We start from the raw sequence: 57,054 nt of genomic DNA, 5'->3' as shown, positions 1-57,054 counted from the left end.
GGCCACCGCGCCAACCGCACCAGGCTCTGCGCCGTGCGCACCAGCAACGTCGCCGACATCTCGGTCGCCATCACCGGCGCCAGCTCCAACCTCCCCGACCGCACGTTCGCCAGCAGCTCCCGGTGCACCCGCACCGCCTCCTCGTGCCGCGCCAACCCGTCGAGCACCAACGCCAGGCACGACAACGAGATCTGCTCACCCAGCCCGAACTCCGCCCGCCGGAACAGCTCCTGCGCCCGCCGCGCGCTGACCTGCGCCTCCTCCAACCGCCCGGTCCGCAACTCCGACACCGAGCGGTAGTGCACCGCCCAACCCTGCTCGACCACGTCACCCGCCGCCACCGCCGCGCGCCACGCCTGGTCGTGCAACGCCAACGCCTCCGGGAACCGGCGCATCAGCACCGACAACGTCCACGTCAGGAAGTTCAGCTGCACGGCCTCGTCCCGCACGCTGCCCAACGCCCGCGCCGCCGCGACCCCCGCGGTGAACACCTCGACCCACGCCTCGGCCCGCCCGCGCTGATCCGAGTACCAGTGCATCGCCGTGGCCAGCCGCAACACCTCCGCGTGCAGCCCGTTCGCGCCCGCCCACCGCATCGCGCCCAACCAGTTGCCCGCCTCCGCGGTCAACCACGCGTCCGCGTCCTCCTGACCGCCCAACAGCCCCGCGGGCGTCGTCCGCGCGTCCGGCCCGAAGAACCCGGCCGCCCGCACCGCCGTCCCCAGCAGCCAGTCCACCATCCGCCGCCGCGCCTGCCCCACCACCGGCGCCGGCTCCTCGTCCGCCAACCGTTCACCGGCGAACACCCGGATCAAGTCGTGGAACACGTACCGGCCAGGCACCTCCGCGGTGTCCAACAGGCTCATGTCCACCAACTCCTCCAACGTGTCCTCGGCGGCGAACCGGTCCACATCCGCCAGCGCCGCGGCCACGTCCGGCCCGAAATCCGCGCCCGGCACCAACGACAACCGCCGGAACAACACCGCCGCCTTCGCCCCGAGCTGCCGGTACGACATCTCGAACGCCGTCCGCACCCGCAGGTCACCCGCCGTCAACGCGGACAACCTCCGCCGTTCATCCACCAGTTGCCCGGCCAGGTGCCCGATCGTCCACTTCGGACGACTCGCCAGCCGGTTGCCCGCGATCCGCAGCGCCAGCGGCAGGTGACCGCACAACTTCGCCACCCGCGCCGCCGCCACCGGCTCCGCGCCCACCCGCGCCCGCCCCGCGATCGCACCCAACAGGTCGAACGACTCACCCGGGTCCAGCACGTCCAGCCCCAACCGCCGGCTCGCCTCCAACCCGCCCAGCACCAACCTCGACGTCACCACCACCAACGACCCCGACCCCGTCGCCAGCAACGGCCGCACCTGCGCCTCGTCCGACGCGTTGTCCAGCACCAGCAACGTCGACCGCTCCCGCAACCGCGCCCGGTACAGGTCCGAGCGCTCCGCCTCACCCGCCGGGATCTCCTTCTCCGGCACACCCAACGCCGACAACATCCGGTGCACCACCTCCGACGGGTGCACCGGCCGCACGTCCATCCCGCGCAGGTTGAAGAAGAAGCACCCGTCCGCGAAACGAGACGCCAACCGATACGCGGCCCGCACCGCCAACGCCGTCTTCCCCGCACCCGGCGGACCGTGCACCACGACCACCGACGTCGTCCGCGTCCCCTCCGCCACCGCCACCAACTCGGCCAGCTCACCCTCGCGGCCGGTCAGGTCGGCCACGTCCGGGGGTAACGCCGACGGCGTGGCAGGCGACACCGCACGACGCGCCCGGCCCTGCTTGGCCGCGTCCAACAACTCACCGATCTCCCGCTCCGCCAACGAGAGCACACCCGCCAGCGCCTCCACCGTGCGCCGCTGGGGCCCCTTCGCCCGACCGCGTTCCATGTCGCTGATCGCCCGCACGCTGACCCCGGAACCCTCCGCCAGCTCCTCCTGCGTCAACCGGACCCGCAACCGGTGCGCGCGGAGCAGCTCACCGAACGTCATCCCCACACTTCGACATTAGTGCCACCGACGCCGTGGACGGCCCGCGACGACCATCACTCGGGTTTCCGGTAACACCGAGGTGGTAAGACCACACCTCATGAAGTGGTACGCCGATCGACCGCCCCGGCTGCTGTGGCAAGTCCTCGCCGACCTGCTCGCCGTCGCCTGGACCTGGTTCTGGGTGAAGGCCGCCACGGCGGTGGGCGACTCGGTCCGCGCCCTGCGCGCACCCGGCGACGGCCTGTCCAACGCCGGGCAGAGCCTGACCGACACGTTCGGCGACGCCGCCGACAAGGCCCGCGACGTGCCGCTGGTCGGCGGCAGGCTGGCCGAGGCGCTGGAACGCGGCCGGTCCGCGGGCGGCACGCTGTCGGACGCGGGCCAGGCGCAGGTGCAGGCGGTGGAGTCCACCGCGCTGTGGCTCACCATCGCCCTGATCGCCATCCCGCTGGCGTTCGTGCTGATCACGTGGCTGCCGCTGCGGCTGAGGTTCGCCCGGCGGGCCGCGGTGGCCCGGCGGCTGCGCGACCAGGGCCGCCTCGACCTGCTCGCGCTGCACGCGTTGAACACCCTGTCGCTGCGCGACCTGGCGGCGTTCCCCGGCGACCCGGTCGAGGGCTGGCGACGCCAGGACCCCGAGGTCATCCAGGCCCTGGCCGCCCGCCACCTCCGCTCCAGCGGCCTCCGTCCGTAGCCTTGCCCTCACACTGCGTCACCACACCCGCGTGTCCAACGCTCAGAACGCGAGTGTCCTACGTTCAGAACGCGTGAGTTGAACGCTCAGTACACGGGGCCGGTGTACTTCTCACCCGGACCCTGCCCCGGCTCGTCCGGGTACGCCGACGCCTCCCGGAACGCCCGCTGCACCGACTGCAGCCCCTCGCGCAGCGGCCCGGCGTGCGGGCCCAGGTACTCGGCCGACGCGGTGACCAGGCCGGCCAGCGCGGTGATCAGGCGGCGGGCCTCGTCGAGGTCGCGGCGCGGGCTGTGCTCGGGGTCGTCGTCGGCCAGGCCGAGGCGTTCGGCGGCGGAGGAGAGCAGCATGATCGCCGCCTTGCTGATCACCTCGACGCTGGGAACATCGGACAGGTCGCGGACGTTGTTCGAAGGCAGGTCGGTCACGGGAGCCATTCTCGCAACCACCCCGGACGGGTCGCCGATTCGGGGGTTGACAAGGCCGTCTGCTAGTATTCTCCGCGCGACCAGTCCCCGCACCTGTGGGGACGGCAAGTGGAGCCCCGCTCCCACCCGAGTCTGCCGCTTCGAGCAGGTGGCCGGGTCCGGTCCCACGAGGGGTGGACTGCGCCCTTCGTTGTGCGATCGGTCGGAAGCGGGCCTCACACCGGGCAGGTGTGGGGCCTCTTGTCTTTGGCGCACAACGAGTCACAAAGGACGTGAATGACAAGTCCCTCGAACCGAGGTGCTCCCGCGAGCACCGAGCCGCGCATCAACGACCGCATCCGCGTGCCCGAGGTTCGTCTGGTCGGGCCGAACGGCGAGCAGGTCGGGATCGTTCGCATCGAGGACGCGCTCCGACTCGCCCAGGAATCGGACCTCGACCTCGTCGAGGTCGCCGCGCAGGCTCGGCCGCCGGTCTGCAAGCTCATGGACTACGGCAAGTTCAAGTACGAGAGCGCGCAGAAGGCCCGCGAGTCTCGCCGCAACCAGCAGTTGACGGTCATCAAGGAGCAGAAGCTCCGGCCGAAGATCGACCCGCACGACTACCTGACGAAGAAGGGCCACGTGGCCCGCTTCCTGTCGCACGGGAACAAGGTCAAGGTGACCATCATGTTCCGGGGCCGTGAGCAGTCCCGGCCGGAGCTGGGTTACCGCCTGCTGCAGAGGCTCGCCGAGGACGTCGCGGAGCTGGGGTTCGTCGAGTCAAACCCGAAGCAGGACGGCCGCAACATGATCATGGTGCTGGCCCCGCACAAGACCACGAAGACCCGACCGGTCAAGCACGACAGCGCCGACGAGGCGCCGGCCGAGTCCGAGTCGGAGTCTGTCGAAGAGTGATCTCCCGGCCTCCGGGCCGGGAGCAAGCATGGCCGCCCCCATCCCCGGTGGCTGCTCGAGACTGAGGACGGAAATGCCCAAGAACAAGAGCCACAGCGGGACCTCCAAGCGCGTGAAGGTCACCGGCAGCGGCAAGCTCGTCCGCGAGAAGGCCGGCAAGCGCCACCTGCTGGAGAAGAAGTCCAGCAAGCTGACGCGTCGCCTCTCCGGCACGACCGAGGTCGCGAAGAACGACGTGCCGCGGCTGAAGAAGCTGCTCGGCCTCTGAGCCGTTCAGACGCCTTCGAGCCTGAGACCTTCACCCCCTTGAACACCGGGGTCGGCCCCCACCGGCCCCACGAGATCGACAGGATGGACCCGTGGCACGCGTCAAAAGGGCAGTGAACGCCCAGAAGAAGCGCCGTACCACCCTTGAGCTCGCCAGCGGCTACCGCGGCCAGCGTTCGAGGCTGTACCGCAAGGCCAAGGAGCAGGTGCTCCACTCGCTCAACTACGCCTACCGGGACCGCCGCGCCCGCAAGGGTGACTTCCGGAAGCTGTGGATCCAGCGCATCAACGCCGGTGTCCGCGCCAACGGCATGACGTACAACCGCTTCATCCAGGGCCTGCGCCTGGCCGGCATCGAGGTGGACCGCAAGATCCTCGCCGAGCTGGCCGTCAGCGACCCCGGCGCGTTCACCGCGCTGGTCGAGGCCGCTCGCGCCGCCCTGCCGAGCGACGTCAACGCGCCCGTCGAGGACAAGGCCTGAGCGCGAACGACCGCGCACCACGACCCGGGGATGCTCCGTTCACCGAACGGACTCCCCGGGTCGTTGCCGCTAAGCACCTGACCAGGCGTTCCGGCCGCGACCGCGCCTCGCGCTTCCTCGCCGAGGGCGCGCAGGCCGTCCGCGAGGCCCTGGCCTGGGCCGCCACCGACCGCGGCCGCGTGCACGAACTCTTCGTCACCGCCGACGCCGCCACCCGCAACCGCTCGCTGGTGCACGCCGCGGTCGACGCCGGCGTGCCGGTCAGCACCGTGACCGACAAGGCCGCCGCCGGCCTGTCGGAGACCGTGACGCCGCAGGGGCTCGTCGCCGTGTGCTCGCTCGTCGACGTGCCGCTTTCCGCGGCGCTCGCACCGGGCGCGCGGCTGGTGGCCGTGCTGCACGGCGTGGCGGACCCCGGTAACGCGGGCACGGTGGTGCGCGTGGCGGACGCGGCGGGCGCCGACGCGGTGATCTTCGCCGGCGACACGGTCGACCCGCACAACGGCAAGTGCGTGCGCGCGTCCACCGGCAGCGTGTTCCACCTGCCGATCGCGCGGGTGCGGGACGCGGGCGAGGCGTTCGCGGCGTGCCGCGAGGCGGGGCTGCGGCTGGTGGCGGCGGACGGGTACGCGCCCGAGGACCTGGTGACGGCCGACCTGCGTGGTGATCTCGCCGTGCCGACCGGGTGGGTGTTCGGCAGCGAGGCGCACGGGTTGCCGGACGAGGTCGTGGCCGGGCTGGACGCTTCGCTGAAGGTGCCGATCTACGGCGGGGCCGAGAGCCTCAACCTGGCGACCGCCGCCGCGGTGTGCCTTTACGCTTCGGCTCGTGCCCAGCGGGCCTGACGGCCGCGCCGGGGCCTGACGGCCGCACCCGCACCTCGCCGCCCGCCTTACCTCGGTAGGCCCGCCTTACCTCGGCACGCCGCCGATGTCGGCACGCCGCCGATGTCGGCACGCCGCCGATGTCGGCACGCCGCTGTGTGGCAGCCGGGTGGTCACGCCCCGTCAGGCCGCCGTGGGCTGGCAGGCCGCAGTGGGCCGGCCGACAGGCCGCAGTGCGGCGATCGGGTGGCCACAGCCCCGTGGGCCGCCGCGGGTGGCCGGAGGTCCGGTAGGCCGCCGCCGGTGGCCGGGTGCTGGTGGGTGGCTGGGTGGCCGTGCCTTAGGCAGGCCCGCCGCACACCCAGGACGGGCCGCTGTACTCCCTGGGCGGGATGTCGTGCCTCGGTGGCTGAGGGCTGCTCCGGCACCTCGTCCGGCTGGTGGTCGTGGGGCGGGTCGGGGAGGCCGGGTGGGGGTGTGGTGGTCGTGGGTGGTGGTCGGGTGGTGGTCGGGTGGGGGTGGGTTGGGCTGGGCTGGGGTCTCCTGGTGCCTGGGCCGGCCTCCTTGTTTGTTTTAGGCGACGCGCGAAGTCGGTTTTGGTTCTCGGTTGCGTGGTGATTAGCTCGATGTGGTGATCATGGTTGACATTTGGGGGACCTGGCCTGCGGCGTGCTGACCTGCGGGTTTGAGGTCGGCACGCCGCATTTGGTCAGGCCTCGAGGCGGGTGTTCAGGGTGCGGAGCAGGGGGTCGCTCGCGGTTGGCTTGGATTGGGTTCGGAGGGCTTCCTCGAGGACGTTCGCGATGTCGCCGAGGAGTTGGGGCGGGGTCTCGTCGTTGATCAACGTGCCGGCACGGCGGGCTTCGGCTTCGGCGTTGGCCTGATCTCCCGAGTCCAGCAGGAACCGCGCGCCCCGGGTCACCAGGAACGTCTGCCAGTCCAGGTCGCCCAGCTGAGCGGCCAGTTCCTCGGCGATGCCGTTCTGCTCGATCGCCGCCGCGTGCTCGCCCGCCTGGATGTGCAGGAACGCCCGGATCGCGGCGATCCGAGCTGTCAGGTGCGTGCGGTGGTCGGGGTCGTCCACCGACGGCAGGAGGTGTTCGGCCTCGGTCAACGTGGTGGCGCACTCGGCGGCCTCCTCGTTCGGCAGCGCGGCGGCGGCTTCGACCAGGGAGCCGGCGGCTTCGGCCGGTTCGTCGACTTCCTGCCACGCGGCCGCGGCGCCCTGGTAGGCGGAGGCGGCTTCCAGCGGTAGGTCGAGGCGGCGCAGGACGCCGGCCAGGACGTCCAGCACCATGGCACGACGCCACGGCTCGTCCGGCGGGACCAGGCCCAGGGCCACTTCCAGGTGACGGCGGGCGGCTTCGGTCTCGTCCAGGCGGGCGCACACCTGACCCAGGCGGTAGCGGACGGGGACGATGACGTCCGGGTCCACGTCGCCGCCCTCGATCACCCGCACGGCCTCCTCCAGCGCCTCGGCGGCCTCGACGAAACGGCCCGCCTTGAGGTAGCCGCCGGCCAGGGCGTAGCACGCCTTCGCCACGTCGTCCGGCACGCCGAGCTCATGCCCGACCGTCACCGCCTCACGCAGTTCCGGCAGGTGCTCGGCCTCCAAGCCCAAGCGTTCCACCGACGCCACCCGCTGCCGGTGCGTCTCCGCCGTCCACGGCCCGCGCGGTGTGCCGAACGCGCTGACGAACTCGGCGGCCGTCCGCACGGCCTCCTCCTCGCCCCGCACGGTCTGGATCTTCAGCAGCAGGCGCAACGCGTCGAACCGCACCGACGCCGACGGCGCGTCCGACAGCACGGCCACGACCTCGGCGTGCGCCTCGTCCAGCTGCCCGGTGCTCGCCAGGTGCTGCGCCCGGTCGCACCGCGCCCGCGACACCAGCTCCGGCACCTCGGCCCGCGCCAGCTCCAGCGCCTCGGTGGCCAACGCACCCTGCTCGTCGGTCTCGTCCGCGTCCGCCAGCAGGTCCGCCAGCAGCAACCTGGTCAGCACCCGCGTGTACGGGGTGCCCGTGGCCTCGGCCTCGGCCAGGCAGGTGCGCGCCACCTCCGTGGACTCCGCGAGCCCGCCCTCCTCGGCACGCAGCCCCGCGCCCCGCGCCCGGTACCGGTTGGCCAGGTCGTGCTCGCCCAACGCGACCAGCCGCTCGATCGCCGCGTCCAGCTCCGCCAGCACCTCTTCCTTCGGCCGCACGTGCCCGCCGACGATCGCCCGCCGCGCCGCGACCAGCGCGCCCAGCGTCTCGGGCAACAACGGGTCCATGTCCTCCGGCAACGACCGCAGCAGCCGCATGCCGACGATGAACTCGCCGCTGTCGAACGCCTCGCACAGCTGCTGCGCCAGCTCGACCGGGTCGGCGACGGTCACCGGCTCCTCTTCGACGGAGGCGACGGGCGCGGGCGCGGACGGGATCGGCACGGCCAGCGGCACCGGGATCGTGTCCGACGCGGTCAGCGTGCGTCGGATGCGGGTGCTCACCGCGTCACTGCCGTTGCGCCGGTCGAACCGGGCCGCGATCTCCAGCGCCTGCGCCTCCAGCAGCTCACGCAGCTCCGGCGCGGACATCACCGTCGTCCGCCCGTCGTGCGGCACGTGGAACTCCTCGTCCGACGACACCCGGCTGAGCAGCAGCGCGGCGCCCGCCGCGAAGTGCATGGCCCGGGACGGGCTGGTCGAGTGGTGCACCCGGTGCAGGTGGCCGCGCAGCAGCTCGACGCCGCGCCGCACGTTGCCCGACGTCGCGCAGAACTCCAGGTGGTCGTCCAGGTAGCCGCCGACCAGGTCGTCGCGCACCAGCCGGTACGCCACCACGTGCGCCTGCCGCGCCCGGTCCACGTCGCCCAGCGCCACGAACGCGGGCGTCAACGTGGTCAGGATGCCCTGCGGCTGGGTCGCGCAGCCGGTCTCCTGCCCCAGCTGGTGCTCGGCGTGCGCGACCGCCTCGGCGTGCCTGCCCTGCCGGATCAGGTGACCGGCCTGCTCCTCGATGACGCACGCCTCGCAGTCGCTCATCGGGCCGCGGTCCATCGCCAGGTACTTCGCGAAGTGCTCCCGGTACGCCTCGTCGTCGCCGACGTGCGCGGCCAGGTCGGCGCGGGCGCCGTGGACCGGCTGCATCGAGTACCCGAGCCGCTGGTAGCGCTCGGCGAGCTGGTCGACGAACGACCCGATCTGCTCCAGCGTGAACCTGGGGTCCGCGATCAGGCCGCTGACGATCCACTTGTGCGCCCAGTCGAAGCTGTGCGTCTCCCACTCGTCGAACGCCGTGGGGTCGCGCTGCTCGGCCGTGCCGCACCAGGCGAACGGCGCCAGCATCAGGTCGTAGCGGCCCAGGTCGTAGGCCGAGCGGATGAGCGCGATCCGGCAGCTCACCGCCAGCGGCAGGTGGTCGACGGCGTCGGCGGCACGGGCCGCGCGTTCCAGCGCCTCGTGCCGCGGCATGCCCTCCGGCAGGTGGTAGGCCTCGACGAACTGCCGCTCGGCGGCTTCCTTCTCCTCGTTCACAGGTGATCCCCCACAGCGCGGTCCAGCAGTTCCAGGAACGAACGGTTCAGCGCCGCGGTGTCCTTCGGCCGCAACGGGCGCCGCGCCTGCAGCAGGGCGTGCACGTACAGCGACTCCACGGTCAGCTCCACCAGCGCCGGGTCGGTCAGCTGCGCCAGCCTCCGCACCAGCGGGTTGCGGCAGTTGAGCACGAGCCGCTGGGCGGCGTCCGACGACGACTCGACCAGGCTGCCCAGCAGTTCCGCCCACAGCGGGTCGGCCTGCTCGCCGACCTGCTGCGCGTCCCGCCTGCGCTCGGCCTCCACGTTGGTGACCAGCAGCGCGGGCAGCGAGCCGGGGTCGAAGTCACGCGGCACGGCGTCGCAGTCGTGCCGTTCCAGCACGTCCTTGGCCATGGTGAACCGTTCGCGCAGCGCGCGCTCCAGCTCGGGGTCCGGGTCGTCGAGCGCGGCCAGCACCTCGGTCGGCGCGACCCGGCGTGCGGCGGTGGGACCGTCCAGGGCGACCAGCCGGGCCATGATCTCCGCGTCGTAGGCGTAGCCCGCGTTGACCAAACCCATGCCCTGGGCGTGCGCGACCGGCGCGAGCTGGCGGAACTCGTCCACGTCCGGCACGTGCGCGATGGTGCCGTGCTTGCGGCGGAACTGGCGCAGCGACTGCGGGCCGTCGGTGGTCTCGAACGGCAGCCACCGCTCGACCAGCCGCAGCATCTCGTCGTCCACCCTGGCCAGCGACTTGATGCCCAGGTGGTGCGCGTCGAGCAGGGCACGGGTGCGCTCGGGACTGGTCGCGTCCAGCCGGACGAGCCAGTCGCGGACCTGGCGGCCCAGCTCCTCGCGCACGGCGAGCAGCGTCTCGTCCTGGTAGAGCGACTCGCGGCTCGCGGTCGGCCGCAGCGACGTCGAGTCGACCACGCAGCGCACGAAGTACGCCCACTCCGGCAGCAGGCCCTCGATCGCGTCGCCGACGAGCATCCGCTTCAGGTAGACGCGGTGGGACTGGCGGGCACCGGGGTGCACCCCGCTGGGCAGCACGTAGGCGACGCCGCGCAGGCCGACCGTCGGCACCTCGACCGGGATCGCGTCGAACGGCTGGACGCCCAGCACCTTCTCGCCGTAGGACAGCGCGTCCTCCACCCACGGCAGCTCGCCGTGCGTGACGACTTCGTCACCGATGCGGACCGTCACCGGCAGCAGCTCGCCGTACTCGGTGACCAGCGCCTTGACCACGTCGCGCTCCAGCCAGTGCTCCGAGTCGCGGTGCGGCACCAGCTCGATCGTGGTGCCGATGTCGGCGCGCGCGTCCTGGTCGACCTCCACCTCGTAGTTGCCCGCCGAGTCGGCCGTCCACCGCACCGCCGGCCCGCCCTTGACCGAGCGGCTGACGAGCCGGATGCGTTCGGCGACCAGGAACGCCGACAGCAGGCCGACGCCGAACTGGCCGAGGAAGCCCTGGCGGGCGAAGCCGAGGTCGTCGCGCTTGGACGTGCGGCCGAGCGTGGACAGCAGGTCGTGCACCTCGCGCTCGGTGAGGCCGATACCGGTGTCGGAGATGCGGAAGGTGCCGCCGGCGGACCCGACCGGCTCGATCACGACCTCGCCCGGCGCGTCCGGTTGCAGCGCGCGACGGGCGGTGATCGCGTCCACCGCGTTCTGCAGCAGCTCGCGCGCGTACACCCGCGGGCTGCTGTAGAGGTGGTGGCTGAGCAGGTCGATGATCCCGCGCAGGTCGACACCGAAGGTGTGTGCCATGGGAGTGGAGTTCACCTCGGGTCAGGTCACGGGGGAGGGACGATTCTAAGGGCGTGCCGGCGGCTGGTGACCCGGTTTTCCGCTGATCGCCCGCCGGGGTGGGAGCTCGCGCGCGGTCAAGACTGCCACGGCCCACCGACAATTCCGGCTCGCTCCCGCCGCCGCGGCCGGCACGACAGGTGACCGGGCGACGTCTCCCCGGTGGGTGACCGGTCACCTCCCGTGGGCGGCGGTGGGTGCGGCGGATGGCCGATCACCTAGGATCGACCCGCCGCTCCGCGTGCCGTGCGGAGGGCTGACCACCAGTTGTCCGTGACGGGAGCTGTCCACCAACCATGTCCGGAGCCAACGACCCGTACGACCCCAAGCAGGTCGCGGCGCTCGCACCCGAAGCGCTCGACGCGGCGGTCGAGCAGGCTCATGAGGCGTTCGCGAAGGCGGCCGACCTCGACGAGCTCGCCGCCGTGAAGCCGAGCCACCTGGGTGACCGCTCGCCGGTCCTGCTGGCCCGCCGCGAGATCGGCGCGCTGCCGCCGGCCGCGAAGGCGGAGGCGGGCAAGCGGGTGAACGAGGCGCAGAACGCGGTCAAGGCCGCGTTCGAGGAGCGCCGCGCCCGGCTGCAGGCCGAGCGCGACGAACGGGTGCTGCGCGAGGAGACGGTCGACGTCACGCTGCCGTGGGACCGGGTGCCGCGAGGCGCCCGCCACCCGATCTCCACGCTGGCCGAGCGCATCGCCGACGTGTTCGTGGCCATGGGCTACGAGGTCGCGGAGGGCCCGGAGCTGGAGACCGAGTGGTTCAACTTCGACGCGTTGAACTTCGGCAAGGACCACCCGGCGCGCACCATGCAGGACACGTTCTACGTGGGCCCCGCCGACTCGGGCCTGGTGCTGCGCACGCACACCAGCCCGGTGCAGGCGCGCACGCTGCTGGACCGCGAGCCGCCCGTCTACGTGGTGTGCCCCGGCCGCACGTTCCGCACCGACGAGCTGGACGCCACCCACACCCCCGTCTTCCACCAGGTCGAGGGCCTGGCCGTGGACAAGGGCCTGACCATGGCGCACCTGAAGGGCACGCTCGACGCGTTCGCCCGGGCCATGTTCGGCGAGGACTCCAAGACCCGGCTGCGGCCGAGCTTCTTCCCGTTCACCGAGCCGTCCGCCGAGGTGGACGTGTGGTTCCCGGAGAAGAAGGGCGGCGCGGGCTGGGTCGAGTGGGGCGGCTGCGGCATGGTCAACCCCAACGTGCTGCGCAACTGCGGCGTCGACCCGGACGTGTACTCCGGGTTCGCGTTCGGCATGGGCCTGGAGCGCACGCTGCAGTTCCGCAACGGCCTGCCCGACATGCGCGACATGGTCGAAGGCGATGTCCGCTTCACCCAGCCATTCGGAACGGAGGCCTGACCGGTGCGCATTCCGGTTACCTGGCTGGTCGAGAACCTCGAGTTCGCCGAGACGCCCACGCCCGAGCAGCTCGCCGAGGCGTTCGTCCGGATCGGCATCGAGGTCGAGGACGTCCACGAGCTCGACTCGGTCACCGGTCCGCTCGTCGCGGGCCGCGTGGTGGAGATCGAGGAGCTGACCGAGTTCAAGAAGCCGATCCGCTACTGCCAGGTCGAGGTCGGCCCGGACCAGGTCAACGGCATCGTCTGCGGCGCGTCGAACTTCCAGGAGGGCGACACGGTCGTGGTCGCCCTGCCCGGCGCGGTGCTGCCCGGCGACTTCACCATCTCGGCGCGCAAGACCTACGGCCGGACCAGCAACGGCATGATCTGCTCGGCTGCCGAGCTGGGCCTGGGCGACGACCACTCCGGGATCATGGTGCTGCCCAGCGGCACGGCGCAGCCCGGTGACGACGCGATCGAGCTGCTCGGCCTGGGCGACACGGTGATCGAGGTCGCGCCGACCCCCGATCGGGGCTACGCGTTCTCCGTGCGCGGCCTGGCCCGCGAGATCGCGTGCGCGTTCGACGTGCCCTACCGCGACCCCGGCACGGCCGAGGTGCCCGAGGGCGAGGGTGAGGTCCTGCCGGTCACCATCGAGGACGAGGGCGCGTGCTCCCGGTTCGTGGCCCGGCGCGTCAGCGGCGTCGACCCGACCGCGCCGACGCCGTGGTGGATGCGCCGGCGGCTGATGCTGGCGGGCATCCGGTCGATCTCGCTGCCGGTGGACGTCACCAACTACGTGATGCTGGAGCTGGGCCAGCCGCTGCACGCGTTCGACGCGCAGGCGGTCAAGGGCAGCCTGGTGGTGCGGCGCGCGGTGGCCGGCGAGAAGCTGACCACGCTGGACGAGCAGGTCCGTGCGTTGGACCCGGACGACATCGTGATCGCCGACGACAGCGGCGTGGTCTCGCTGGCCGGTGTGATGGGCGGCGCGAGCACCGAGGTGTCCGCGACCAGCTCGGACATCCTGCTGGAGGCGGCGAACTGGGACCCGGCGTCCATCGCCCGCACGGTGCGCAGGCACAAGCTGCCCAGCGAGGCGGCCAAGCGGTTCGAGCGCACGGTGGACACGGCGCTGGCGCCGGTCGCCCTGGAACGCGCGGCCCGGCTGCTGGACATGTTCGGTGACGGCAGCATCAAGCCCGGCCGCACGGACGTGGGCGGGCCGACGCAGCCCAAGCCGGTGTCGATGCCGATCAACCTGCCCGACCGGGTCGCCGGCGTGAACTACGCCCGCGGCGTGACCGCGCGCCGGCTCGGCCAGATCGGCTGCCAGGTCGAGGTCACCACGGGTGACGACGGCGCGACCATGGTCACCGCGATCCCGCCGACGTGGCGCGCGGACCTGACCCAGCCCGCCGACCTGGTGGAGGAGGTGCTGCGGCTGGAGGGCTACGACACGATCCCGTCCACGCTGCCGCCCGCGCCCGCCGGTCGCGGGTTGACCGAGCAGCAACGCCGCCGCCGCACGGTGTCGCGCGCGCTGGCGGAGAACGGGTTCGTCGAGGTCAAGCCGTTCCCGTTCGTGGCGCCCGCGGTGTTCGACGCGCTCGGCCTGCCCGAGGGCGACGTGCGGCGCAACACGGTGAGCGTGCTCAACCCGCTGGAGTCGGACAAGCACGCGCTGGCCACCACGCTGGTGCCCGGCCTGCTGGAGACGGTGCAGCGCAACCTCGCGCGCGGCCAGAAGGACCTCGCGGTCTACACGATCGCCCAGGTGACGTTGCCGCGCACCCAGCAGGTGCCGGTGCCGCAGGTCGGCGTGGGCGAGCGGCCCTCGGACGCGCAGGTGGCGTCGCTGCTGGCGTCGCTGCCGCAGCAGCCGGTGCACGTGGCGGCCGTGCTGACCGGCAACCGCGAGCAGGCGGGTTGGTGGGGCAAGGGCAGGCAGGCGGACTGGGCGGACGCGGTGCAGGCCGCGCGGCTGGTCGGCCAGGCCTACGGGGTGGAGCTGACCGTGGTCGCCTCCGACCTCGCGCCGTGGCACCCCGGCCGGTGCGCCGAGCTGCGGGTCGGCGACTGGCCAGTGGGCCACGCCGGTGAGCTTCACCCGAAGGTGGTGGAGGCGCTGGGGCTGCCGAAGCGGACCGTGGCGATGGAGCTGGACCTCGACGCGCTGCCGCTGAGCGACCACCGGCCCGCGCCGGTCGTGTCGGCGTACCCGCCGGTGCTGCTGGACGTGGCCGTGGTCGTGCCGGTGGAGGTGCCCGCCGGGCAGGTCGCACGGGTGCTGCGCACCGGCGGTGGGGCGTTGCTGGAGGACATCCGGCTGTTCGACGTCTACACCGGTGACCAGGTCGGCGAGGGCAAGCGGTCGCTGGCGTACTCGCTGCGGTTCCGCGCGCCGGACCGCACGTTGACCGTGGAGGAGGCGACGGCGGCACGTGACGCGGCCGTGGCCGCCGCCGCGGAGCGCTTCGGCGCGGTGCTGAGAGGCTGACGCGTGCGTCCTGGACCCGCACGAGTGCGGGTCCAGGACTACGCCGCACGGGTGAATCACCCGGCGGTCGTGACAGGGCGAACGTGCTGATCACGCGGTGTCGCGTGCCGTGTCAAGAGGCCCAAAGACCTTTCTTTCCGGGTCGGCCAGGTCCTTGCGCACAGGTTGAACGTTCTCCAAGATTGGCTTCGCGGCCCGCTGGGCCGAGGGGCGAAGCGATGAACCGCCGGGCGAGTCTGGTCGCCGGTCCGACGGGGAGCTAGCGGCGAACCCACCGCCTGGAGCAGCAATCGAGTGAGGTTGCCTCATGCGCAGCTTGGGTCCGCGGGCGGAAGTCGCCGTCGCCATGACCATCCTCGGCGTGGGCGCCGCCGTGGTCGCTGCGATGCACCTGACCTGGCCGGAGCCTGAACTGCCCGCGATGGCGTACTCGGTGAGCGGCGGCGAGGTGTCCGACCTCAAGCCGTTCGAGATCAACGACATCTCCGGCGCGGCGGTCGAGCTGACGCCGGGCAGCGAGGGTGCCCGCCTGGTGCGGCTGTCCAACCCGAACAGCGTGGACATCGTGGTGCTGACGTTGCAGGCCGAGCCGGGCCAGCCGTTGGACGAGGCGCAGAACAAGGTGCCGGGCTGCCCGCCCGCGGTGCTGACCGTGGTGCCGATGGCGGAGCCGGTGACCATCCCGCCGTCGGGGTCGGTCGAGGTGGAGATGGTCGTGCAGATCGCCCACGACGTGCCGAGCGCGTGCACGGACCTGGTGTTCCCGCTGACCTACTCGGGTCGCGCCGCCCGCGCCTAGTAGACCGTCGCGGCTAATTCTTGGGGTATAGGTGGCGGAGTTTGACGCGTGCGTCGTCGGTGGTGAACTGCCAGCGGACCTGGCGTTGCTCGGTGTTGATGGCGTGTTGCCAGGCGGCGAGTTCGGCGTTGAGGGTGTCGAGGTCGCTGATGCGGCGGTCGAGGCATTGCCGCGACAGTGCGGACAGTTCGATCTCGGCGATGTTGAGCCAGGACCCGTGCTTGGGGGTGTGGTGGATCTCCAGGCGCTGAGCGAGGGCGAAGGCCTCGTCGGGCGTGAAGGCCTCGTAGAGCGAGGCGATGCCGTGGGTGTTGAGGTTGTCCATGACCAGCACCACGGTCTCGGCGTCGGGATAGTCCACGGTCAGGAGTTCCTTGACCTGGCCGGCCCAGTCGATCTTGGTTCGCCGTTCCAGGGCGTGCACACGGCGCCACCCTTGCAGCGGCTCTGTCCACACGAAGATCGAGCAGGTGCCGCACCGGACGTATTCGCTGTCCTCGCGGGCGTCTCGGCCCGGCCGGGCGGGGAGCGGTTCGCGGACGTGGTCGAGGAGCTGGAAGGGTTTCTCGTCCATGCACACGACCGGACGGGCCGGGTCGTGCGGGCGGGCGTAGACGGCGAGGACATCTTCCATGCGGGCGGCGAACTCCGCGTTGGCCCGCGGCGGGATGTTCCAGCACTTCCTCAGGTGAGGACGCAGTTCCGTTTTTTTAAGACCCGGCCGATGGTCGAGTGGTCCAGGTTCGGGATGTCCTCGGTGAGCTGGACGTGTTTCTCCAGCAGCCGCAACGACCACCGGGCATGCCCTGCCGGCGGCTGCGAGCACGCCAGCGCGATCAGCCGGGCCTCGACCTCACCGGTCACCGGGGACGGCACCGGCGGAAGAGCACGCTTCTTGCGCGAGATCGTGGCCAGCACATCACCGCCGGTCTCGTCGAACCGCTTGGCGACCAGCCGCAGCGTCTCGCCCGAGACCCCGAGCCGGGCCGCGATCACTTCCTTCGGATCAGGCTCGCCCACCGAGGTGTCCAACGCGAGCAACACCCGCGCCCGCATGATCGACGACGCCGGATGCACACCTGTCGTGGTCCACCGGATCAACTCTTCACGATCCCGCGCCGACAACCTGACCGGCCGCTTCAGTTGCGACACCACCACACCAGTCCTTGTCCGGCAGGGAACGGCCCTGCCGGACAACAGCCTCCCAGCCACTGGCATCACAACTAAGCAGCGACACGCTACTAGGTCCGCCGCGGCGACGTTTGGCGTCGGCCGGGGCGAACACCGGTCCCGCGCGTCCGGCCTGGAAACCCGGGAAGATCGCGCCCGCTTGTGACACGCTGCACCGGTGAGCGAATACGACTACGACCTGCTGGTGATCGGCTCGGGCCCCGGTGGGCAGAAGGCCGCCATCGCGGGCGCCAAGCTCGGCAAGCGGGTCGCGATCGTGGACCGCGCCGACATGGTGGGCGGCGTGTGCGTCAACACCGGCACCATCCCGTCGAAGACGCTGCGCGAGGCGGTGATGTACCTGACCGGGATGAGCCAGCGCGAGCTGTACGGCGCCAGCTACCGGGTCAAGCAGGACATCACCATCGCCGACCTGCTCGCCCGCACGCAGCACGTGATCGGCCGCGAGGTCCAGGTCGTGCGCGCCCAGCTGCACCGCAACCACATCGACCTGCTCCAGGGCACCGCCCGGTTCCTCGACCCGCACACCGTCGCGGTGGACGGCGCGCACCGCGGCGAGCACCACGCCGTCACCGCCGAGAAGGTCGTGATCGCCACCGGCACCCGTCCCGCCCGGCCGGACCAGGTGGACTTCGACGAGATCCGGGTGCTGGACTCCGACGAGGTGCTGGCCCTGGAGGAGATCCCGTCGTCGCTGGTCGTGGTGGGCGCGGGCGTGATCGGCATCGAGTACGCGTCGATGTTCGCGGCGCTGGGCAGCCGGGTGACGGTGGTCGAGCAGCGCGACCGGATGCTCGACTTCTGCGACCCGGAGATCGTGGAGTCGCTGAAGTTCCACCTGCGCGACCTCGCGGTGACGTTCCGGTTCGGCGAGAAGGTCGTCAACGTCGACGTGTCCGACAGCGGCACGGTCACCACGCTGGCCAGCGGCAAGCGCATCCCGGCCGCCGCGGTGATGTACTCGGCCGGTCGGCAGGGCAACACCGAGGCGCTGGACCTGGACAAGGCGGGCCTGGAGGCCGACCACCGCGGCCGGCTGACCGTGGACGAGCACTACCGCACGCCGGTCGAGCACATCTACGCGGTCGGTGACGTGATCGGCTTCCCGGCGCTCGCCGCCACGTCGATGGACCAGGGCCGCCTCGCGGCGTACCACGCGTTCGGGGAGAAGGCGCGTGAGCTGTCGGCGTTGCAGCCCATCGGGATCTACACGATCCCGGAGATCTCCTACTGCGGTGCCACGGAGGCCGAGCTGACGTCGTCCGCCGTGCCGTACGAGGTCGGCCTGGCGCGGTACCGCGAGCTGGCGCGCGGCTCGATCGTCGGCGACGCCTACGGCATGCTCAAGCTGCTGGTGTCCACTGTGGACCGCAAGCTGCTCGGCGTGCACCTGTTCGGCACCGGCGCGACCGACCTCGTCCACATCGGCCAGGCGGTCATGGCGTGCGGCGGCACGGTCGACTACCTGGTGGACACCGTCTTCAACTACCCGACGCTGTCCGAGGCGTACAAGGTGGCCGCGCTGGACGCCACGAACAAGATGCGCGCCCTGGAGCGGTTCGGGTCCTGATCAGCCGACCAGGTTCGTGACCAGGTGCAAGCGGGCGTTGTCGACGTCACGCAGCGGCGGGACGAGCAGCGTCGGCAGGCCCGCCTCCACGCCCGCGCCGTCGTGCGTGGAGCGGTCGCCGACCATCAGCGTCTCGCCCGGCGCGGTGCCGAGCTCGTCCAGCGCGATGCGGAAGATCGCCGGGTCGGGCTTCACCACGCCGTGCTCGAACGACAGCACGAACGAGTCCACCGGCAGGTCGCCGAACGCGGGCCGGATGTCGAAGTGGATGTCGCTGAGCACCCCGATCCGCACGCCCGCGGCGCGCAGCCCGCGCAACGTCGGCCCGGCGTCCACCGCGAACGGGTTGAACGCCGGGTCGGACTCCACCGCGTACAGCGAGTCGGCCAGGTCCCCGTCCAGCCCGGCGGCCCGGAACGCGCCGTAGTAGGTCTTCCGGTGCAGCGCGGCGTCCGCGTCCACGCCCGGCGCGTCCAGCAGCGCGAGGTCCAGCGACGCGATGACCTCGGCGGCCTGCCCGGGGTCACGCCCGATTCGGCGCAACGCCTCCGCCACCCACCTGCGGAACGTCGGCGTGAGCACCAGGGTCCCCCGCCAGTCGAAGATCACGGCCCGCAGGCGCATCGAAGCTCCTTCTTTGTCACGGACGGTAGTTGCCATCTCACTCGTGTGAAGGCTGCCGCACCACTCCGCCGCGTGGCTACGTTTTTTCGCAGGACCCTGGACGGTGGGAGGCGGCATGGCCGCGATGCCGACGACACCCCTGCACTTCCGCCGGGTGGGGTTCGACCCCGCCCCCGACCTGACCGAGGTCCGCGACACCGGCGGGGTGCGCCGGGTCGACTCGCCGCAGCTGGGCGCGTCGATCTGGCTGGTCACCCGGGTCGAGGACGTCCGCCGGGTCTACGGCGACCCGAGCCGGTTCCGCATCTCCGCGCACCACCTCGTGCCGGGCGCGCCACCGTTGACCGACGAGGAGCTGGCCTCCGTGCGGCCGGGCAACCTGCTCGCGTTCGACCCACCCGAGCACACCCGGCTGCGGCGGCTGCTGGCACCGGAGTTCACCGTCCGCCGGATGCGCCGGCTCGAACCGCGGATCCACGAGATCGTGGACGCCCACCTGGACGCCATCGAGCGCAAGGGGCCGCCCGCCGACCTGGTGGCCGAGTTCGCGCTGCCGGTGCCCGCGCTGGTGATCTGCGAGCTGCTCGGCGTGCCGTTCGAGGACCGGGACGAGTTCCAGCGGCGGTACGCGGAGTTCTTCGACGTGACGCTGTCCTTCGAACGGCGGCTCGCCGTGCAGCACGAGTCCAAGGCCTACCTGACCGAGCTGGTGGCGCGGGCGCGGGCGAAGCCTGGTGACGACCTGCTGGGCATGCTGGCGCGCGACGAGTCCGCCGACCTCGACGACCGCGAGCTGGTCGGCATCGCGGACCTGTTGCTGCTCGCCGGCCACGAGACCACGGCCAACATGCTCGGGCTCGGCGTGCTCGCCCTGCTGCGCCACCCCGAGCAGTTCCGGCTGCTGCGCGACGAGCCCGGACGCGCCGACGCCGCCGTGGAGGAGCTGCTGCGCTGGCTGACCGTCGTGCACACCGGCGTGCCACGGGTGACGACCACCGAGGTCGAGCTGGGCGGCCAGGCGATCGGCCCCGGCGAGCTGATCATCTGCTCACTGCCCGCGGCCAACCGCGACCCGGCGCTCGTGCCCGACCCGGACCGGTTCGACATCGGCCGTGACGCGGGCAGCCACGTCGCCTTCGGCCACGGCGTGCACCACTGCCTGGGCGCGCCGCTGGCCAGGATGGAGATGCGGATCGCGTTCCCCGCCCTGGTGCGCCGGTTCCCCGGCCTGCGCCCGGTCGGGTCCGACCCCGACTACCGCACCCAGCAGGTCGTCTACGGCCTCGGGTCGTTGCCCGTGACCTGGTGACGGCGGTCCTGCGCGTGACCGAGGCCCGCGATGGCCGCGAGCGCGAAGCCGCCGCAGAACAACCCGATGCCGAAGCCCGAGTCGGTCGTGCGCGCCGCCCGGCCCGCGGTTGCCGCGGAGGCGTCGAACCGGTCGTCGGCGGGGATCGGGGCGCCCGGGAACGGGTCGCGGCCCGGGAACCCGTCGGCGCTGACCGAGCCGAGTGCGGGGCCCGGTGTGGAGCCGCACACCACGTCCAGGCCGATGACGGTCATCCCCACGAGCGTGCTGAGCACTCCGACCCAGGCCAGCACCTTCACCCACGGCCGTGCGGTGGTCGGGCCGGGAGAGCCGGTGCGGCGCGGTCTCCGGCCTGGTGAGATGTGCCCCCGTGCGTGGTCGCGCGAATCGTGCATCACGATGAACCCCCCAGTTCCCGTACAGGAAAGCACGACATCGCCGACCGCGCCGCTCGATTCCCGGACCTCGAAACGGATTTGAGTACCTTTGCATCACCGTGCATACTTATCCGCATGACGGTACGGATCGCGGTCGCCGGGGCCAGTGGGTACGCCGGGGGAGAGGTGCTGCGCCTCCTGCTCGGTCACCCGGACGTGGAGATCGGTGCGCTCACCGCCGGCGGCAACGCGGGCTCGACGCTGCTCACCCACCAGCCGCACCTGCTGCCGCTGGCCGACCGGGTGCTCCAGGAGACCACCGCCGAAACACTCGCGGGTCACGACGTCGTCTTCCTCGCCCTCCCGCACGGCCGCTCGGCCGAGATCGCCGCCCAGCTCGGTGACGACACGCTGGTCATCGACTGCGGCGCGGACCACCGGCTCACCGATCCCGCAGCCTGGGACCGCTGGTACGGCGGCACGCACGCGGGCAGCTGGCCGTACGGCCTGCCCGAGCTGCCCGGTCAGCGCGACGAGCTGCGCGGCGCCCGTCGCGTCGCCGTCCCCGGTTGCTACCCGACCGTGTCGTCGCTGGCCCTGGCGCCGGCGATGGGCTTGGTCGAGCCGGATGTGACGGTGGTCGCGGTGTCCGGCACGTCCGGCGCGGGCAAGGCGCTCAAGCCGAACCTCCTGGGCTCCGAGGTGATGGGCTCGCTGAGCGCCTACGGCGTCGGCGGCGCGCACCGGCACACCCCGGAGATCGCGCAGAACCTGTCCAAGGTCGCCGCCGAATCGGTCAAGGTCTCGTTCACGCCGGTGCTGGCGCCGTTGCCCCGGGGCATCCTGGCCACCTGCTCGGCGCCGCTCAAGGACGCCGACGCGGACGTCCGCGCCGCGTACGAGAAGGCGTACGCCGACGAGCCGTTCGTGCACCTGCTGCCGGAAGGCCACTGGCCGACCACGGGCGCGGTGCTCGGCTCGAACGCCGTCCAGTTGCAGGTGGCCGTCGACCGGGACGTGAACCGGCTGGTCGTGGTCGCCGCGATCGACAACCTGGCGAAGGGCACCGCGGGCGCCGCGGTGCAGTGCATGAACCTGGCACTCGGCCTGCCGGAGACCACCGGCCTGTCCACTGTGGGAGTAGCACCTTGAACCGCAACAAAGGCGTTACGGGACCGAAGGGCTTCAAGGCCGCGGGTGTCGCCGCCGGCATCAAGGAGTCCGGCGCACTCGACCTGGCGCTGGTCGTCAACGAAGGACCCGGCCAGGCCGCCGCGGGCGTCTTCACCACCAACCAGGTGAAGGCCGCGCCCGTGCTGTGGTCCCAGCAGGTGCTCAAGGAGCGCAAGCTGCACGCCGTGGTGCTCAACTCCGGCGGCGCGAACGCGTGCACCGGCCCCGAGGGCTTCCAGGACACCCACGCCACCGCCGAGAAGGTCGCCGAGGTGCTGGACGTCGGCGCGATCGAGGTCGCGGTGTGCTCCACCGGCCTCATCGGCGAACGCCTGCCGATGGACAACCTCACGGCGGGCGTGGACAAGGCGGCCCAGGAACTCGCCGCGGGCGACCAGGCGGACCTGAACGCCGCCACCGCCGTGATGACCACCGACACCCACCCCAAGCAGTGCTGGCAGGACCACCCCGACGGCTGGTCGGTGGGCGGGTTCGTCAAGGGCGCGGGCATGCTGTCGCCGAACATGGCCACGATGCTCAGCGTCATCACCACCGACGCGGTGATCGACGGCGACGCCCTGGACGCGGCCCTGCGCGCGGTCACCGCCAAGACCTACGACCGGCTCGACGTGGACGGCGGCACGTCCACCAACGACACCGTGCTCGTCCTCGCCTCCGGCGCCTCGGGCGTCGCACCCAGTCCGGACGAGTTCGCCGACGTGCTCACCGCCGTGGCGAAAGACCTGGTCAAGCAGCTCCAAGGGGACGCGGAAGGCGTGACCAAGGAGGTCTCGATCACGGTCAACGGCGCGCTCACCGAAGCCGAGGCCGTCGTGGTCGCCAAGACCGTCGCCGAGGACAACCTGGTCAAGACCGCGCTGTTCGGCTCCGACCCGAACTGGGGCCGCATCGCGATGGCCGTCGGCCGCTCGCAGGCCACCGTGGACCAGCACAAGCTGGGCATCACGATCAACGGCGTGACGCTGTTCGCCGACGGACACAAGGCCGCCGACCGCGGCGAGGCCGACCTGTCCGGTCGCGACGTCGAGATCGTGGTCGACCTGAACCTGGGCGGGGGCACCGCCACCGTGCTGACCACCGACCTGTCGCACGGGTACGTCGAAGAGAACAGCGCGTACAGCTCGTGATCACGCCCCAGGACAAAGCAGGCATCCTGATCGAGGCGCTGCCCTGGCTGCAGCGGTTCCGGGGCGCGATCGTGGTCGTCAAGTACGGCGGCAACGCCATGGTGGACGACGAGCTGAAGCGCGCGTTCGCGCAGGACATGGTGTTCCTCAAGCTCGCGGGCCTGCACCCGGTCGTGGTGCACGGCGGCGGGCCGCAGATCGCCGCGATGCTCAAGAAGCTCGGCATCGAGAGCGAGTTCCGCGGCGGCCTGCGCGTCACCACGCCGGAGGCCATGGACGTGGTCCGCATGGTGCTGGTCGGCCAGGTGCAGCGCGAGCTGGTCGGTTTGATCAACTCGCACGGCCCGTTCGCGGTCGGCCTGTCCGGTGAGGACGCCCACCTGCTGACCGCCGCACGGCGACCGGCCGTGGTGGACGGCGAGCCGGTCGACATCGGCCTGGTCGGCGACATCGTCGACGTGAACCCGGACGCGGTGCTGGACATCGTGCGCGCGGGCCGCATCCCGGTCGTGTCCACGGTCGCGCCGGACGTGGACGGCGTGGTGCACAACGTCAACGCCGACACGGCGGCGGGCGCGGTGGCGGTGGCGCTGAAGGCCGAGAAGCTGGTCGTGCTCACCGACGTCGAGGGCCTGTACGCGGACTGGCCGGACAAGACCTCGCTGCTGCACCGGGTCGACGCCGAGCGGCTGGAGAAGATGCTGCCGGACCTGGACAGCGGCATGGTGCCGAAGATGGAGGCCTGCCTGCGCGCGGTGCGCGGCGGCGTCGCCGAGGCGCACGTGATCGACGGCAGGCTGGCGCACTCGGTGCTGTTGGAGGTCTTCACCTCCGAGGGCGTCGGGACGATGGTGACCGAGAAGACCGGGACGGACGGGGCATGAGCGACCAGCAGCGGTGGCAGGCCGCGATGATGAACAACTACGGCACGCCCGGCCTGACGCTGACCCGGGGTGAGGGCGCGTACGTCTGGGACGCCGACGGCAACCGGTACCTGGACCTGCTGACCGGCATCGCGGTCAACGCCCTCGGCCACGCGCACCCGGCGATCGTGGCCGCCGTGACCGAGCAGATCGGCAAGATCGGCCACACGTCCAACCTCTACATCAACGAACCCGCGCTGAAGCTCGCCGAACGGCTGCTGGACCTGTCCGGTGTGGACGGTGACGGCCGGGTGCTGTTCTGCAACTCCGGCGCGGAGGCCAACGAGGCCGCGTTCAAGCTGAGCCGCCGCACCGGCCGCTCCAAGGTCGTGGCCACCGAAGGCGGTTTCCACGGCCGCACGATGGGCGCGCTGGCGCTCACCGGCCAGCCCGCGAAGCAAGAGCCGTTCGAGCCGCTGGTGCCCGGTGTCGTGCACGTCCCGTTCGGCGACGTGGCCGCGCTGGAGGCCGCGATCGACGACGAGACCGCCGCGTTCGTCGTGGAGCCGATCCAGGGCGAGAACGGCGTGGTCGTGCCGCCCGAGGGCTACCTTCAGGCGGCCCGCCGGATCACCGCCGAGCACGGCGCGCTGCTCGTCCTGGACGAGGTGCAGACCGGTGTCGGCCGGCTGGGCACCTGGTTCGCGTTCCAGCAGGTCGGGATCGTGCCCGACGTGATCACGCTGGCCAAGGGCCTCGGCGGCGGGCTGCCGCTGGGCGCGTGCATCGCGGTCGGCCCGGCCAAGGACCTGTTCGGCCCCGGCCAGCACGGCACCACGTTCGGCGGCAACCCGGTGTGCTGCGCCGCCGCGCTCGCGGTGCTGGACACGATCGCCGCCGACGGCCTGCTGGAGCACACCGCCGCGGTCGGCAAGGAGATCGCGGCCGGTGTCGAGGCGCTGGACCACCCGCTCATCTCCGGTGTGCGGGGTGCCGGCCTGCTGCTCGGCATCACGCTGCGCGAGGCGGTCTCGGCGAAGGCCGCGGCAGCCGCGCAGCAGGCCGGCTATCTGATCAACCCGATCCAGCCCGACGTCATCCGCCTGGCGCCGCCGCTGGTGCTGGACGAGGCCGACGCGCACCGGCTCGTGGCCGACCTGCCGTCGTTCCTCCCGACCACGACCCCAGGCCAGGAGCCGTGATGGTGCGCCACTTCCTGCGTGACGACGACCTGACCCCCGACGAGCAGGCCGCGGTCCTCGACCTCGCCGACGACTACAAGGCCGACCGGATGACCGCCAAGCCGCTGGCCGGTCCGAAGTCCGTGGCGGTGATCTTCGAGAAGAACTCCACCCGGACCCGGCTGTCGTTCGAGGTCGGCATCGCCCAGCTCGGCGGCAACCCGGTGATCATCGACGGCCGGTCCATGCAGCTCGGCCGCGAGGAGACCATCGAGGACACCTCCCGCATCCTGTCCGGGTACGTCGAGGCGGTGGTGTGGCGGACGTTCGCGCAGAAGCGCATCGACGCGATGGCGTCGGTGTCCCGCATCCCGGTGATCAACGCGCTGACCGACGAGTTCCACCCGTGCCAGGTGCTGGCCGACCTGCAGACCCTCCGGCGCGTGCACGGCAAGCTGGCCGGCCTCACCGTCACCTACCTGGGTGACGGCGCGAACAACATGTCCCACTCGATCCTGCTCGGCGGCGCCACCGCGGGCATGCACGTGCGGATCGCCGCGCCTGCGCTGTTCCAGCCGCTGCCGTGGGTGCTGGACGACGCCCGCAAGCGCGCCGCGGACACCGGCGGCTCGGTGACCGTCATCGAGGACCCGCGCGAGGCGGTCGACGGCGCGGACGTGCTGATGACCGACACGTGGACGTCCATGGGCCAGGAGAACGACGGCCGCGACCGGATGCGCCCGTTCCGGCCCTACCAGCTCAACGCCGACCTGGTCGCCGCGACCGGCGTGAAGACGACCGTGCTGCACTGCCTGCCCGCCCACCGCGGCCAGGAGATCACCGACGACGTGCTCGACGGGCCGCACAGCGCCGTGTGGGACGAGGCCGAGAACCGGCTGCACGCCCAGAAAGCGCTGCTGGTGTGGCTGCTGGAGCAGTCGCGATGACCCGGACCGCGCGGCAGGCCCGCATCGTCGAACTGGTCACCCAACGCGCCATCCGCAGCCAGTCCGAACTGGCGAAGACGCTGGCGGTGGAAGGCATCGAGGTCACCCAGGCCACGCTGTCGCGCGACCTGGACGAGCTGGGCGCGGTCAAGCTGCGCGGACCCGACGGCGGCGCGCCCGTCTACGTCATCCCGGAGGACGGCAGCCCGGTGCGCGGCGTGCAGGGCGGCACATCCCGCCTCACCCGGCTGCTCGGCGAACTGCTGGTGTCCGTGGACCACTCGGGCAACCTCGCCGTCCTGCGCACACCGCCCGGCGCCGCCCAGTTCCTGGCCAGCGCGCTGGACCGGGCCGCGCTGCACGACATCGTCGGCACCATCGCCGGTGACGACACCATCCTCGCCGTGGCGCGGGAACCCCTCACCGGCGCGGACCTGGCCGCCAGGGTGACCGCGCTCGCCGCGGGCGAGGACCAGTCGCCGCCGGAGGAGCACCATGGGTGAGCGGGTCGTCCTCGCCTACTCCGGCGGGCTCGACCCCTCGACGGCCGTCGGCGGGCACGCCGAGGTCGTCGCCGTCGCGGTGGACCTCGGCGAGCACGACGAGGACCCGGCGACCACCCGCGCGCGGGCGCTGGCCGGCGGCGCGGTCGAGGCCGAGGTGATCGACGCCCGCGACGAGTTCGCCGACCGCTACTGCCTGCCCGCCCTGCGCGCCAACGCCCTCCGGCCGGCGTCCGCGCTGCTGCCGCCGCTGGTCGCCCAGCACCTGGTCGAGGCCGCCCGCCGGCACGGCGCGACGACCGTGGCGCACGACCGCACCGGCGCCGACCGGATCCGCTTCGAGACCGGTGTCCGCGCCCTCGCGCCCGACCTGGAGGTCGTCGCCGTCGCAGGGGCCGACGAGCCGGTGCCACCGCGCCCGCCGGTGCGGATCGAGCCGGGCGACCCCGACGAGCTCGTCCTCACGTTCGACCGGGGCAGGCCGGTCGCCGTCGACGGCGAGACCGTGACCATGCCGCAGGCCGTCCGGGAGCTGAACCGGAGGGCGGGCGTGTCCGGGACCGGCCGCCTGACCGGCGTCCGCGCCTACGAGACGCCGGGCGCGAGCGCGTTGACCACCGCGCATCAACAGCTGGAGGACGTCACCCTGGAGCCCGACCTGGTCCGCTTCAAGCGGCGGGTCGAGCGGCGCTGGGGTGCACTGGTGCACGAAGGCCTGTGGTTCTCGCCGCTCAAGCAGGCGTTGGACAGCTTCATCGACACCACCCAGCGGCACGTGTCCGGCGAGGTCCGGCTCGTGCTGCACGGTGGCCGCGCGGTCGTCACGGGCCGGCGCGGCGAGGAGGCGCTGTCCGACCTCGGCCTGGGCTTCGGGCAACCCCGGCGCCTGCCGGACAAGATCGCCGCGACGTAGGGATTCGATCACGTGAGTTCATTGTGGGGTGGCCGGTTCGCCGGAGGACCGGCCGAGGCGATGGCGCGACTGTCGGCGTCGACGCACTTCGACTGGCGACTCGCCCCGTACGACATCAGGGGTTCCCGCGCGCACGCCCGCGTGCTGCACCGGGCGGGCCTGCTGACCACCGACGAGCTGGACCGCATGCTGGCGGCGCTGGACGCCCTGGAAGCCGACGTGGCGTCCGGGTCGTTCACCCCGACGCCGGCCGACGAGGACGTGCACACGGCGCTGGAGCGCGGCCTGATCGAGCGCGCCGGACCGGAGCTGGGCGGCAAGCTGCGCGCCGGCCGGTCCCGCAACGACCAGGTGGCCACGCTGTTCCGGATGTGGCTGCGCGACGCCGCCGGGCGGGTGGCCGCGGGCGTGCTGGACGTGGTCGAGGCGCTGGCCGACCAGGCGTCCGCGCACGCCACCGCCGTCATGCCCGGCCGCACGCACCTGCAGTCCGCGCAGCCCGTGCTGCTCGCGCACCACCTGCTCGCGCACGGCCAGGCGTTGCTGCGCGACGTCGACCGGCTGCGCGACTGGGACAAGCGCACCGCCCTGTCGCCGTACGGGTCGGGCGCGCTGGCGGGCTCGTCGCTGGGCCTGGACCCGGCGGCGGTGGCCGCCGAGCTGGGCTTCGACGGGCCGGTGGAGAACTCCATCGACGGCACCGCGTCCCGCGACTTCGCCGCCGAGATCGCGTTCGTGCTGGCCATGATCGGCGTCGACCTGTCCCGCATCGCCGAAGAGGTGATCATCTGGACGACCGCCGAGTTCCGCTTCGCGGTGCTGGACGACGCGTGGGCCACCGGCAGCTCGATCATGCCGCAGAAGAAGAACCCCGACGTCGCCGAGCTGACCCGGGGCAAGTCCGGCCGGCTCATCGGCAACCTGACCGGCTTGCTGGCCACCTTGAAGGCACAGCCCCTGGCCTACAACCGGGACCTGCAGGAGGACAAAGAGCCCTTGTTCGACTCGGTCGAGCAGCTGGAACTCCTGCTGCCCGCGCTGGCCGGGATGATCGCCACCATGCGGTTCGACACCGGGCGGATGGCCGCGGCGGCGCCGGCCGGGTTCACCCTGGCCACCGACATCGCCGAGTGGCTGGTCCGGCAGGGCGTGCCGTTCCGGGTGGCGCACGAGGCGGCGGGCGAGTGCGTCCGCGTGGCCGAGGGGCGCGGCGTCGGGCTGGAGGAGCTGACCGATGAGGAGTTCGCCACCATCTCGCCCGCGCTGACCCCCGAGGTGCGTAGCGTGTTGACCGTGGAAGGGTCCATCGCGTCACGGGACGCGCACGGCGGCACCGCCCCCGACCGGGTCGCCGAGCAGTTGAAGAGGTTGCGCGACAAGGTCTCCGTTGCCCGCAACACCTAGGCAGTTCACCGAGCAGGAGCTCGCCGTCGACCCCGTCGACGCCGCGCGGCTCCTGCTCGGCGGCATCATCGAGTCGACCACCGACGAGGGTGTGGTCGGCGTGCGGATCGTCGAGGTGGAGGCCTACCGGGGCGGCGACGACCCGGCGTCGCACTGCTACCGGGGCCGCACGCCGCGCAACGACGTGATGTTCGGCCCGGCCGGTCGGCTCTACGTGTACTTCGTCTACGGCATGCACTTCTGCGCGAACGTGGTGTCGCTGACCGACGGCGTGCCCGGCGCGGTGCTGCTGCGCGCCGGCGAGGTCGTGACCGGCTCGGCACTGGCCCACGCCCGCCGGCCGTCCGCCCGCAGCCACGCCGAACTCGCCAAGGGCCCGGCCAGGCTGACCGGCGTCCTCGGCCTCGACCGCGGGCACAACGGGGTCGACCTGACCGAGCCGGACGCGACCGTGCGGCTGCTCGCGGGCGACCCGGTGGACGAAGCCGACATCCGCACCGGCCCCCGTGTCGGTGTGGCCGTGGCGGTGGACGTGCCGTGGCGGTTCTGGATCGACTCACCGGCCGTCAGCACCTACCGCCGGGGCACCCGCCGCACCCGTGTCGTCACCTGAACCCGGGGATCAGATCTCGCCGAAGACGTGCGTGCCGGGCGCGTCCGCGTCGTCACCCGCCCAGAACTCCACCCAGTGCTGCACGAACTCCGACTTCGAGATCTCGCCGTCACCGTCGAGGTCCAGCCGGGCGAACACGGCGTCGGTGGGTGTGTCGTCCCCGGTCCAGGCGTGGATCATCCGGCCGTACTCGGGCGCGGACACCCGACCGTCGGCGTCCTCGTCCACCGCCTCGAACATCGACTCCGCGGTGGCCACGACCAGGTCGAGCATGGTGCCGAGGTTGTCCACCACCTTGAGCACCTCGTCCACCGTGACCTTGTCGTCGCGGTCGTGGTCGGACGCCTCCCGCAGCGCGTCCCACCAGCTCATCATGATCTCGCGCAACCGCCCCTGCTCGGCACTGCCCCGGATGTGCACCCACCGGTCCGTCAACGCCTCGAAATCGGCCCGCTCCAGGAACCCGTCACCGTTCGAGTCCATGGCGGTGAACACGATGGAGGTCTTCTTCCGCTGCAAGTCGCTGGCCACGCAAGCAAACTTGGTCGCCGAACGCCACGAGGACAATTGACCAGCCGGGGCAAACCTCTGCGCGCCAGAGTGACACCGTGGTGACCGTAGGTAGCGCGACTACCGCACCGTCCGCCGGTACCACACGCGCCGTTCGTGCGCGGGCAGCGCCATCCGGCTGATCACGCTGGTCAGCACCGCGCCGATCAGCAGCCACAGCAGGGCGGCCAGGCCGTCGTTGAACAACGTCCGCAGGGCTTCGTTCGCCGGCGTGAACAGGTCGCGCAATCCCAACGACACCGCGGCCGACCACGACTCGATCAGCTGGGCGAACCCGTTCGCCGGGTTGGCGCCGCCGATCACCAGGAAGATGTGGATCGCCAGCACGATCGCGAACAGCCAGCAGATCACGTCGATCACGGCGCACACGACGCGCACGGTGCGCACCCGGCCGTCACCCCGCTCGACCACTTCCTCCTCCCGCGGGTACGGCGCTTCCTGCCGGTACACCTGCTCCTCGGAGGGCATGAACTCGGTCGGACGGTCAGCGGGACGTCGGTCGCGGTCTCTATAGGTCATCGCGGCGGTCCTCTCACTAGTGCCCCCTCGGCGACTACCCGCCGGCGACACCGCCTCAAACTGCTTTGACCAGGTAGAGGAGAATGGCTGCCCGTGAGCGAGCACATCCTCGATGAGCTGTCCTGGCGCGGCCTGATCGCGCACTCCACCGACCTCGACGCGCTGCGGAAGGATCTCGACGCGGGTCCGCTCACGCTCTATTGCGGTTTCGACCCGACCGCGCCCAGCCTGCACGCCGGCAACCTCGTCCCGCTGCTCATGCTGCGCCGCTTCCAGCGCGCCGGGCACCGGCCGATCGTCCTCGCGGGCGGTGCCACCGGCATGATCGGCGACCCACGTGACAGCGCCGAGCGCGCGCTCAACCCGCTGGACACGGTCGCCGAGTGGGCTGGGCGCATCCGCGGCCAGCTGGAGCGGTTCGTCGAGTTCGACGACAGCCCCACCGGCGCGATCGTGGCCAACAACCTGGACTGGACCGGCCCGATGGGCGTGCTGGAGTTCCTGCGCGACGTGGGCAAGCACTTCTCGGTCAACGTCATGCTCGCCCGCGAGACGGTGAAGCGCCGCCTCGACGGCGAGGGCATGTCGTACACCGAGTTCAGCTACCTGCTCCTGCAGTCGCACGACTACCTCCAGCTCAACCGGAAGTACGGCACCACGCTCCAGGTGGGCGGCTCCGACCAGTGGGGCAACATCCTCGGCGGCGTCGACCTGGTCCGGAAGGTCGACGGCAAGTCGGTGCACGCGCTGACCGCGCCGCTGGTCACCGACGCCGAGGGCCGCAAGTTCGGCAAGTCCACCGGCGGCGGCAACGTGTGGCTCGACCCGGCGATGACCTCGCCGTACGCCTGGTACCAGTACTTCGTGAACGTGGGCGACGCCGACGTGATCCGCTACCTGCGGCTGTTCACCTTCCTGACCAAGGAGGAGATCGCCGAGCTGGAGCGGCAGACCGCCGAGGCGCCGCACCTGCGGGCCGCGCAGAAGAAGCTGGCCGAGGAGTTCACCAACCTGGTGCACGGCGAGCACGAGACCAAGCAGGTCATCGTGGCGAGCCAGGCCCTGTTCGGTCGCGGCGAGCTGCGCGAGCTGGACCTGTCCACGCTGGAGGCCGCGATGGCCGAGGCGCCGACCGGCGACGTCCGCCTGGCGGACGCGCCGACCATCGTGGACCTGCTGGTCAGCTCCGGGCTGGCGGACAGCAAGGGCGCGGCGCGGCGAACCGTGAAGGAGGGCGGCGCGTACGTGAACAACTCGAAGGTCACCGACGAGGAGTGGGTGCCCGCCAAGGAGGACCTGCTGCACGGGTCGTGGCTGATCGTCCGGCGCGGCAAGCGCAACACGGCAGGGGTGCGCGTGCAGGTCTGACCTGCGCGAACAACCCCACCGAGCGTCACCTCGAAGGCCGTCGGTCCCACCAGGACCGGCGGCCTTCGCGTCATTCGAGTGTGATCGCGGTCACACTGTTGCCGATGGACCGGGTCCGATAGCGTGAGGTGGACTGCGGCACGGGCTGCTGACCTGCGGTTTCAGCCTGTGGCGCGGTGCTGCGCCCCCGATTTGACCTCCGGTTCGGGTGCGTGTAACTTTCTCCATGTCAGCACGGAACGGGCCGGGAACACCGGAACGGAGTGCGGCAGGTCACGAACCAAGCTCCCGCTAGCGTGGTAGAGTGGGTGACCTCGGAACGGAAGACCCAGTCCAGGCTCGTCTGAGCCGTTGCGACCAGGGCGTCTGGCTTCCAACACAAGCTTCAGCGAAACACAAGCCTCAGATCGAGCCGCGCGAGCGGTGAGTGATGATGTGCGCGTGTTCTTTGAGAACTCAACAGCGTGCCGAATAGCCAGTAAATTTATGAACCTCGTCAAGAGGTTTCCTTTGAGGTTGTTACTGGACAACTGACAGTATTTGTCAGTGTTGTTCGGAGCGATCGAACTCATTCCTTATTGGAGAGTTTGATCCTGGCTCAGGACGAACGCTGGCGGCGTGCTTAACACATGCAAGTCGAGCGGTAAGGCCTTTCGGGGTACACGAGCGGCGAACGGGTGAGTAACACGTGGGTAACCTGCCCTGTACTCTGGGATAAGCCTGGGAAACTAGGTCTAATACCGGATACGACCCTCGGGGGCATCTTCGGGGGTGGAAAGTTCCGGCGGTACGGGNGTGTTGTTCGGAGCGATCGAACTCATTCCTTATTGGAGAGTTTGATCCTGGCTCAGGACGAACGCTGGCGGCGTGCTTAACACATGCAAGTCGAGCGGTAAGGCCCTTCGGGGTACACGAGCGGCGAACGGGTGAGTAACACGTGGGTAACCTGCCCTGTACTCTGGGATAAGCCTGGGAAACTAGGTCTAATACCGGATACGACCCTCGGGGGCATCTTCGGGGGTGGAAAGTTCCGGCGGTACGGGATGGACCCGCGGCCTATCAGCTTGTTGGTGGGGTAATGGCCTACCAAGGCGACGACGGGTAGCCGGCCTGAGAGGGTGACCGGCCACACTGGGACTGAGACACGGCCCAGACTCCTACGGGAGGCAGCAGTGGGGAATATTGCACAATGGGCGAAAGCCTGATGCAGCGACGCCGCGTGAGGGATGACGGCCTTCGGGTTGTAAACCTCTTTCAGCAGGGACGAAGCGCGAGTGACGGTACCTGCAGAAGAAGCACCGGCTAACTACGTGCCAGCAGCCGCGGTAATACGTAGGGTGCGAGCGTTGTCCGGAATTATTGGGCGTAAAGAGCTCGTAGGCGGTTTGTTGCGTCGGCTGTGAAAACTTCACGCTTAACGTGGAGCCTGCAGTCGATACGGGCAGACTTGAGTTCGGCAGGGGAGACTGGAATTCCTGGTGTAGCGGTGAAATGCGCAGATATCAGGAGGAACACCGGTGGCGAAGGCGGGTCTCTGGGCCGATACTGACGCTGAGGAGCGAAAGCGTGGGGAGCGAACAGGATTAGATACCCTGGTAGTCCACGCCGTAAACGGTGGGTGCTAGGTGTGGGGGACTTCCACGTTCTCCGTGCCGCAGCTAACGCATTAAGCACCCCGCCTGGGGAGTACGGCCGCAAGGCTAAAACTCAAAGGAATTGACGGGGGCCCGCACAAGCGGCGGAGCATGTGGATTAATTCGATGCAACGCGAAGAACCTTACCTGGGCTTGACATGCACCGGAAACCTGCAGAGATGTAGGCCTCTTCGGACTGGTGTACAGGTGGTGCATGGCTGTCGTCAGCTCGTGTCGTGAGATGTTGGGTTAAGTCCCGCAACGAGCGCAACCCTCGTTCCATGTTGCCAGCGCGTTATGGCGGGGACTCATGGGAGACTGCCGGGGTCAACTCGGAGGAAGGTGGGGATGACGTCAAGTCATCATGCCCCTTATGTCCAGGGCTTCACACATGCTACAATGGCCGGTACAGAGGGCTGCTAAGCCGTGAGGTGGAGCGAATCCCACAAAGCCGGTCTCAGTTCGGATCGGGGTCTGCAACTCGACCCCGTGAAGTCGGAGTCGCTAGTAATCGCAGATCAGCAACGCTGCGGTGAATACGTTCCCGGGCCTTGTACACACCGCCCGTCACGTCACGAAAGTCGGTAACACCCGAAGCCCGTGGCCCAACCAGCTTGCTGGGGGGAGCGGTCGAAGGTGGGACTGGCGATTGGGACGAAGTCGTAACAAGGTAGCCGTACCGGAAGGTGCGGCTGGATCACCTCCTTTCTAAGGAGCATCTGCGGGTGGCACTTGTGCTGCTCGGAGGCCACGCGGTCGGCGAACGATCGATCGGTGGAGCTCAATATTGTGGATGCTGGCTAATGCAGAACCTCGGGTTGTCCGCGGAGTTAGTACTGTTCCTTCGGGAGCGTGGAAGGGTCCGTCGAGGGTTCAGGGTTTCTGTTCGGTACGCTGTTGGGTCCTGAGAGAACACGTGAGTGTTTTCTTCAGCGAGAAACGACAGGGCGACCTCCGCCTTCGAACCGCCGGGTTGATCCGGTAGGCGTTGGCAGTAGTGGGGTGGTGTCTGGTTGTTCTTTGAGAACTGCACAGTGGATGCGAGCATCTTTGTGGCAAGTTATTAAGGGCACACGGTGGATGCCTTGGCACCAGGAGCCGATGAAGGACGTAGGAGACTGCGATAAGTCTTGGGGAGCTGTCAACCGAGCTGAGATCCAAGAATTTCCGAATGGGGAAACCCGGCCCCAGTCATGTGGGGTCACCCACGTCTGAACACATAGGGCGTGTGGAGGGAACGCGGGGAAGTGAAACATCTCAGTACCCGCAGGAAGAGAAAACAACCGTGATTCCGTGAGTAGTGGCGAGCGAAAGCGGAAGAGGCTAAACCGTATTCGTGTGATACCCGGCAGGGGTTGCGTGTACGGGGTCGTGGGACCTGTTGGTCAGTTCTGCCGGACTGGCAAGGAGTCATAAAACGGTGTTGTTAGCGGAATGCGTCTGGAAAGCGTGGCCGTAGAGGGTGAGAGTCCCGTACGCGAAAACATACCGTCTCCTAACGGTGTTCCCAAGTAGCAGCGAGCTCGTGGAATTTGCTGTGAATCTGGCGGGACCACCCGCTAAGCCTGAATACTCCCTGGTGACCGATAGCGGACTAGTACCGTGAGGGAAAGGTGAAAAGTACCCCGGGAGGGGAGTGAAATAGTACCTGAAACCGTGTGCCTACAATCCGTCGGAGCCTTTCGGGGTGACGGCGTGCCTTTTGAAGAATGAGCCTGCGAGTTAGTGCTGCGTGGCGAGGTTAACCCGTGTGGGGTAGCCGTAGCGAAAGCGAGTCCGAATAGGGCGTCAGAGTCGCGTGGTCTAGACCCGAAGCGGAGTGATCTAGCCATGGCCAGGGTGAAGCGTGGGTAAGACTGCGTGGAGGCCCGAACCCACCAGGGTTGAAAACCTGGGGGATGAGCTGTGGTTAGGGGTGAAAGGCCAATCAAACTCCGTGATAGCTGGTTCTCCCCGAAATGCATTTAGGTGCAGCGTCGTGTGTTTCGTGCCGGAGGTAGAGCACTGGATGGTCTAGGGGGCCCACAAGCTTACCGAAATCAACCAAACTCCGAATGCCGGTACGTGAGAGCGCGGCAGTGAGACTGCGGGGGATAAGCTTCGTAGTCGAGAGGGAAACAGCCCAGAACGCCGGCTAAGGCCCCTAAGTGTGTGCTAAGTGGGAAAGGATGTGGGGTCGCCCAGACAACCAGGAGGTTGGCTTAGAAGCAGCCACCCTTTAAAGAGTGCGTAATAGCTCACTGGTCAAGTGGTCCTGCGCCGACAATGTAGCGGGGCTTAAGCACACCGCCGAAGCCGTGTCATTCCAGTGTATGCTGGGATGGGTAGGGGAGCGTCGTTCAGCCATTGAAGCTGCAGGGGAACCTAGTGGTGGAGGCTGGACGAGTGAGAATGCAGGCATGAGTAGCGAAAGCAGAGTGAGAAACTCTGCCGCCGGATGACCAAGGGTTCCTGGGCCAGGCTAATCCGCCCAGGGTAAGTCGGGACCTAAGGCGAGGCCGACAGGCGTAGTCGATGGACAACGGGTTGATATTCCCGTACCCGTGTGAACGCGCCCATGGCGAACCTTGTGATACTAACCGCCCAAAGCGCTATGGGAGTCTTCGGACGACTGTGGTTGTGGAGCGCGGGACCTGAACTTGTAGTAGTCAAGCGATGGGGTGACGCAGGAGGGTAGCTCCGCCAGTGAGTGGTAGTACTGGTGTAAGCGTGTAGGCCGACGTGTAGGCAAATCCGCACGTCATGTAGGCTGAGACGTGATGCATAGCCGATTGAGGCGAAGTAGGGTGATCCCATGCTGCCGAGAAAAGCCTCTAGTGAGTGTTCATGCGGCCCGTACCCCAAACCGACACAGGTGGTCAGGTAGAGAATACCGAGGCGATCGGGCGAACTGTGGTTAAGGAACTCGGCAAAATGCCCCCGTAACTTCGGGAGAAGGGGGGCCGAGGGATTTGAAGCCCCTTGCGGGCTAGGATTTTTCGGCCGCAGAGACCAGCGAGAAGCGACTGTTTACTAAAAACACAGGTCCGTGCGAAGTCGCAAGACGATGTATACGGACTGACGCCTGCCCGGTGCTGGAACGTTAAGGGGACCGGTTAGCTCTTCGGGGCGAAGCTGAGAACTTAAGCGCCAGTAAACGGCGGTGGTAACTATAACCATCCTAAGGTAGCGAAATTCCTTGTCGGGTAAGTTCCGACCTGCACGAATGGCGTAACGACTTCTCGACTGTCTCAACCACAGGCCCGGCGAAATTGCATTACGAGTAAAGATGCTCGTTACGCGCGGCAGGACGGAAAGACCCCGGGACCTTTACTATAGCTTGGTATTGGTGTTCGGTTCGGCTTGTGTAGGATAGGTGGGAGACTGTGAAGCTGTGACGCCAGTCATGGTGGAGTCGTCGTTGAAATACCACTCTGGTCGTACTGGATGTCTAACCTCGGTCCGTGATCCGGATCAGGGACAGTGCCTGGTGGGTAGTTTAACTGGGGCGGTTGCCTCCCAAAGGGTAACGGAGGCGCTCAAAGGTTCCCTCAGCCTGGTTGGCAATCAGGTGTCGAGTGCAAGTGCACAAGGGGGCTTGACTGTGAGACCGACGGGTCGAGCAGGGACGAAAGTCGGAACTAGTGATCCGGCCATGGCTTGTGGAAGCGTGGTCGCTCAACGGATAAAAGGTACCCCGGGGATAACAGGCTGATCTTGCCCAAGAGTCCATATCGACGGCATGGTTTGGCACCTCGATGTCGGCTCGTCGCATCCTGGGGCTGGAGTAGGTCCCAAGGGTTGGGCTGTTCGCCCATTAAAGCGGTACGCGAGCTGGGTTTAGAACGTCGTGAGACAGTTCGGTCCCTATCCGCCGCGCGCGTAGGATACTTGCGGAAGGCTGTCCCTAGTACGAGAGGACCGGGACGGACGGACCTCTGGTGTGCCAGTTGTCCTGCCAAGGGCATTGCTGGTTGGCTACGTTCGGAAGGGATAACCGCTGAAAGCATCTAAGCGGGAAGCCTGTTCCTAGATGAGGTATCCCACCCTTTGTGGGTTAAGGCCCCCAAGAGACTATTGGGTTGATAGGCCGGAGATGGAAGGTCGGTAACGGCTGGAGTTGACCGGTACTAATAGGCCGAGGACTTGCTCACGAACATGCTACGCATCCACTGTGCGGTTCTGAAAGAACCGAACCGGACCATCCTGGTCCTGGCACGGGAGTGTCGGGGTCGGGGTGCCTACGGGTTGGTAATTTCATAGNGCGGGAAGCCTGTTCCTAGATGAGGTATCCCACCCTTTGTGGGTTAAGGCCCCCAAGAGACTATTGGGTTGATAGGCCGGAGATGGAAGGTCGGTAACGGCTGGAGTTGACCGGTACTAATAGGCCGAGGACTTGCTCACGAACATGCTACGCATCCACTGTGCGGTTCTGAAAGAACCGAACCGGACCATCCTGGTCCTGGCACGGGAGTGTCGGGGTCGGGGTGCCTACGGGTTGGTAATTTCATAGTGTTTCGGTGGTCATAGCGGTTGGGGAACACCCGGTCCCATTCCGAACCCGGTAGTTAAGCCTTCCAGCGCCGATGGTACTGCACTCGTGAGGGTGTGGGAGAGTAGGACGCCGCCGAGCATACTTCGACCCTCAGGGGCACTCGTTGATTCGAGTGCCCCTGAGGGCTTTTTGGCGTCTCGTAAAGGCTTTCCACCAGGTTTCCACGCGACCGCGAACCGTCACTCCCCGGTTGTCTCCACCGCTATTCGGGCGATGCTCCTGGCGCGACTGGGTGACGCTCCGCGCACAGCCTTTGTCCGTCCCTACGGTAGCCCGCATGAGCAGCGGTGGATGGACGAGGGAGGCGCCGGTGCCGTGGCGAGCGCGCAGACCGAGCAGATCACTCAGAGCGAGCAGACCGAGGGGCAGGCACGCCCGCGCCCGCCACTCGTCGGAGACCCCGGTCTGGGTTTCGCTGTTCCTCGCCCTGGTGGTGCTCATCTCCCTGATCTTGTTGCTGCTCACCTACGTTTGACGGTCATTCGACGGGCTTCAGGTCACCGGTCGGGAATCGCCGCTCGTTGCGCTCGATCTTGGCGAACGCTGCCTCGATGAGGTCGACATCGAGCTTGTCGGCCAGCCGGACCAGGTAGTGCATGACGTCGGCCAGCTCGTCACGCACGTTCCACGCCAACTCGGGGTCGTCCATCGCGTGCGCGGCCTGCTCGGGCGTGAGCCACTGGAACAGGTCGGTCAGCTCTCCGACCTCCCCGGACAACGCCATCACGAGGTTCTTCGGGGTGTGGTACTCGTCCCAGTCCCGCGCGGCGGCGAACCGGCGCAACGCGTCGCGCAGGTCGTTGAGGGTCGCAGCGTTGGTGCCCGCAGAGTCGTTGCCCGGAGAGTCGTTGCCCGCAGAATTCATGCCCGCAGAGCTACCACACGGTGGTCGCTGGGGCGCACCCCGCGTACCCGTTTGAACGCCGTGCTGAACGCGAACCCGTCCGCGTACCCGACCGCACGGGCCACCGACCCCACCGTGGCGTCCGGCTCGCGCAGGAGGTCCGCGGCGACGTCCATGCGCCACCCGGTCAGGTAAGTGAGCGGCGGCACGCCGACCAGTGCGGTGAACCGTCGTGCCATCGCCGCCCGCGACACCCCGGCGCGCGCCGCGAGTTCCGCGACGGTCCACGCGCGCTCCGGCTCGTCGTGCATCGCACGCAGAGCGGGCCCCACGACCTCGTCACCCAACGCCCGGTACCACGCCGGCGTTTCCGCCTCCGGCCGGTCGAACCACTCCCGCAACGCGTACACCAACAGCAGCTCCAGCAGCCGTTCGAGCACGATGTCCTGCCCGGCCTGGTCCTTCGCCACCTCCGCGGCCAGCACGTCCAACGTGGGGCAGTGCTCGTCGTCGCACGGCACGACGATCGTCGACGGCAGGGCGTTGAGCAGCCGCCTCGCACCGCCACCGTCGGCCGAGTAACCCGCGGTGATCACCAGCGTGTCGCCGTCCGGGTCGAGCCCGTAGGTGCGCGTGCCCACGCGCCACTGCTCGCAGTCCGGTTCGCCCACCTCGATCTGTGGTGGTGTCGACGGGTCGTCGGCCAGCACGTACCGCAGCCCGCCGCGGATCAGCCCGAGCGAACCGGGTCGCAGGAGCACGCGGGTGCCGTCCTCGACCAGCAGCCACGTGTCGCCGCGCACGGCCGTCACGAGCGTGAACGGCGCCGTCACCGTGAAGGCCAGCGCCCACGGCGGTGAGGCGAACGAGCGGCACACGTCGGCACGTTGCGCGCGCACGCCGCGCAGGAGATCGGTGAGAGCGTCCACGTAGACGATTGAACATGGATCCGGGACGGTGAGCCATGTTCCGTCCAGCACGATCTTGATTGTCTTGTGGCATGACAATCCTGGTTCTCGGAGCAACCGGCAAGACCGGTCGTCGCGTCACTTCCGCCCTCGACGCCCTCGGCGTCGCCCACCGTGCCGTGTCCCGCAGCACGGACATCCGGTTCGACTGGTCCGACCAGTCCACTTGGGCCTCGGCCCTGGACGGTGCCACCGCCGTGTACGTCGTGCCCATGGCGGCGAACCTGGACGACGCCGAGGTGGCGGCGTTCGTGCCGCAGGCGGTGCGGGCCGGTGTGCGGCGGATCGTCCTGCTGTCCGCGCGCGGTCTTTCCGCGGACGACGGCCGCGAGCGTGCCGTGCGCGAGTCCGGTGTGGACTGGACGATCCTGCGGCCGACGTGGTTCTCGCAGAACTTCAGCGAGGACTACTTCCTGCCGCAGATCCTGTCGGGCGAGGTCGTGCTGCCCGCCGGCGGTGACGGCGGGCACCCGTTCATCGACGCGCGGGACATCGCCGACGTGGCGGTGGCGGCGTTGACGCAGGAAGGGCACGCGGGCGTCACGTACGAGCTGTCCGGGCCGGAGGCGTTGAGCTACGGCGAGGCGTTGGCGCGGATCGGGGAGGTGTCGGGTCGTTCGATCCGGATCAGGGACGTGCCCGCGGCCGACTACACCCGGATGTTGGCGGAGGCCGGCTTCGGGGAGGCGTACGCGGAGGTGCTCACGATGTCGCTGACCGCGGCCCGCGACGGCTACGACGCCGAGCTGTCCGATGGCGTGCCGTCCGTGCTCGGGCACGACGGGCGGCTGTTCGGCGACTACGTGAAGGAGGCGTCCGCCGTGTGGGCCTGACGGTTATCCCCGGACGACGGTGAGGTTCGGTCGGGTGGCGCTGCCGCTGTCGCCCCGGCCTGGCAGGGCGGTGAGCACCAGGCCGAACACAAGCCCGTTCAGCTCTTCCACGTCCAGCAGCAGTTCACGGGCGACGGCGTGCGGCGTGGTGCCCTGGGCGCGCAGGGCGCGGAAGACCTTGGTGAGCAGCTGGGACGTCTCGCGGTGGCCGGTGCGGGGAGTGCGGCGGGCCAGCTGGGCGCACACGGTCGCGTGCTGCGTGCGGCTGAGCAGGCCCAGGTCGCGCAGGCGGTGCGCCAGGGCCGGCGGCGCCACGTGCCAGGTGGCGCTGTGCGCGACGACGTGCTCGGTGAGCGGGCCGCGGTCGACGGCGGCCAGCACACCGGCGCGGGGCAGCAGGAACGCGGTGGCGAACGTTTGCGGGTCGGCCGCGCCGGTCAGCCGCCCCAGCTCCCGGGCTGCGTCGAAGCGGGCTTCGTCGGGGGACGCGGTCGGGTCCAGGAACACGTACGGGGTGCCCGCGTGGCGGCACGAGAACGGGCCCGCGCCCGCGCAGTCCGGCGGCAGCGAGAAGACCCGGACGCCGTGCGCCTCCAGCAGGTGCACCAGGTTGGGCGCCGGTCGGTGCGGGATGCCCCAGCGGGCGCGCACCACGTCCGCCGCGGTCTCCGAGTCCGGGTGGTCCCACGTCGGCACGTCCGGCTCGGGGAACGTGAACGCGCGCGTCAGCCAGCCGTCGAAGCCGATGGCCAGGCGGGCGGCGCCGATCGCGGCGTCCCGTTGCCGCTTGGCCGCCGGTCGGCTGAACGCCACCTCGACCTCGGGCACGTCGTCGGCTTCCAGGAAGCCCGGCGGGAAGCCGAGGGCCTCGGTGAGCCGGGCGGTGGTGGCCGGGCGCGGTTGACGGCGGCCGTGCTCGTAGTCGCCGATGCTCGCCGGGCTCGTGCCCGCCTTGCGCGCCAGCTCCACCGCGGTGAGGCCGCGACGGGTCCGGGCGAGGACGAGGCGGGAGGGCGTGAGCATGATCGAGCCATTCTCGCACCCGCCTACCGGCGTGGCGTGACGGTGACGTCGACCTCGTCCGGGCCGTGGGGGTCGCGTGGCGCGGGCAGCGGGCCGAACACCAAAGGCGGCAACGTGATCCGGCGCGCCCACCGGTCCACGACCTGGCCCTGCGGCGTGGGCTCCGGCTGAGCCACCTCGCGCAGCACGACCAGCCGTTCCCCTTCCTGCTGGGGGTAGGTGACCAGGAACCACAGCTTCCACTCGTGCGTGTGCAGCGAGTCGAAGAGGGTGAACTGGTCGCGGTCGTTGCCGCGCATCATGGCGGCGATGGCCGGGCCCTTGGCGTAGTCGCTGCGCAGGGGAGCGCCGGGCGTGCCGGTGTGGCGGTTGCCCTGGAGGGTGCCCAGCACGACCGGTTTGGTGGGGTGCTGGACGAGGCCCGCGTTCCACTTGTCGACCCGCGTCCAGCCCTCGGCGACGAGGACCTCGCGGAGCCTGCCGACCCGGTGGATCCAGTCCAGCAGGCCGGCGCCGTTGGTCGGCCCGAGGGGCGGCGCGGACGCCCGTGCGTCGACCCCGGCCCAGATCGCCTCGTCCAGGTGGTCGGTGCGCAGGCCTAGCTCGGCCAGCTGGGCGTGGTGCTCGGCGGTCAGCTCGGTGGCGTTCGACATCCTCATACCCGGCACGGTAGCCACGACCACCGACAATTCCGCCGACTCGTGGGCCGGCGCGAAGGTGACACCATGGTGGTGTGGACGTGCGCAGCAGGAACAACGTGGTCGTGACCGGCGACGCCGACGGCCCCGTGGTGGTGCTCTCGCACGGCTTCGGGTGCGACCAGACCATGTGGCGGCTGGTCGTGCCCGTGCTCGCCGAGACGTGCCGGGTCGTGCTGTTCGACCACGTCGGCGCGGGCCGGTCCGACCTGTCGGCGTGGGACGCGCGGCGTTATTCGACGCTGGGCGGGTACACGCGGGACGTGCTGGAGATCTGCCACGAGCTGGACCTGCGGGACGTGGTGTTCGTCGGGCACTCCGTGTCGGCGATGGTCGGGGTGCTGGCCGCGATCGCGGAGCCGGCGAGGTTCGCCAAGCTCGTGCTGGTCACGCCGTCGCCGCGGTACGTCGACGACGGCGACTACCGGGGTGGGTTCAGCGCCGCCGACATCGACGAGCTGCTCGACTCGCTGGACAGCAACTACCTGGGCTGGTCGGCGGCGATGGCGCCGGTGATCATGGGCAACCCGGACCGGCCGGAGCTGGGCGCGGAGCTGACCAACAGCTTCTGCCGCACGGACCCCGAGGTGGCCCGGGTGTTCGCCCGCGCGACGTTCCTGTCCGACAACCGGGCGGACCTCGGTGAGGTGACCGTGCCGACGCTGGTGCTGGAGTGCCGGCACGACGTGATCGCGCCGCCCGAGGTCGGTGCGTACGTGCACGCGGCGATCCCCGGCAGCACGCTCGTCACCCTCGACGCCACGGGCCACTGCCCGCAGCTCAGCGCCCCGGAGGCCACCGCCGCCGAGATAGCCCGTTTCGTGGCGGCGGAGGCGTGACGCGGGACGACGAGGTGTTCTCGGCGTTGTTGGAGGACAGCGCGGAGGACCTGTACGAGAACGCGCCGTGCGGCTACCTGTCCACGATGCTGGACGGGTACATCGCGAAGGTGAACGGGACGCTGCTGCGCTGGCTGGGGTACTCGCGCGAGCAGCTCGTCGGTCGGCTGCGGTTCGCGGACCTGCTCACCGTCGGCGGCAAGCTGTACCACGAGACGCACTTCGCGCCGTTGCTGCGGATGCAGGGCGAGGTCGGCGGGGTGGCGCTGGAGATGGTCGCGGCCGACGGGACACGGCTGCCGGTGCTGGTGAACTCGACCGTGCGGACGAGCGGTGACGGTGAGCCGTTGCTGATCCGGACCACGGTGTTCGACGCGAGCGACCGCCGTACGTACGAGCGCGAGCTGCTGCGCGCCCGGCAGGAAGCCGAGCGCGAACGTGACGAGATCCAGCGGCTGGCCACGACTCTGCAGCGGACCCTGTTGCCGCCGGTGCTGCCCGCGGTGCCGGGCGTGGAGACCGCGACCCACTACCACCACGCCTCGCCGTTCGAGGTGGGCGGCGACTTCTACGACCTGTTCCCGCTGGCGGACGGCCGGTGGGGGTTGTTCCTCGGTGACGTGTGCGGCAAGGGCGCGGACGCGGCGGCGGTGACTTCGCTGACCCGCTACACGCTGCGTTCGGCGGCCGTGTACGACCCCGACCCGGTCGCCGTGCTGACCAACTTGAACACCGTGCTCAACCAGGAGACGGCCACGGGGTTCTGCACGGTGGCGTTCGGCGTCCTGACCGTCGAACCGGACCGCTGCACGATCACCCTGGCCGCCGGCGGCCACCCGCCCGGCCTGCTGCTGCGCGCGGACGGCACGGTCGAGTACGTGGAGCTGCCCGGCGGCCAGCTGATCGGGATCCTGCCGGACGCCCACATCGCCACGACGACCGTCCACCTGACCGCCGGTGACACGTTCGTGCTGTACACGGACGGGTTGGTCGAGGCGCGGACCGGCCCTGACACCCGGTACAGCGAGGAGGACCTGCTGGACTTCGCCGCCACCCTGCCCCCGATCTCCGCCGCGGGTGCCGTCGACGCGCTCGTGGGCCTGCTGGACCGGCTGGGTAGCGGGGTCGAGGACGACGCCGCCGTGCTGGCGATCGGCGTTCCGGCGGGCTAGGGCCTCCTGGGCGACCCGAGCAGTCGCCGGCCCGTGACCAGCGCGATGCTCGTGAGCACCAGGGGCATGGTCAGCGCCAGCATGAGCGTCCACACCCCGGGCCAGGAGATGTCGAGGGGCTCGCTGCTGAGCGGTGCCATCGACACCCCGAGCGACAGGCCGCTGAAGGCGGACATGGTCATGAAGAGCGACAACGCCCAGGCCACGACGATCCCCGAGCGGAGTTCACCGACCTTCTGGAGGTCGAGGTGCTCCGCCGACACGTGGTGGCGAACGGTGAGGAGGAAGACGCCTGCCAGGACCGCCATGACCACGCTGGTGCCGACGAGCGTCCAGCTGAAGACGCCGAGCGCCGGGTACACGGGAGGCAGCTGACCGCCGAGCAGGGCGAGGAGCGGTACCAGCACCAGGCAGGCGCTGATCAGCAGCAGGGCGACCCTTCGGCACGTCGTGCGGATCCGGTGAGCGTGCGGCGCCGGGATCCACAGGTACCTCGGCGGTAGGGGTGGCGGCGGGTAGCCCACGGTCCTGCCAATCCGGCCGGAACAGCCTGATGTCGGTGGCGAGCCCGGCCCAAGCCGCCCGGTTCCCACACCTGTCCATTGCGGTGGGTAGTCAACCAGGTCTTCCGAGTAGTCGACGTGGGACGCGCCGGAGAGGGTCACCCATCAGATGTCGGTCGTCATTCTTCGATCAGCACGGCCGCGAGCTCGGCCAAGCCCTCGTTGACGGCGTCGAGGTCGAACTCGGCCGGGTCGAAGGTGGCGACGAAAGCCGGGTTCAGCCACTCCAGCATGGTCGCGTGCTCGGGGTGCTCCGGGTCGGCCAGCACCTCGCACAGGTGCTGGTAGCCGCCGATGCCGCCGCTGTCCTCCGGCGGTCCGGCGCGGCGGCCGGTCAGGCAGCGCGGGTAGGTGGTGCCGGGTTCGGCGGTCGTCACGGCCTCCACCACGACGTCGTGGTCCCAGGTGTCGCCGAAGTCGTACAGGTAGCCGATGCGGTCCTTCGGGCCCGCGGCGACGTCGGCCAGTGTCACGCTCGACGCGTCGCCGTGGTCGAGTTCGCGGTCAGGAAGTCCGAAGTTCCCGATCGGGGTCTCGAAGACCCACAGGTGGTAGTCCTTCCAGGCGAACGCGCGCTGGAGGATGTCGTGCAGGCGCAGCAACGTCGTGGTCGACGGCACCTCCAGGCGACGCCAGACCGGCGGCTTGGACCCGTGCAGCGTCACCTTCAGCCGGTGCACGCTCGTGTCGGCGGCGGTCGGTGGGTCGGGTGGGAGCAGGTCGAGCCGCCGGCGCAGCAGGGCGAGGGTCAGCCGGACGTCCTCGGCCTCGTCCTGGTCGACGGGGCACGGGTCGTGCGCCAGGGCGTCGGCCACGATCGCCCGTGCCTGCCCCGGTGAGTACAGGCGGAACGGCACGTCGTGATCGTCGGCGAGGCAGGTGAAGGCGAAGTGGACGTTCTTCGGTCGGCCGCTGACGTAGCAGTCCCGCACACCGCCGCCCCTGGCGTAGTCGATCAGCACGACGACGACGTGCGACTTGCGGCCGTAGGTGAACGTCATCGCCAGGTGTTGCAGGCCCGTGCGGAGATCGAAGTAGCCGTAGCACTGGCCGACCTTCGGCTTGGCGAGGGCGTGAGCCCACTCAGGGTCGGTCAGGCCGGCTGTGACGAGTCGGTCGGCCGCGTCGCGCGCCTCGTCCCGCACCGACGGTGGCGCCAGCACCGCCAGGACCCTGGCCAGTGCCAGCGCTTGCGGTGTTCCGGTCGCTTCCGCTGTGGCGAGTTCGTCGGACAGCGCGTACGGCAGGTCTCCGGGGTGGACGTCGAGCAGGCCGATGTACCGCGAGCCGGCCAGTTCGGCGTCCAGCGGTCCGGCGTCGGGCGGGGGTGTGAAAGCCTCGACCGACGCGGTCACCGGGGCGGTGGCTCGGAGGCGGCCCTCCTTGGCGAGGTGGTCCAGGTCGAGTTCGTAGTCCTGCTGCACCCGGGCAATTGTTCCACCCGGTCGGCTCAGGGTTCCCAGACCTGGATGGCCCGGACGACAAAAGGAGCGTCCGGGACGTACGTGCCCTTGCCGGGGTAGGTGGTGAACTCGGCCTCGGTCGAGCACGTTTCCCGCTGGTAGACCGAGGTGTCCCTGGTCAGGTTGTTCACGAAGGACCGCGCCACGAAGCCGTTCGGCAGGGGGATGCACTCCCGCGGGTTCGCGGACTCCAGGTCAAGGCGGTGCGAGTCGCCGGTGTACTGGGTGCCCGACCACACGCAGAACTCGCCGCGGTCGCACGACGGGTCGGGTTGCTGCGCCACCGCCGTGCCGCTCGACGCCAGGGCGCCGGTGGTGAGGGCCAGCGCGGTCACGAGGCTGCGGGTCGTCATTCGGGTCACCTCCACCGGTCCAGGGTGCTGTGATCGGCGGTGGTGTGGGGGCGAGCCGGCCGCCGTTCACCTGATTGTGTGGGCGGTTGCGGGTTTCGGCAGCGCGAGGTGCTCGGCGAGGCGGAGGGCGTCGTGCGGGGCGGCGGCGTCCGTGTCGTTGTCGAAGTAGACGTAGACGTCGTGGTCGGTGGCCCAGGTGCGGATCTTGGCCGACCACTCGTCCAGTTCCTCGTCGGTGTAGCTGCCGACGTACAGGGACTGGTTGCCGTGCAGGCGCACGTAGGCGAAGTCCGCCGTGACGTCTTCGAGGTAGGGGAACCGGCCGGCGGAGTGGGAGACGACCAGCGCGATGCCGTGCGCGCGGAGGAGGTCGTGGAACTCCGGGACCAGGAACGTCGGGTGCCGGACCTCCAACGCGTGCCGCAGCGGCCGGTCGGCGTCGGTGGTGGTCCAGGCGCGGTCCTCGGCGAGCCGGTCGTCGTGCCGTTCGGCGAGTTCGGCGGCGGCGGTCGTGGTGCGGGGGAGGAGGTCGAAGAACGTCGTCAGGCGGGCGGGGTCGTAGGCCGTCGTCGGGGGCAACTGCCACAGCACCGGCCCCAGCTTCGGCCCGAGTGCGAGCACACCGGAGGCGAAGAAGTTGGCCAACGGGATCTCCACGTCCCGCAACTGCTTCAGGTGCGTGATGAACCGGCCGCCTTTGACCGCGAACAGGAAGTCCTCCGGCGTCTGCCGCGCCCACGCCTGGTAGCTGGACGGGCGTTGCAGGGAGTAGAACGAGCCGTTCAACTCGACCGACGTGAGCAACCCGGAAATGTGCTCCAGTTCCCGCCGCTGCACCAACCCCTCGGGGTAGAACGCGCCACGCCACGTCGGGTACACCCAGCCCGACGTCCCGACCCGAACCTCACCCGTCACCTGCCCTGGGTACCCGGATGATCTCCGGCGTACCCCGCTGACCGGTGCGACCATGCCGGTGTGAGCTTCACCGACCGCGTTCTCCAACTTCTCGCCGACCACCCGGAGGGCCTCCGGCAGGATCACCCCGACGACGAGGTGGCGCCGGCAGTCCCTGACGTACCGACCTACCGCTCGTTGGTCCGCACGATCGAGACGACACTGGCCACGATGCGCGTGTCCGTGTTCTTCGTGCGCGACGATGGTTCGGTCGAGCCTCGTTGGGCTTGACCTCCAGTGGGCTCGAAGGTGCAAGGTGATCGCCATGGACGACCGGACACTTGACGCCTACCTGGCCAGGATCGGTGCGACGCGCACCAGCACCCTGGTCGAGCTGCAGGAACTGCACGTCGCCTCGGTGCCCTTCGAGAACTTGAGCATCCACCTCGGCGAGGAGATCGTGCTCGACGAGGACCTGCTGGTGGACAAGATCGTCAACCGGGGGCGCGGTGGGTTCTGCTACGAGCTGAACGGGGCGTTCGCGGCGTTGTTGCGGGCGTTGGGGCACGACGTGCGGATGATGTCGGCCAAGGTGTTCAACGACGGTGCGTACGGGCCGCCGTTCGACCACATGGCGTTGCGGGTGGGGGCCCTGCTGGTCGACGTCGGTTTCGGGCGGTTCAGCCTGCGGCCGTTGGATCTCGCCAGCCGGACCGGGCAGCACGATCCGGCAGGCGTATTCCAGCTGGTCGACACGCCCGAGGGCGACGTGGACGTGCTGTTCGACGGCGTGCCCCAGTACCGCCTCGAACTGCGGCCGCGTGCGCTGGAGGAGTTCCGCGCCACGTGCTGGTACCAGCAGACGTGGCCGGGGTCGCCGTTCCGGCGCGGTACGACGTGCTCGTTGCGCACGCCGACCGGGCGGATCACCATCGCCGAGCACAAGCTGATCACCACGACCGGGGACGAGAAGGTGGTCGAGGAGTTGGACGACGCCGCCCTGCTCGAGGCCTACACCAAGCACTTCGGCATCGTGCTGGACCGCGTGCCCCGGCTCAGCTGAGCCGTTCGGCGAGGGCGAGGGCGTCGAACGGCGCGGCGCCGCGCATGGTGTTGTCGAAGTAGACGTACACGTCGCGCTCGGCCGACCACCGCCGGAACCGGGAGGCCCAGCGGTCCAGGGCGAGGTCGGAGTAGGCGCTCACGTACAGCTCCTGGTCGCCGTGCAGCCGGGCGTAGACGAAGTCCGCGGTCAGCTCACGCGGCTCGGGGAAGCGTCCGGCGGATTCGGCGACGACGAGCGCGACGTCGTGCGGTGCCAGCAGTTCCGCCAGCTCGGGCCGGTCCCAGCTCGGGTGCCTGATCTCCAGCGCGTGCCGGACCGGCGGGCCCGGTAACAGTTCCAGGAAAGCGGCCAGCCGCTCGGGCCGCCACGGCAGCGTCGGTGGCAGCTGCCACAGGATCGGCCCGAGCTTCGACCCGAGGTCGAGGACTCCGGAGCCGAAGAACTCCTCCACGTCCTTGCCCACATCGCGTAATCGCTTGGTGTGCGTGACCTCGCGATGTCCCTTGACGGCGAACACGAAGTCCTCGGGGGTGCGCTCGAACCACGACTTGTAGTCCGCCGGCTTTCGCAGCCCGTAGAACGAGCCGTTGATCTCGACGGTGTCGAGGCGCCGTGACAGGAACTGCAATTCCAACCGCTGTTGCAACCCGCGCGGGTAGAAGTCGCCACGCCACTCGGCATAACGCCAGCCGGAGGTACCGATTCGGATTTCACCCACGGTGACGATGTTGCCCATGTGAGTGACCGCCCAAACGTGGAGAGCTAGAAGCCCGCGCCATCCAACGCCCCGCTCACCACGCGGTCGACCCTGGCCTGCTGCGGATCACGGGCCAACGCCTCCGTGCACGGGCACCCGGCCAAGTCGCTGCCGCACAGGTACACGCCGAGGACCCGCAAACTGCGCGCCGTCTGCCGCAACCGCGCCGCACCCCGCAGCCGAACCTGCCCGTACACCGCCTTGGCCAACTGGTACGGCACACCAGGGCCGAGGTCGACGCACGCCTGGCTGTCCAACTCCTCCGCCACGTGCGCGATGGGCCGACACCCGTACGTCCGCGCCGACCGCACGAGCCTCTGGTCCAGCCGTGCCACCAACCGCCTGGCCACCTCGTCCCGCCACGCCTTGTCGGCGCGGAGGTAGGCCACCAACTCCTCCACGCGGACAGGATCGGGCCGTGGACGGCGGGCGCGCGCTCTTCGTCTTTGCGAGGTCATGCCTCTCAAGATCGGGTGTCGCAAACCATCGTGAGCACCCCTCACCCGCCTGCCACCCCAAAGCACCCACGTGCAGTAGCGCCCCGACTGCACAACGCCGCCGCCGGCCGCGTACGGAATGGGCGATTGCCCCGGCAGATCACCGCGGTGGAGCTGCCGGGAGGGGAACCGGACGCTCAGCGCGCCATCTTCTCCAGGTACTCCTGCGTCTCCGGGTCGGTCGAGTAGACGCAGACCCCGCGCATCCCCCGGGTCAGCAGCACCTTGTAGGTGTGCGCCAGCAGCCAGTCCTCCAATTCAACCGGTGTCGAGGCGGCGTGCACGACGAAGTCCTCGTCGTCGCGGGTCACGATGTCCGACCAGGCGGTCGCGCGGCGTCGACCGATGTCCAGCAGGCCGGCTGCCCACGCGTCGAAGAACTCCGAGCCGCCGCAGCGGTACTGGCCGGCCAGGTGCACGACCTCGACCTCGCAGTCGGGCGCGCGGGCGGCAGCCTCGATCTGCTGTTGCGAGCCCATCTCACCGGGACGGACCACCTGGTGCTCGTCCAGCAGGAAGACCGGAACCCACGCCGCGTCGATCAACTCGGCCACCTGTCGCCGAGCGCGCTGCCGGGCCTCGGCCTTGGTGTAGCGGTTGACGCTGGTCTCGCGGACGCGATGCGCCTCATCGCAGATCAATACGTCCAGGCCACGCGGTTCGGCGTCCATGAAGCTGTTGAAGTACTTGAACATGTTCCGCACCCAGGGCGCGCGCCTCCCGGCGAGCTGGCGGAGCGTGTTCGTGAACGCACTGGAGCCCGTGGCGTGGTAGACGCGGCGGCCCAACCGGGCCAGTTCGCCGAGCAGGCTCAGCGCGATGACGCTCAGCGCGATGACGCTCTTGCCGGAGCCCGGCCCGCCGAGCACGATCACGACGGTCTGCGTCCGGCTGGTCCGTGCGCGTTCGACGGCCTGCATGACGGAGCTGTAGGCCACCTGCTGCTCGTCGATCAGCACGAACTGCTCGCGGTCCTGGATCTCGCGGGCAGCCAGGTCGAGCAGCGGCTTGGAGGGCGCGTGCCTGGCGTTCAGCAGGTCTTCCGCGGCTCGGCCGGCCGCGTCCCTGGCGGCCGGATCGGGGTCGAGCAGCGACTTCAGGTGGTCGGCCATCCGCGACCGGGTATCCATCGTGTAGAGGCGGCCGTAGTCGTCCATGCCGTACTGGGAGAGCCGCCAGACCCCGGACTCCAGCGCGTTGTGCAGGTAGGCGAGGCCGTGCACTGCGCCGGGCTGCTCCGCCAGCGCGGGGGTTGAGTCGACGAGGTACTCGCAGTACCGGCGCACCTGCTCCACCGGGTGGAGGACAGGTTCCGGGTACTGGGGCACTTGGACGAGGTCGTCGCCGACGGGTTCGGCGCTCGACCACTGCTTCAGCTCGACCAGCACGCAGTGACCACAGCCTGTCCAGTTGAACCGTTGCAACGATCCGGTGACGGCCACTACTACATGTGACGTTCAACGACGGGCCGGCGGTGCACCTGGCGTACCGCTCGTGGACAGGTGAGGACCGCCGCATGCGCACTCCTGAGAACGACCCTGTGCTGCGCGACCGGGTCGCTCGGCTCGTGGGCGTCCTGCGTCAGATCGCGGTGGCGAAGAACCGGCCGGTTCGCCACGCGAACCAGTACCTCGACGTGCTGTGGTTGTCATCGGCACATGAACTCGGCCTCATCCACGCCGCGCTCGAGCCAGGCCAGCACATCGTTCGGGTGCCGAGGGTGCCCAACGAGCGGGAACCCGGTCCTCCGTCGTCGTTGCGGAACCGGGTCGAGTGGGTCCGAGGCGGAAGCGACGACTTGCCGGAACCGAAGCTGAGGCAGCGCGTCGACGCCTTGCTCGGACCCGTCCCGGCGACCGATTTCCCGCGCCTCGAACGGGAGTTCGCGTCGTGGATGCGGGTGTGGCGGCCGTGGGCGGAGCGCGAACGTGCCAGGCGACCGCGCAGGCGCCTCTACGAAGAGTTGTTCGAACTCCAGCGCGAGGCCATCGACCGGCCGGAGAGCGTCGAACTGGTCCTCTCGACCGGCCTTCAGCAGCTGGGGCGGGTCGAGCAGGCTGTCGCGGATGACCACGAGGCGGGTTTCGCCGATGTGCAGGTCGCGAGCGGTATCCTGACCGATCCCGCCGCCGAGGTGTTCCGGGCCTTCGCCGACTTCTTGGAAGGTGGCGGTCCGCTGCGCAAGAAGCTGTTCCGCAGCGGCGAGGGCAAGCGTCTCGCGCCCGAGGTGGAGGCGGTCGAACGGGGGGTCCTGTTCCGGTCGGGTAGTCCGCTCGGTGCCAGCTACCGTCCCTGGAGCAGCACAAACAACCGGTCGAGGGCAAGCCCGAGGACCCGAGGCTCGACGTGGTCCGGAGGTTGGCGAGCAGGGTCGCGGGTGTCGGCAACGCGGGTGTGCGCGAAGCTCTCGGCATCAGCGCCGGCGAGGCTCAGCTGCTGCTTCGTGCGCTGCACCAAGCCCGGTGAGCTGGACCGGATCGGCTCGAACGGTGCGCCTGTGTACCGGCGGAGGCGTTGATCCGGGCTGCGCCGGGCAGCTCCTCGTCTACCGCGGCCTGCCGGTGGTGACGACGAACCTGGTCGGTTCGGTCAGAACCGCCGCCGCGCCGTCCAGGTCGGCCAAGCGCGCGGCCAACGTCGCCGTGGCCAGCGTTTGCGGCAGCGCTTCGCTGAACTTCAAGCCTTCCAGCGCCCGCTCGTCGACCTCCGGCAGGCACAAGCGCTCAGCCGCGTCGGCCAACGCCGCCCGCCACATGTCCACTGTGACGTCAGCGCGGAGCCGGATCGACGCGTCGTCCACGCGTTGCTTGGCATCGGTCAGCTCGGACAGCGTCGAGGCGAGCGTGGCGTTCGCCCGATAGCCCGCCCAAGTCCACCAGCGCACGTCCAAGCCGTCACGGGCCACGACCGTTCCACCCGGGTGGACGGTGGTGCTCGCGTCCTCACGCTCCTCGGTCAACGCGCGCTGGGCCCGCTGCGTCATCTTCACGGGCGGATCGCTGCCCAGCAGTACATCCCGAACCGCGCGACTCAGCTCCAGCGAGGCACCACTCAACCCAGGGGTGTGCCAGCGGGCCTTGCCGCCACCGGTTGCTTCTTCCACGAAGCAGCGACGACGTTTCCAGTCGATCCAACCGACCTTCCAGCTCCGGCCACCCAGGAGCAGCAGACGAGGCCCTTCCACCTTCTCGGTGAGCAGTGCGGGGTCGGTGCGCCCGATTTCGCGGCGGCCGTTCAGGACGGTGAACTGGGGCGGTGCGGTGAACACCGCCGTCATGTCCATGAAGTGCCTGCGCCCGAAGCGCTGTTCCGCCGCGGGACCGATGAACAGCATGTCACCGTCCCGGTCGAGGAAGCCGTTGTCCACCAAGTACCGCAGGATCGGCTCGGCGCCCCGGTCGAACGGCGCCAGGCCGTTCCACCCCTCCACCCACAGCCGGTCGCCGATGCGGTTCTCCTGGAGCGCCAACGCCAACAACTGCTGCGCGACGATGTGCCGCGGTAGCGGCGGGGCGGTGACCGGCTCGACGAAACCCCGGCTCCACAGCAGGAGCAGCCCTGCCGTCCACGGCACTTGGTCGCGTCTGATGGCGAGGAACAGGCAGTTGCGCACCGTGCCGGCCCGACGACCGGTGCGTCCGAGGCGTTGCAGGAACGACGCCACCGAACCCGGTGCGTTGATCTGGATGACCCGGTCCAGGTCGCCCACGTCGATACCCAGCTCCAACGTGCTGGTGGACACGATGACGCAGTCGCGAGCCTCGGCGAACGCCAACTCGGCTCGCCGCCGCTCGTCCATGGATAGGGATGCGTGGGACAGGAACGTGGTGACGCCCCGGCTGCGCAGCGCCTCGCCCAGTTCTTCCACCAGCTGTCGCGAGTCGCAGAACACCAGCCGCTTCTCGCCCCGGTGCAGGGAGGAGATCACCGTGGCGGCGTTGGACACCGAGCCCACGTAGTCGAGCTCGATCTCGCCGACCGAGGCGGGGTCCACCGGCGTGGCGGTGACGCCTGGCGCGATCACCCGAGCAGGGTGCTTCCCCCTGCTCGAACCCCGCAACCAGGTCAGCAGGTCCTCCGGGTTGCCCACCGTCGCGGACAGCCCGACGCGTTGGACCCGCCGCCCGACCACCCGCGTCAGGCGCTCCAGGACGGCAAGCAGGTGCCAACCGCGGTCGTCTCCGGCGAATGCGTGCACCTCGTCCACCACCACCGTGCGGAGACCTACGAAGAACGTGCCGTGCTCGACCTTGACGCTGACGAGCATCGCCTCCAGGGACTCCGGCGTGGTCAGCAGGATGTCCGGCGGGTCGCGGAGGATCTTCTGGCGGGTGGCCTGGGTCGTGTCGCCGTGCCACAAGCCGACCCGCCGCCCCAGCCACGAGGCGTAGCCCTCCAAACGGGGGTGGAGGTTGTTCAGCAGTGCCTTGAGCGGGCACACGTAGATGACCGACAGACCGGTCCACTTGTGCTGTTCCATCGCGCTGAGCAGCGGGAAGCAGGCGGCCTCCGTCTTGCCCCCGGCGGTAGGGGCCAGCAGCACGGCGTCGTCACCGTCCACCAGCGGTCCCACCGACTCGGCCTGCAAGGGCCGCAACGAACTCCACCCGAGCGTGTTGACGATGTGGTGCACCAACGCCGGGTGCAGGCCGTCGAGGCCGGTGGTCACGGCAGGTCCAGCTCGATGTCGTCGGCGGAGCGCGCCGCGGCGTTCCGCTCGACCTCCGTCAGCTCGGACTGGGCCAGGGTGAGGGCGTAGTGCCTGCGCGGGTCGAAGTCGTCGTGCTCGTCCACGCGGTCCAGCACGTCGGCGACCAGCTTGCGCAGGAAGATTCGCGGTGCCACACCCACCTGGCCACCGAGACCACCGGTGACCGCATCGGCGAGCTGAGCGACGTACGCGTCATCCACCACCGACGACACGCGGTCTGGGTGTCGCGCGACGCCCGCGTACAGATCACGAACCGCCCGCCCCAGTTCCCCCAGCTTGACCAGGTCGAACCCGGGCAGCCGAAGCTGTACCGCCCGAGGTGAGTCGAACTTCGGGTCGGTCGTGAAATCCGTGGCCAGCCGCTGCGCCAGAGGTGGGAGCCGCTGCACGCCCTGCTGCCCGTCGAAGAACGCGGGCGTTCCGGTGATCACCAGGAACAGCCCGGGAAAGCGGCCCGCATCGATCTCGTCCAGCAGCTGCCGCAGTGCGTTGAGCCCCTTCTCCCGCACGTCACCGCGGACCCGCTGAAGCGTCTCGATCTCGTCCAGCACCAGCAGCAGACCCGGGTGGCCGGCGTCACGCAGCACGGTGAGCAGCCCTTGGAGGAAGCCCAGCGCCTGGAAGTGGTCGATGTCGCCCTTGACGCCGGCCGTGCGCTTGGCGCCGGCGGCGACGTGTGGCTGACCCGCCAGCCACGCGGCCAAGCCGTCGGCGGTGTCACTGTCGCCGACGGCCACGGCTTTGCGGTAGCCGCGCAGGCCTGCGGCGTAGCCGGGCGTCGTGCGGGCGATCTGCCCGAGCCTCAGCTCCAGTAGTGCGTCGACTGCGTCACCGAGCCGGTCGGCGTCGGAATCGTCGACGTCGCCTTCGGTGAGGACGTCCTCCTCCAACGCGAACAGCCAGCTGTCCAGCACCGAGCGGAACGCGCTGGGCGGGCTGACCGCCGTGGTCAGGTTCTCGCAGAGCCGCCGGTACACCGTCTCCAAGCGGTGCAAGGGCGTCTCGGTCTCGGAGACCTGAACCTCGCTGACCGCCATGCCCGCCGCCTTCGCCCGCTCGGCGAGCCAGCGGGCGAGGAACGTCTTGCCCGCGCCGTACTCGCCGCGCACGGCCTTGAATCCGGCACCGCCGGCCGCGCACGCCGCGAGCTCCTCGTCCAACGTCGGCGCGAGCCGGTCCATGCCGACGGCGAACAGGTCCAACCCGCTCTCCGGCACCGTGCCGCGACGCAGTGCGGCGAGCACCGCGCGCCTGCGTGCCGGACTGACCGTCTTCATCAGCGTCCTTCGGGGAACTGCTCGTCCAGCAGCTTCTCATTGATCACGACCGTGCGCCCGTCGTCGATCAGGTCGATCACCGGGAACTGGTCGATGTTGAGCACCCTCCCGAGAGCCGCGACGAGGCCGCGTGGGTTGCGCCCCGGGGTGCCCGCGGCCCGCAGTACGTCCGCGACGGGCAACCTGCCGCCGGCGGTGAGCACGGCGTCCACGACGTCCCGGAAGACCTGCGGTTTCAGCACCCGGTTGGCCGGCTGGCCCTTGTGCGTGTTGACGAACGTCTCGCCGCCGATCAGGAGGGTGCCGCGGGACACGGTTTCGCCGGCGAAGAGGTCCGGTTGGGACGGAGGTGTCCTGGTGGTCTTCCGCTTGGTCTCGGGTGACAGCTTCGGCGGTCCGGCGGTCCGGCGACCGGTCCACCAATCCGGTGCGCCTTGGGAGTGCACCGACCACCCGTCCAGTTCCTCGACCCCCGGGGGAAGGAGGACGATGAGCGGGATCGCCACTTCCGCGAGGGCCGCGCCGCCGTGGTAGCCGTGGGTGCGCCCGCCGTAGCGAACTTCCTCGGAGGCGGCCAGCACCGCCGTACCGCCGGGCACCAGGACCCGCGGACCGGTCAGCGTCACTTCGTTCGGGCGGGCCTCACCGTTCGGCAGACGCCACCGGGCGCCGCCGGTGGCGTCCGGTCGGTGCTCGGAACCGTGCTCCAACACGTGGCCGTGGTCGCTGGTGAGCACCACGACCCAGCCGCCCTCGGCGGCCCGGTCCAGCAGCTCCGGCAGGTGCGCCACGTCGCGGTAGCCCCACGCCGGGTCCTCCGCCTGCCTGCCCCGGCTCAACGCGTCGTCGACGGTGTTCAGCACGACCGCCAGCACCTGCGGCTCGGCGCGCGGGGTGAACTCCGCGTCGAGTTCGGCTCCGCGGTCCGCACCGGATGACCCGGCGACGCCTGCCTTGTGCACGAGCACCGCCCGCGTGCGAGGTGGCCAGAACCCGTGCCGGGGGAACGCCCGGCGCTCGTCATCCGCTGTCCCGGCGGCTGGCGACGCGGTCAACAGCGACGTCCGGCTGTAGGCGGTCTCGGTGGGGAACGCGGCCAGTACCGCCTCGCGCCCTCC

51 protein-coding genes and 3 rRNA genes (2 of these 54 only partly in view) are annotated in these 57,054 nt (G+C 69.9%); 30 read left to right on the top strand and 24 right to left on the bottom strand.

The window, feature by feature from the left end; all coding sequences use genetic code 11:
- Window positions 1–2,000: the 5' portion of an ATP-binding protein gene (locus A6A25_RS19380; RefSeq protein ID WP_073892011.1), read on the bottom strand. The gene continues 295 nt to the left of window position 1, outside the view; 2,000 of the gene's 2,295 nt are visible here — the first part of the coding sequence; its start codon is at window positions 1,998–2,000; its stop codon lies off the left edge, out of view.
- Between the two features lie 97 nt (window positions 2,001–2,097).
- Here A6A25_RS19380 and A6A25_RS19375 point away from each other — a divergent pair, with 97 nt between their 5' ends.
- Window positions 2,098–2,694, top strand: a complete 597-nt coding sequence (locus A6A25_RS19375) for a hypothetical protein (protein WP_073892009.1) — start codon at window positions 2,098–2,100, stop codon at window positions 2,692–2,694.
- Between the two features lie 86 nt (window positions 2,695–2,780).
- Here the strand turns inward: A6A25_RS19375 and A6A25_RS19370 are convergent, their stop codons facing one another.
- The gene (locus A6A25_RS19370; protein ID WP_073892008.1) at window positions 2,781–3,131 is read right to left on the bottom strand and encodes a DUF1844 domain-containing protein; all 351 of its coding nucleotides are present in this window, start codon (window positions 3,129–3,131) and stop codon (window positions 2,781–2,783) included.
- Window positions 3,132–3,398: 267 nt separating this feature from the next.
- Between A6A25_RS19370 and infC the strand changes: the two genes are divergently transcribed.
- The 4 genes from infC (at window position 3,399) to A6A25_RS19350 (ending at window position 5,610) form a co-directional block, all read left to right on the top strand.
- Window positions 3,399–4,016: a translation initiation factor IF-3 gene (infC, locus tag A6A25_RS19365; protein WP_073892006.1), complete on the top strand. Its 618-nt coding sequence runs from the start codon at window positions 3,399–3,401 to the stop codon at window positions 4,014–4,016.
- Window positions 4,017–4,089: 73 nt separating this feature from the next.
- Complete coding sequence (gene rpmI / locus A6A25_RS19360; RefSeq protein ID WP_053722438.1) at window positions 4,090–4,284, top strand: 50S ribosomal protein L35; 195 nt, start codon at window positions 4,090–4,092, stop codon at window positions 4,282–4,284.
- A gap of 91 nt (window positions 4,285–4,375) precedes the next feature.
- Entirely contained in the window at window positions 4,376–4,765 is a 390-nt protein-coding gene (gene rplT, locus A6A25_RS19355) for a 50S ribosomal protein L20 (protein ID WP_073892005.1), read from the top strand.
- Entirely contained in the window at window positions 4,762–5,610 is an 849-nt protein-coding gene (locus A6A25_RS19350) for a TrmH family RNA methyltransferase (RefSeq protein WP_073892045.1), read from the top strand. Before rplT ends, A6A25_RS19350 begins: the two co-directional genes overlap by 4 nt.
- Window positions 5,611–6,298: 688 nt before the next feature.
- On the opposite strand, the gene A6A25_RS19345 is transcribed toward A6A25_RS19350, so the two are convergent.
- Entirely contained in the window at window positions 6,299–9,103 is a 2,805-nt protein-coding gene (locus A6A25_RS19345; RefSeq protein ID WP_073892003.1) for a hypothetical protein, read from the bottom strand.
- Window positions 9,100–10,854, bottom strand: a complete 1,755-nt coding sequence (locus A6A25_RS19340; RefSeq protein WP_073892001.1) for an HSP90 family protein — start codon at window positions 10,852–10,854, stop codon at window positions 9,100–9,102. Before A6A25_RS19340 ends, A6A25_RS19345 begins: the two co-directional genes overlap by 4 nt.
- Before the next feature lie 335 nt (window positions 10,855–11,189).
- Between A6A25_RS19340 and pheS the strand changes: the two genes are divergently transcribed.
- The 3 genes from pheS to A6A25_RS19325 all read left to right on the top strand — a co-directional run bounded on the left by pheS (window position 11,190) and on the right by A6A25_RS19325 (window position 15,537).
- The gene (pheS, locus tag A6A25_RS19335; RefSeq protein WP_073891999.1) at window positions 11,190–12,257 is read left to right on the top strand and encodes a phenylalanine--tRNA ligase subunit alpha; all 1,068 of its coding nucleotides are present in this window, start codon (window positions 11,190–11,192) and stop codon (window positions 12,255–12,257) included.
- Between the two features lie 3 nt (window positions 12,258–12,260).
- Window positions 12,261–14,738, top strand: a complete 2,478-nt coding sequence (gene pheT, locus A6A25_RS19330) for a phenylalanine--tRNA ligase subunit beta (protein WP_073891998.1) — start codon at window positions 12,261–12,263, stop codon at window positions 14,736–14,738.
- A gap of 307 nt (window positions 14,739–15,045) precedes the next feature.
- A complete protein-coding gene (locus tag A6A25_RS19325; RefSeq protein WP_073891996.1) occupies window positions 15,046–15,537 on the top strand; it encodes a hypothetical protein in 492 nt (163 codons plus the stop codon).
- 13 nt (window positions 15,538–15,550) lie between these two features.
- On the opposite strand, the gene A6A25_RS43120 is transcribed toward A6A25_RS19325, so the two are convergent.
- Complete coding sequence (locus A6A25_RS43120) at window positions 15,551–16,333, bottom strand: IS630 family transposase (RefSeq protein ID WP_198932768.1); 783 nt, start codon at window positions 16,331–16,333, stop codon at window positions 15,551–15,553.
- Complete coding sequence (locus tag A6A25_RS44775) at window positions 16,222–16,689, bottom strand: helix-turn-helix domain-containing protein (RefSeq protein WP_198932767.1); 468 nt, start codon at window positions 16,687–16,689, stop codon at window positions 16,222–16,224. The genes A6A25_RS43120 and A6A25_RS44775 overlap by 112 nt, the downstream gene beginning before the upstream one ends.
- A 196-nt stretch (window positions 16,690–16,885) precedes the next feature.
- On the opposite strand from A6A25_RS44775, the gene sthA reads away from it, so the two are divergent.
- Window positions 16,886–18,298 carry a Si-specific NAD(P)(+) transhydrogenase gene (sthA, locus tag A6A25_RS19310; protein ID WP_073891993.1) on the top strand — a complete coding sequence of 471 codons (1,413 nt, stop codon included), beginning with the start codon at window positions 16,886–16,888 and terminating at the stop codon, window positions 18,296–18,298.
- Here sthA and A6A25_RS19305 read toward each other — a convergent pair whose 3' ends face one another.
- Window positions 18,299–18,922 (bottom strand): HAD family hydrolase, encoded by a 624-nt coding sequence (locus tag A6A25_RS19305; RefSeq protein WP_073891991.1) that lies wholly within the window; start codon window positions 18,920–18,922, stop codon window positions 18,299–18,301. It lies immediately after the preceding gene.
- Window positions 18,923–19,037: 115 nt separating this feature from the next.
- Here A6A25_RS19305 and A6A25_RS19300 point away from each other — a divergent pair, with 115 nt between their 5' ends.
- On the top strand, window positions 19,038–20,231 hold the full coding sequence (locus A6A25_RS19300) for a cytochrome P450 (RefSeq protein WP_073891990.1): 1,194 nt from the start codon (window positions 19,038–19,040) through the stop codon (window positions 20,229–20,231).
- On the opposite strand, the gene A6A25_RS19295 is transcribed toward A6A25_RS19300, so the two are convergent.
- The gene (locus tag A6A25_RS19295) at window positions 20,198–20,485 is read right to left on the bottom strand and encodes a hypothetical protein (RefSeq protein ID WP_143193260.1); all 288 of its coding nucleotides are present in this window, start codon (window positions 20,483–20,485) and stop codon (window positions 20,198–20,200) included. The genes A6A25_RS19300 and A6A25_RS19295 overlap by 34 nt on opposite strands.
- Before the next feature lie 258 nt (window positions 20,486–20,743).
- Between A6A25_RS19295 and argC the strand changes: the two genes are divergently transcribed.
- Genes argC through A6A25_RS19250 form a run of 9 tightly spaced genes read left to right on the top strand, consistent with a single transcriptional unit; the run spans window position 20,744 to window position 29,353 of the window.
- Complete coding sequence (gene argC / locus A6A25_RS19290) at window positions 20,744–21,760, top strand: N-acetyl-gamma-glutamyl-phosphate reductase (protein ID WP_073891987.1); 1,017 nt, start codon at window positions 20,744–20,746, stop codon at window positions 21,758–21,760.
- Complete coding sequence (argJ, locus tag A6A25_RS19285; RefSeq protein ID WP_073891985.1) at window positions 21,757–22,929, top strand: bifunctional glutamate N-acetyltransferase/amino-acid acetyltransferase ArgJ; 1,173 nt, start codon at window positions 21,757–21,759, stop codon at window positions 22,927–22,929. The genes argC and argJ overlap by 4 nt, the downstream gene beginning before the upstream one ends.
- The gene (argB, locus tag A6A25_RS19280) at window positions 22,926–23,813 is read left to right on the top strand and encodes an acetylglutamate kinase (protein WP_073891984.1); all 888 of its coding nucleotides are present in this window, start codon (window positions 22,926–22,928) and stop codon (window positions 23,811–23,813) included. The genes argJ and argB overlap by 4 nt, the downstream gene beginning before the upstream one ends.
- Window positions 23,810–24,994 (top strand): acetylornithine transaminase, encoded by a 1,185-nt coding sequence (locus A6A25_RS19275; RefSeq protein ID WP_073891982.1) that lies wholly within the window; start codon window positions 23,810–23,812, stop codon window positions 24,992–24,994. Before argB ends, A6A25_RS19275 begins: the two co-directional genes overlap by 4 nt.
- A complete protein-coding gene (gene argF, locus A6A25_RS19270; protein ID WP_073891981.1) occupies window positions 24,994–25,920 on the top strand; it encodes an ornithine carbamoyltransferase in 927 nt (308 codons plus the stop codon). Before A6A25_RS19275 ends, argF begins: the two co-directional genes overlap by 1 nt.
- The gene (locus A6A25_RS19265) at window positions 25,917–26,423 is read left to right on the top strand and encodes an arginine repressor (protein ID WP_073891979.1); all 507 of its coding nucleotides are present in this window, start codon (window positions 25,917–25,919) and stop codon (window positions 26,421–26,423) included. Before argF ends, A6A25_RS19265 begins: the two co-directional genes overlap by 4 nt.
- Window positions 26,416–27,336 (top strand): argininosuccinate synthase domain-containing protein, encoded by a 921-nt coding sequence (locus A6A25_RS19260; protein ID WP_073891978.1) that lies wholly within the window; start codon window positions 26,416–26,418, stop codon window positions 27,334–27,336. Before A6A25_RS19265 ends, A6A25_RS19260 begins: the two co-directional genes overlap by 8 nt.
- Window positions 27,337–27,348: 12 nt before the next feature.
- Complete coding sequence (gene argH / locus A6A25_RS19255; RefSeq protein WP_073891976.1) at window positions 27,349–28,740, top strand: argininosuccinate lyase; 1,392 nt, start codon at window positions 27,349–27,351, stop codon at window positions 28,738–28,740.
- Window positions 28,724–29,353 carry a DNA-3-methyladenine glycosylase gene (locus tag A6A25_RS19250; protein ID WP_073891975.1) on the top strand — a complete coding sequence of 210 codons (630 nt, stop codon included), beginning with the start codon at window positions 28,724–28,726 and terminating at the stop codon, window positions 29,351–29,353. Before argH ends, A6A25_RS19250 begins: the two co-directional genes overlap by 17 nt.
- 9 nt (window positions 29,354–29,362) lie before the next feature.
- Here A6A25_RS19250 and A6A25_RS19245 read toward each other — a convergent pair whose 3' ends face one another.
- Together A6A25_RS19245 and A6A25_RS19240 are read right to left on the bottom strand one after the other, a co-directional pair.
- Complete coding sequence (locus A6A25_RS19245; RefSeq protein WP_198932766.1) at window positions 29,363–29,884, bottom strand: EF-hand domain-containing protein; 522 nt, start codon at window positions 29,882–29,884, stop codon at window positions 29,363–29,365.
- A gap of 99 nt (window positions 29,885–29,983) precedes the next feature.
- Window positions 29,984–30,442: a hypothetical protein gene (locus A6A25_RS19240; protein WP_241828793.1), complete on the bottom strand. Its 459-nt coding sequence runs from the start codon at window positions 30,440–30,442 to the stop codon at window positions 29,984–29,986.
- 93 nt (window positions 30,443–30,535) lie between these two features.
- On the opposite strand from A6A25_RS19240, the gene tyrS reads away from it, so the two are divergent.
- The 5 genes from tyrS to A6A25_RS43115 all read left to right on the top strand — a co-directional run bounded on the left by tyrS (window position 30,536) and on the right by A6A25_RS43115 (window position 38,453).
- Window positions 30,536–31,810 (top strand): tyrosine--tRNA ligase, encoded by a 1,275-nt coding sequence (gene tyrS / locus A6A25_RS19235; RefSeq protein ID WP_073891972.1) that lies wholly within the window; start codon window positions 30,536–30,538, stop codon window positions 31,808–31,810.
- 824 nt (window positions 31,811–32,634) lie between these two features.
- Window positions 32,635–34,152: ribosomal RNA gene (locus A6A25_RS19230) — 16S ribosomal RNA — on the top strand.
- A 345-nt stretch (window positions 34,153–34,497) separates the two neighbouring features.
- A 23S ribosomal RNA gene (locus tag A6A25_RS19225) occupies window positions 34,498–37,577 on the top strand.
- A 362-nt stretch (window positions 37,578–37,939) separates the two neighbouring features.
- Window positions 37,940–38,056: ribosomal RNA gene (gene rrf / locus A6A25_RS19220) — 5S ribosomal RNA — on the top strand.
- Together the 16S, 23S and 5S rRNA genes form the textbook arrangement of a ribosomal RNA operon.
- Before the next feature lie 199 nt (window positions 38,057–38,255).
- Entirely contained in the window at window positions 38,256–38,453 is a 198-nt protein-coding gene (locus A6A25_RS43115; protein WP_143193258.1) for a hypothetical protein, read from the top strand.
- A gap of 3 nt (window positions 38,454–38,456) precedes the next feature.
- Here the strand turns inward: A6A25_RS43115 and A6A25_RS19215 are convergent, their stop codons facing one another.
- On the bottom strand, window positions 38,457–38,843 hold the full coding sequence (locus A6A25_RS19215; protein ID WP_073891970.1) for a nucleotide pyrophosphohydrolase: 387 nt from the start codon (window positions 38,841–38,843) through the stop codon (window positions 38,457–38,459).
- Window positions 38,840–39,751, bottom strand: coding sequence for an AraC family transcriptional regulator (locus tag A6A25_RS19210; RefSeq protein ID WP_073891969.1), 912 nt, complete (start codon window positions 39,749–39,751; stop codon window positions 38,840–38,842). The genes A6A25_RS19215 and A6A25_RS19210 overlap by 4 nt, the downstream gene beginning before the upstream one ends.
- Before the next feature lie 71 nt (window positions 39,752–39,822).
- Between A6A25_RS19210 and A6A25_RS19205 the strand changes: the two genes are divergently transcribed.
- The gene (locus A6A25_RS19205) at window positions 39,823–40,623 is read left to right on the top strand and encodes an NAD(P)H-binding protein (RefSeq protein ID WP_198932765.1); all 801 of its coding nucleotides are present in this window, start codon (window positions 39,823–39,825) and stop codon (window positions 40,621–40,623) included.
- Window positions 40,624–40,626: 3 nt separating this feature from the next.
- On the opposite strand, the gene A6A25_RS44105 is transcribed toward A6A25_RS19205, so the two are convergent.
- On the bottom strand, window positions 40,627–41,646 hold the full coding sequence (locus tag A6A25_RS44105; protein ID WP_073891967.1) for a helix-turn-helix domain-containing protein: 1,020 nt from the start codon (window positions 41,644–41,646) through the stop codon (window positions 40,627–40,629).
- Window positions 41,647–41,669: 23 nt separating this feature from the next.
- The gene (locus A6A25_RS44100) at window positions 41,670–42,305 is read right to left on the bottom strand and encodes a hypothetical protein (protein WP_146174003.1); all 636 of its coding nucleotides are present in this window, start codon (window positions 42,303–42,305) and stop codon (window positions 41,670–41,672) included.
- Between the two features lie 80 nt (window positions 42,306–42,385).
- Here A6A25_RS44100 and A6A25_RS19190 point away from each other — a divergent pair, with 80 nt between their 5' ends.
- Both A6A25_RS19190 and A6A25_RS19185 read left to right on the top strand, forming a co-directional pair.
- Complete coding sequence (locus A6A25_RS19190; protein WP_241828792.1) at window positions 42,386–43,183, top strand: alpha/beta fold hydrolase; 798 nt, start codon at window positions 42,386–42,388, stop codon at window positions 43,181–43,183.
- On the top strand, window positions 43,180–44,355 hold the full coding sequence (locus tag A6A25_RS19185; RefSeq protein ID WP_073891962.1) for a PP2C family protein-serine/threonine phosphatase: 1,176 nt from the start codon (window positions 43,180–43,182) through the stop codon (window positions 44,353–44,355). Before A6A25_RS19190 ends, A6A25_RS19185 begins: the two co-directional genes overlap by 4 nt.
- Here A6A25_RS19185 and A6A25_RS19180 read toward each other — a convergent pair.
- The 4 genes from A6A25_RS19180 to A6A25_RS19165 all read right to left on the bottom strand — a co-directional run bounded on the left by A6A25_RS19180 (window position 44,352) and on the right by A6A25_RS19165 (window position 47,649).
- Entirely contained in the window at window positions 44,352–44,879 is a 528-nt protein-coding gene (locus A6A25_RS19180) for a hypothetical protein (RefSeq protein ID WP_073891961.1), read from the bottom strand. The two genes, A6A25_RS19185 and A6A25_RS19180, sit on opposite strands and share 4 nt — an antisense overlap.
- A gap of 158 nt (window positions 44,880–45,037) precedes the next feature.
- Window positions 45,038–46,342, bottom strand: coding sequence for a plasmid pRiA4b ORF-3 family protein (locus A6A25_RS19175; RefSeq protein WP_241828791.1), 1,305 nt, complete (start codon window positions 46,340–46,342; stop codon window positions 45,038–45,040).
- A 26-nt stretch (window positions 46,343–46,368) separates the two neighbouring features.
- Entirely contained in the window at window positions 46,369–46,734 is a 366-nt protein-coding gene (locus tag A6A25_RS19170; protein ID WP_073891959.1) for a peptidase inhibitor family I36 protein, read from the bottom strand.
- 66 nt (window positions 46,735–46,800) lie between these two features.
- Window positions 46,801–47,649, bottom strand: a complete 849-nt coding sequence (locus A6A25_RS19165; RefSeq protein ID WP_073891958.1) for a DUF72 domain-containing protein — start codon at window positions 47,647–47,649, stop codon at window positions 46,801–46,803.
- Between the two features lie 60 nt (window positions 47,650–47,709).
- Between A6A25_RS19165 and A6A25_RS43105 the strand changes: the two genes are divergently transcribed.
- Together A6A25_RS43105 and A6A25_RS19155 are read left to right on the top strand one after the other, a co-directional pair.
- Window positions 47,710–47,919 (top strand): hypothetical protein, encoded by a 210-nt coding sequence (locus tag A6A25_RS43105; RefSeq protein WP_073891956.1) that lies wholly within the window; start codon window positions 47,710–47,712, stop codon window positions 47,917–47,919.
- Between the two features lie 34 nt (window positions 47,920–47,953).
- A complete protein-coding gene (locus A6A25_RS19155) occupies window positions 47,954–48,691 on the top strand; it encodes an arylamine N-acetyltransferase family protein (protein ID WP_073892037.1) in 738 nt (245 codons plus the stop codon).
- Here A6A25_RS19155 and A6A25_RS19150 read toward each other — a convergent pair.
- From A6A25_RS19150 to A6A25_RS19140, 3 genes are all read right to left on the bottom strand, one after another.
- Entirely contained in the window at window positions 48,684–49,421 is a 738-nt protein-coding gene (locus A6A25_RS19150; RefSeq protein WP_143193264.1) for a DUF72 domain-containing protein, read from the bottom strand. The genes A6A25_RS19155 and A6A25_RS19150 overlap by 8 nt on opposite strands.
- A 35-nt stretch (window positions 49,422–49,456) precedes the next feature.
- Entirely contained in the window at window positions 49,457–49,852 is a 396-nt protein-coding gene (locus A6A25_RS19145) for a hypothetical protein (RefSeq protein ID WP_241828790.1), read from the bottom strand.
- A 233-nt stretch (window positions 49,853–50,085) separates the two neighbouring features.
- Window positions 50,086–51,336 (bottom strand): DNA/RNA helicase domain-containing protein, encoded by a 1,251-nt coding sequence (locus tag A6A25_RS19140; RefSeq protein WP_241828789.1) that lies wholly within the window; start codon window positions 51,334–51,336, stop codon window positions 50,086–50,088.
- A gap of 152 nt (window positions 51,337–51,488) precedes the next feature.
- On the opposite strand from A6A25_RS19140, the gene A6A25_RS19135 reads away from it, so the two are divergent.
- Window positions 51,489–52,466: a hypothetical protein gene (locus A6A25_RS19135; protein ID WP_158073761.1), complete on the top strand. Its 978-nt coding sequence runs from the start codon at window positions 51,489–51,491 to the stop codon at window positions 52,464–52,466.
- A 27-nt stretch (window positions 52,467–52,493) separates the two neighbouring features.
- Here A6A25_RS19135 and A6A25_RS19130 read toward each other — a convergent pair whose 3' ends face one another.
- The 3 genes in view from A6A25_RS19130 to pglZ are tightly spaced (each overlapping or abutting the next) and all read right to left on the bottom strand, a layout consistent with a single transcriptional unit that may run on beyond the window.
- Window positions 52,494–54,617, bottom strand: coding sequence for a DEAD/DEAH box helicase (locus A6A25_RS19130; RefSeq protein WP_073891949.1), 2,124 nt, complete (start codon window positions 54,615–54,617; stop codon window positions 52,494–52,496).
- Window positions 54,614–55,936, bottom strand: coding sequence for a BREX system ATP-binding protein BrxD (gene brxD, locus A6A25_RS19125; protein WP_073891947.1), 1,323 nt, complete (start codon window positions 55,934–55,936; stop codon window positions 54,614–54,616). The genes A6A25_RS19130 and brxD overlap by 4 nt, the downstream gene beginning before the upstream one ends.
- Window positions 55,936–57,054, bottom strand: the final stretch of a protein-coding gene (gene pglZ, locus A6A25_RS19120; protein WP_073891945.1) for a BREX-2 system phosphatase PglZ. 1,524 nt of this gene lie beyond the right edge of the window; the window shows 1,119 of its 2,643 coding nt (coding positions 1,525–2,643); the start codon falls outside the window, past its right edge — the gene reads right to left on this strand; its stop codon occupies window positions 55,936–55,938. Before pglZ ends, brxD begins: the two co-directional genes overlap by 1 nt.

The organism is Saccharothrix sp. CB00851 (genome assembly GCF_001905065.1).
Taxonomy (GTDB): domain Bacteria; phylum Actinomycetota; class Actinomycetes; order Mycobacteriales; family Pseudonocardiaceae; genus Actinosynnema.
The sequence above is the reverse complement of the archived record's forward strand: the minus strand, read 5'-3'. Positions and strand labels throughout refer to the sequence as shown.

Bases quoted from the DNA above. Each gene is read 5' to 3' on its own strand.
- A6A25_RS19375 (WP_073892009.1), top strand. From the start codon at position 2,098: ATGAAGTGGTACGCCGATCGACCGCCCCGGCTGCTGTGGCAAGTCCTC.
- A6A25_RS19370 (WP_073892008.1), bottom strand. From the start codon at position 3,131: ATGGCTCCCGTGACCGACCTGCCTTCGAACAACGTCCGCGACCTGTCC.
- infC (WP_073892006.1), top strand. From the start codon at position 3,399: ATGACAAGTCCCTCGAACCGAGGTGCTCCCGCGAGCACCGAGCCGCGC.
- rpmI (WP_053722438.1), top strand. From the start codon at position 4,090: ATGCCCAAGAACAAGAGCCACAGCGGGACCTCCAAGCGCGTGAAGGTC.
- A6A25_RS19340 (WP_073892001.1), bottom strand. From the start codon at position 10,854: ATGGCACACACCTTCGGTGTCGACCTGCGCGGGATCATCGACCTGCTC.
- pheS (WP_073891999.1), top strand. From the start codon at position 11,190: ATGTCCGGAGCCAACGACCCGTACGACCCCAAGCAGGTCGCGGCGCTC.
- A6A25_RS19325 (WP_073891996.1), top strand. From the start codon at position 15,046: ATGCGCAGCTTGGGTCCGCGGGCGGAAGTCGCCGTCGCCATGACCATC.
- A6A25_RS19305 (WP_073891991.1), bottom strand. From the start codon at position 18,922: ATGCGCCTGCGGGCCGTGATCTTCGACTGGCGGGGGACCCTGGTGCTC.
- A6A25_RS19300 (WP_073891990.1), top strand. From the start codon at position 19,038: ATGGCCGCGATGCCGACGACACCCCTGCACTTCCGCCGGGTGGGGTTC.
- A6A25_RS19295 (WP_143193260.1), bottom strand. From the start codon at position 20,485: ATGACCGTCATCGGCCTGGACGTGGTGTGCGGCTCCACACCGGGCCCC.
- argC (WP_073891987.1), top strand. From the start codon at position 20,744: ATGACGGTACGGATCGCGGTCGCCGGGGCCAGTGGGTACGCCGGGGGA.
- A6A25_RS19275 (WP_073891982.1), top strand. From the start codon at position 23,810: ATGAGCGACCAGCAGCGGTGGCAGGCCGCGATGATGAACAACTACGGC.
- argF (WP_073891981.1), top strand. From the start codon at position 24,994: ATGGTGCGCCACTTCCTGCGTGACGACGACCTGACCCCCGACGAGCAG.
- A6A25_RS19265 (WP_073891979.1), top strand. From the start codon at position 25,917: ATGACCCGGACCGCGCGGCAGGCCCGCATCGTCGAACTGGTCACCCAA.
- A6A25_RS19260 (WP_073891978.1), top strand. From the start codon at position 26,416: ATGGGTGAGCGGGTCGTCCTCGCCTACTCCGGCGGGCTCGACCCCTCG.
- A6A25_RS19240 (WP_241828793.1), bottom strand. From the start codon at position 30,442: ATGACCTATAGAGACCGCGACCGACGTCCCGCTGACCGTCCGACCGAG.
- A6A25_RS43115 (WP_143193258.1), top strand. From the start codon at position 38,256: ATGAGCAGCGGTGGATGGACGAGGGAGGCGCCGGTGCCGTGGCGAGCG.
- A6A25_RS19215 (WP_073891970.1), bottom strand. From the start codon at position 38,843: ATGAATTCTGCGGGCAACGACTCTCCGGGCAACGACTCTGCGGGCACC.
- A6A25_RS19205 (WP_198932765.1), top strand. From the start codon at position 39,823: ATGACAATCCTGGTTCTCGGAGCAACCGGCAAGACCGGTCGTCGCGTC.
- A6A25_RS44105 (WP_073891967.1), bottom strand. From the start codon at position 41,646: ATGCTCACGCCCTCCCGCCTCGTCCTCGCCCGGACCCGTCGCGGCCTC.
- A6A25_RS44100 (WP_146174003.1), bottom strand. From the start codon at position 42,305: ATGAGGATGTCGAACGCCACCGAGCTGACCGCCGAGCACCACGCCCAG.
- A6A25_RS19170 (WP_073891959.1), bottom strand. From the start codon at position 46,734: ATGACGACCCGCAGCCTCGTGACCGCGCTGGCCCTCACCACCGGCGCC.
- A6A25_RS19155 (WP_073892037.1), top strand. From the start codon at position 47,954: ATGGACGACCGGACACTTGACGCCTACCTGGCCAGGATCGGTGCGACG.
- brxD (WP_073891947.1), bottom strand. From the start codon at position 55,936: ATGAAGACGGTCAGTCCGGCACGCAGGCGCGCGGTGCTCGCCGCACTG.